General features: G+C 40.6%; 48 protein-coding genes and 1 tRNA gene. 26 read left to right on the forward strand and 23 right to left on the reverse strand.

Annotated features, from left to right (window positions below; all coding sequences use genetic code 11):
* Positions 1-838: 838 nt before the first annotated feature.
* The 4 genes from CHX27_RS09215 to CHX27_RS09230 all read right to left on the reverse strand — a co-directional run bounded on the left by CHX27_RS09215 (position 839) and on the right by CHX27_RS09230 (position 6795).
* Positions 839-2284: an oligosaccharide flippase family protein gene (locus tag CHX27_RS09215; RefSeq protein ID WP_094486485.1), complete on the reverse strand. Its 1446-nt coding sequence runs from the start codon at positions 2282-2284 to the stop codon at positions 839-841.
* A 160-nt stretch (positions 2285-2444) separates the two neighbouring features.
* A complete protein-coding gene (glmS, locus tag CHX27_RS09220; protein ID WP_094486486.1) occupies positions 2445-4289 on the reverse strand; it encodes a glutamine--fructose-6-phosphate transaminase (isomerizing) in 1845 nt (614 codons plus the stop codon).
* 3 nt (positions 4290-4292) lie between these two features.
* Positions 4293-5975: a DUF4270 domain-containing protein gene (locus CHX27_RS09225; RefSeq protein ID WP_094486487.1), complete on the reverse strand. Its 1683-nt coding sequence runs from the start codon at positions 5973-5975 to the stop codon at positions 4293-4295.
* 13 nt (positions 5976-5988) lie between these two features.
* Positions 5989-6795 (reverse strand): glycogen/starch synthase, encoded by an 807-nt coding sequence (locus CHX27_RS09230; protein WP_094486529.1) that lies wholly within the window; start codon positions 6793-6795, stop codon positions 5989-5991.
* A gap of 107 nt (positions 6796-6902) precedes the next feature.
* Between CHX27_RS09230 and panC the strand changes: the two genes are divergently transcribed.
* From panC to CHX27_RS09260, 6 genes are all read left to right on the forward strand, one after another.
* Positions 6903-7754: a pantoate--beta-alanine ligase gene (gene panC / locus CHX27_RS09235; RefSeq protein WP_094486488.1), complete on the forward strand. Its 852-nt coding sequence runs from the start codon at positions 6903-6905 to the stop codon at positions 7752-7754.
* 13 nt (positions 7755-7767) lie between these two features.
* A complete protein-coding gene (gene panD / locus CHX27_RS09240; protein WP_094486489.1) occupies positions 7768-8118 on the forward strand; it encodes an aspartate 1-decarboxylase in 351 nt (116 codons plus the stop codon).
* A 4-nt stretch (positions 8119-8122) separates the two neighbouring features.
* Positions 8123-9082, forward strand: coding sequence for a lysylphosphatidylglycerol synthase transmembrane domain-containing protein (locus CHX27_RS09245; protein ID WP_094486490.1), 960 nt, complete (start codon positions 8123-8125; stop codon positions 9080-9082).
* A 109-nt stretch (positions 9083-9191) separates the two neighbouring features.
* Positions 9192-10433, forward strand: a complete 1242-nt coding sequence (locus CHX27_RS09250) for an alpha/beta hydrolase (protein ID WP_094486491.1) — start codon at positions 9192-9194, stop codon at positions 10431-10433.
* Positions 10433-11794, forward strand: a complete 1362-nt coding sequence (gene radA / locus CHX27_RS09255) for a DNA repair protein RadA (protein WP_094486492.1) — start codon at positions 10433-10435, stop codon at positions 11792-11794. The genes CHX27_RS09250 and radA overlap by 1 nt, the downstream gene beginning before the upstream one ends.
* A gap of 13 nt (positions 11795-11807) precedes the next feature.
* Entirely contained in the window at positions 11808-13781 is a 1974-nt protein-coding gene (locus CHX27_RS09260) for a transglycosylase domain-containing protein (RefSeq protein WP_094486493.1), read from the forward strand.
* A gap of 296 nt (positions 13782-14077) precedes the next feature.
* On the opposite strand, the gene CHX27_RS09265 is transcribed toward CHX27_RS09260, so the two are convergent.
* Together CHX27_RS09265 and CHX27_RS09270 are read right to left on the reverse strand one after the other, a co-directional pair.
* Positions 14078-15040 carry an OmpA/MotB family protein gene (locus tag CHX27_RS09265; protein ID WP_094486494.1) on the reverse strand — a complete coding sequence of 321 codons (963 nt, stop codon included), beginning with the start codon at positions 15038-15040 and terminating at the stop codon, positions 14078-14080.
* 40 nt (positions 15041-15080) lie between these two features.
* Positions 15081-15845, reverse strand: a complete 765-nt coding sequence (locus CHX27_RS09270; protein WP_094486495.1) for an exodeoxyribonuclease III — start codon at positions 15843-15845, stop codon at positions 15081-15083.
* A gap of 222 nt (positions 15846-16067) precedes the next feature.
* Between CHX27_RS09270 and CHX27_RS09275 the strand changes: the two genes are divergently transcribed.
* The 8 genes from CHX27_RS09275 (at position 16068) to CHX27_RS15550 (ending at position 25197) form a co-directional block, all read left to right on the forward strand.
* Complete coding sequence (locus tag CHX27_RS09275; RefSeq protein WP_094486496.1) at positions 16068-17873, forward strand: GNAT family N-acyltransferase; 1806 nt, start codon at positions 16068-16070, stop codon at positions 17871-17873.
* Positions 17874-18146: 273 nt separating this feature from the next.
* Complete coding sequence (locus CHX27_RS09280; RefSeq protein ID WP_094486497.1) at positions 18147-19445, forward strand: OmpA family protein; 1299 nt, start codon at positions 18147-18149, stop codon at positions 19443-19445.
* A gap of 229 nt (positions 19446-19674) precedes the next feature.
* Positions 19675-21717, forward strand: a complete 2043-nt coding sequence (gene metG, locus CHX27_RS09285) for a methionine--tRNA ligase (protein WP_094486498.1) — start codon at positions 19675-19677, stop codon at positions 21715-21717.
* Between the two features lie 2 nt (positions 21718-21719).
* A complete protein-coding gene (locus CHX27_RS09290; protein ID WP_094486499.1) occupies positions 21720-22433 on the forward strand; it encodes an HAD family hydrolase in 714 nt (237 codons plus the stop codon).
* Positions 22417-23046, forward strand: coding sequence for a CatA-like O-acetyltransferase (locus CHX27_RS09295; RefSeq protein ID WP_094486500.1), 630 nt, complete (start codon positions 22417-22419; stop codon positions 23044-23046). The genes CHX27_RS09290 and CHX27_RS09295 overlap by 17 nt, the downstream gene beginning before the upstream one ends.
* Positions 23043-24395 carry a hypothetical protein gene (locus CHX27_RS09300; RefSeq protein ID WP_094486501.1) on the forward strand — a complete coding sequence of 451 codons (1353 nt, stop codon included), beginning with the start codon at positions 23043-23045 and terminating at the stop codon, positions 24393-24395. Before CHX27_RS09295 ends, CHX27_RS09300 begins: the two co-directional genes overlap by 4 nt.
* A 42-nt stretch (positions 24396-24437) precedes the next feature.
* Entirely contained in the window at positions 24438-24956 is a 519-nt protein-coding gene (locus CHX27_RS09305) for a ferritin (protein WP_094486502.1), read from the forward strand.
* A 64-nt stretch (positions 24957-25020) separates the two neighbouring features.
* Positions 25021-25197 carry a hypothetical protein gene (locus CHX27_RS15550; RefSeq protein ID WP_165764481.1) on the forward strand — a complete coding sequence of 59 codons (177 nt, stop codon included), beginning with the start codon at positions 25021-25023 and terminating at the stop codon, positions 25195-25197.
* A gap of 84 nt (positions 25198-25281) precedes the next feature.
* Here CHX27_RS15550 and CHX27_RS09310 read toward each other — a convergent pair whose 3' ends face one another.
* Complete coding sequence (locus tag CHX27_RS09310; protein ID WP_094486503.1) at positions 25282-26043, reverse strand: enoyl-CoA hydratase/isomerase family protein; 762 nt, start codon at positions 26041-26043, stop codon at positions 25282-25284.
* Positions 26044-26100: 57 nt separating this feature from the next.
* On the opposite strand from CHX27_RS09310, the gene CHX27_RS09315 reads away from it, so the two are divergent.
* Positions 26101-26174: transfer RNA gene (locus CHX27_RS09315), tRNA-Ala, on the forward strand.
* A 251-nt stretch (positions 26175-26425) separates the two neighbouring features.
* Here the strand turns inward: CHX27_RS09315 and CHX27_RS09320 are convergent.
* Positions 26426-27145 carry a carboxypeptidase-like regulatory domain-containing protein gene (locus tag CHX27_RS09320; RefSeq protein WP_165764482.1) on the reverse strand — a complete coding sequence of 240 codons (720 nt, stop codon included), beginning with the start codon at positions 27143-27145 and terminating at the stop codon, positions 26426-26428.
* Positions 27146-27273: 128 nt separating this feature from the next.
* Entirely contained in the window at positions 27274-27741 is a 468-nt protein-coding gene (locus CHX27_RS15720) for a hypothetical protein (protein ID WP_207758952.1), read from the reverse strand.
* A 48-nt stretch (positions 27742-27789) separates the two neighbouring features.
* Here CHX27_RS15720 and CHX27_RS15890 point away from each other — a divergent pair, with 48 nt between their 5' ends.
* Entirely contained in the window at positions 27790-27918 is a 129-nt protein-coding gene (locus CHX27_RS15890; protein WP_262494586.1) for a hypothetical protein, read from the forward strand.
* On the opposite strand, the gene arsB is transcribed toward CHX27_RS15890, so the two are convergent.
* Genes arsB through CHX27_RS09345 form a run of 4 tightly spaced genes read right to left on the reverse strand, consistent with a single transcriptional unit; the run spans position 27908 to position 30216 of the window.
* Complete coding sequence (arsB, locus tag CHX27_RS09330; protein ID WP_094486505.1) at positions 27908-28984, reverse strand: ACR3 family arsenite efflux transporter; 1077 nt, start codon at positions 28982-28984, stop codon at positions 27908-27910. The two genes, CHX27_RS15890 and arsB, sit on opposite strands and share 11 nt — an antisense overlap.
* Positions 28971-29390: an arsenate reductase ArsC gene (locus CHX27_RS09335; RefSeq protein ID WP_094486506.1), complete on the reverse strand. Its 420-nt coding sequence runs from the start codon at positions 29388-29390 to the stop codon at positions 28971-28973. Before CHX27_RS09335 ends, arsB begins: the two co-directional genes overlap by 14 nt.
* Positions 29391-29400: 10 nt before the next feature.
* Complete coding sequence (locus CHX27_RS09340) at positions 29401-29868, reverse strand: DUF6428 family protein (RefSeq protein WP_094486507.1); 468 nt, start codon at positions 29866-29868, stop codon at positions 29401-29403.
* Between the two features lie 15 nt (positions 29869-29883).
* Positions 29884-30216, reverse strand: coding sequence for an ArsR/SmtB family transcription factor (locus CHX27_RS09345; RefSeq protein ID WP_094486508.1), 333 nt, complete (start codon positions 30214-30216; stop codon positions 29884-29886).
* Between the two features lie 724 nt (positions 30217-30940).
* Here CHX27_RS09345 and CHX27_RS09350 point away from each other — a divergent pair.
* From CHX27_RS09350 to lepA, 4 genes are all read left to right on the forward strand, one after another.
* Positions 30941-31177, forward strand: coding sequence for a type II toxin-antitoxin system Y4mF family antitoxin (locus CHX27_RS09350; RefSeq protein ID WP_094486509.1), 237 nt, complete (start codon positions 30941-30943; stop codon positions 31175-31177).
* Positions 31170-31496: a HipA N-terminal domain-containing protein gene (locus CHX27_RS09355; protein ID WP_094486510.1), complete on the forward strand. Its 327-nt coding sequence runs from the start codon at positions 31170-31172 to the stop codon at positions 31494-31496. Before CHX27_RS09350 ends, CHX27_RS09355 begins: the two co-directional genes overlap by 8 nt.
* Positions 31483-32508: a HipA domain-containing protein gene (locus CHX27_RS09360; protein ID WP_094486511.1), complete on the forward strand. Its 1026-nt coding sequence runs from the start codon at positions 31483-31485 to the stop codon at positions 32506-32508. Before CHX27_RS09355 ends, CHX27_RS09360 begins: the two co-directional genes overlap by 14 nt.
* A gap of 290 nt (positions 32509-32798) precedes the next feature.
* The gene (lepA, locus tag CHX27_RS09365) at positions 32799-34595 is read left to right on the forward strand and encodes a translation elongation factor 4 (RefSeq protein WP_094486512.1); all 1797 of its coding nucleotides are present in this window, start codon (positions 32799-32801) and stop codon (positions 34593-34595) included.
* A 70-nt stretch (positions 34596-34665) separates the two neighbouring features.
* Here the strand turns inward: lepA and CHX27_RS09370 are convergent, their stop codons facing one another.
* Positions 34666-38298 carry a M1 family aminopeptidase gene (locus CHX27_RS09370; RefSeq protein ID WP_449403964.1) on the reverse strand — a complete coding sequence of 1211 codons (3633 nt, stop codon included), beginning with the start codon at positions 38296-38298 and terminating at the stop codon, positions 34666-34668.
* Positions 38295-39173, reverse strand: a complete 879-nt coding sequence (locus CHX27_RS09375; protein WP_094486514.1) for an ABC transporter ATP-binding protein — start codon at positions 39171-39173, stop codon at positions 38295-38297. The genes CHX27_RS09370 and CHX27_RS09375 overlap by 4 nt, the downstream gene beginning before the upstream one ends.
* Positions 39174-39862: 689 nt before the next feature.
* Between CHX27_RS09375 and thiL the strand changes: the two genes are divergently transcribed.
* Positions 39863-40903: a thiamine-phosphate kinase gene (gene thiL, locus CHX27_RS09390; protein ID WP_094486517.1), complete on the forward strand. Its 1041-nt coding sequence runs from the start codon at positions 39863-39865 to the stop codon at positions 40901-40903.
* Here thiL and CHX27_RS09395 read toward each other — a convergent pair.
* From CHX27_RS09395 to CHX27_RS09415, 5 genes are all read right to left on the reverse strand, one after another.
* A complete protein-coding gene (locus CHX27_RS09395) occupies positions 40890-41360 on the reverse strand; it encodes a response regulator (protein ID WP_094486518.1) in 471 nt (156 codons plus the stop codon). The genes thiL and CHX27_RS09395 overlap by 14 nt on opposite strands.
* A gap of 13 nt (positions 41361-41373) precedes the next feature.
* Entirely contained in the window at positions 41374-43308 is a 1935-nt protein-coding gene (locus tag CHX27_RS09400; protein WP_165764483.1) for a tetratricopeptide repeat-containing sensor histidine kinase, read from the reverse strand.
* A 137-nt stretch (positions 43309-43445) separates the two neighbouring features.
* Positions 43446-43625, reverse strand: a complete 180-nt coding sequence (locus CHX27_RS09405; RefSeq protein ID WP_094486520.1) for a hypothetical protein — start codon at positions 43623-43625, stop codon at positions 43446-43448.
* 208 nt (positions 43626-43833) lie between these two features.
* A complete protein-coding gene (locus CHX27_RS09410) occupies positions 43834-44550 on the reverse strand; it encodes a LytR/AlgR family response regulator transcription factor (RefSeq protein ID WP_094486521.1) in 717 nt (238 codons plus the stop codon).
* Positions 44550-45275, reverse strand: coding sequence for a metallophosphoesterase (locus CHX27_RS09415; RefSeq protein ID WP_094486522.1), 726 nt, complete (start codon positions 45273-45275; stop codon positions 44550-44552). The genes CHX27_RS09410 and CHX27_RS09415 overlap by 1 nt, the downstream gene beginning before the upstream one ends.
* Positions 45276-45362: 87 nt before the next feature.
* Between CHX27_RS09415 and CHX27_RS09420 the strand changes: the two genes are divergently transcribed.
* Both CHX27_RS09420 and CHX27_RS09425 read left to right on the forward strand, forming a co-directional pair.
* Positions 45363-47474 carry an ATP-binding protein gene (locus tag CHX27_RS09420; RefSeq protein ID WP_094486523.1) on the forward strand — a complete coding sequence of 704 codons (2112 nt, stop codon included), beginning with the start codon at positions 45363-45365 and terminating at the stop codon, positions 47472-47474.
* On the forward strand, positions 47449-48111 hold the full coding sequence (locus CHX27_RS09425; protein WP_165764484.1) for a DNA-binding response regulator: 663 nt from the start codon (positions 47449-47451) through the stop codon (positions 48109-48111). The genes CHX27_RS09420 and CHX27_RS09425 overlap by 26 nt, the downstream gene beginning before the upstream one ends.
* 65 nt (positions 48112-48176) lie before the next feature.
* On the opposite strand, the gene CHX27_RS09430 is transcribed toward CHX27_RS09425, so the two are convergent.
* The 3 genes from CHX27_RS09430 to CHX27_RS09440 all read right to left on the reverse strand — a co-directional run bounded on the left by CHX27_RS09430 (position 48177) and on the right by CHX27_RS09440 (position 52483).
* Positions 48177-50585, reverse strand: a complete 2409-nt coding sequence (locus CHX27_RS09430; RefSeq protein WP_094486525.1) for a ribonucleoside-diphosphate reductase subunit alpha — start codon at positions 50583-50585, stop codon at positions 48177-48179.
* 86 nt (positions 50586-50671) lie between these two features.
* Entirely contained in the window at positions 50672-51640 is a 969-nt protein-coding gene (locus CHX27_RS09435) for a ribonucleotide-diphosphate reductase subunit beta (RefSeq protein ID WP_165764485.1), read from the reverse strand.
* A gap of 273 nt (positions 51641-51913) precedes the next feature.
* On the reverse strand, positions 51914-52483 hold the full coding sequence (locus CHX27_RS09440) for a DUF3109 family protein (protein ID WP_094486527.1): 570 nt from the start codon (positions 52481-52483) through the stop codon (positions 51914-51916).
* 319 nt (positions 52484-52802) lie between these two features.
* Between CHX27_RS09440 and CHX27_RS09445 the strand changes: the two genes are divergently transcribed.
* The 3 genes from CHX27_RS09445 to CHX27_RS09455 are packed head-to-tail and all read left to right on the forward strand — an operon-like array spanning position 52803 to position 54237.
* On the forward strand, positions 52803-53375 hold the full coding sequence (locus CHX27_RS09445; RefSeq protein ID WP_094486528.1) for a MarC family protein: 573 nt from the start codon (positions 52803-52805) through the stop codon (positions 53373-53375).
* 38 nt (positions 53376-53413) lie between these two features.
* Entirely contained in the window at positions 53414-53614 is a 201-nt protein-coding gene (locus CHX27_RS09450; RefSeq protein ID WP_394335692.1) for a hypothetical protein, read from the forward strand.
* A gap of 2 nt (positions 53615-53616) precedes the next feature.
* A complete protein-coding gene (locus tag CHX27_RS09455) occupies positions 53617-54237 on the forward strand; it encodes an FAD-dependent oxidoreductase (protein WP_165764486.1) in 621 nt (206 codons plus the stop codon).
* The last annotated feature ends 487 nt before the right edge of the window (positions 54238-54724 follow it).

Raw genomic sequence — 54724 nt, forward strand, 5'->3', positions numbered from 1 at the left:
TTATTGATTTTTAATCAATTATGTTTTTTGTCGTGTACTAAATAATTTGCAGTAGAATTAAAATTGGTTTATTCACATTCGATACCTTGCAAAATAGAACTAGAAGCTTTTCCGCTTGGGAGAATTGCCTAGTACAATGCATTAGAACTAAATACAAAAAGCAAAATGCTATTGAGTGGATTCAGTTCGCATTAAATCCAGGAGCTGATGTGTTATGGAAGGCAGCGGCGTGTGGTTGGGACTGTAGAAAAATTGGTTATTACGGTTTATAAAAATCAAGGAATATGAGCTTCATAATTAGAAAAAGTCTGAACTTAAAGTACTACTTTTTACCACTAGCATTGTTTCTTTTTTTCATAGCTCAAATACTAATTCAATCGAACATATTAGCTCTTTTTATATTTCTACTCTTTTTGGCAGTAGCATTTTATTTTGTACCCTATTCTTTAGTTAAAAGCAGTAGCAGTAAAATAAAAGGTTACTACCTTATCTCTAAATTAATTTTTGCGATTTCAAGTGCCTATTTTGCATTAGTTATATACACACAAATGGAAATATTGAAGTCACTGGGTCATATCTTAGTTATTTCAAGTACCTTGTTTTCATACTATTTGTGGTTAAAGAAAAATGATCAAGAATCGAACCTGTTTAAGGTTCATTTTTTAGTTGCTACGGTCTTAATAGGTGTAATTGAATTTCAATATTAGTCTAAGTATCAACGCTGAATATGATTATAGCTGTCTAAATTTTCTTTATTTAGGCAGCTTTTTTTAATTACCTGGTAGTTTAAGATTAACCAATAAAGTTTCAGAAAAATGTCAACTTAAAAAATATCGTTTTAAGCCCTTTTTTTCAAAAACACCTTCCGCTCGCTCCATACCACCACAGCCGTAAAGCTCACAAATGCCAAAATGGCAACGATTATATTTCCGCGAAAGCGATAAAAACTCACAAAACTTAAACCTATGGCTAATCCTAAATACAATCCAATTTTTCGATAATCGTACGGAATCGGGTAGTACTTTTGGCCTAAGGCATACGACACCAACATCATACTGCCGTATGCGCCCAAAGTTGCAATTGCCGAGCCCGTGTAGCTGTACAGCGGAATTAACCAAAAGTTAAGCGCCAGCGTCACTGCAGCGCCAATTAGCGAAATGTATGCGGCAAAGATGGTTTTGTCGGTAAGCTTATACCAAATCGATAGGTTGGTGTAAATCCCCAAACAAAAGTTAGCAAGTACAATCAGTGGAACAATCTTCATGGCTTCCCAATACTTCGCGTTTGGAATCATAACCAATTTCAAAACATCGGCAAAAACAATCACGCCAACTAAGATAATGGCTCCTGCCGCCACGAAAAAGCGGGTAATTTCGGCGTAAGTTTGTGGCGCATTTTCATTTTGCGCATGGTTAAAGAAAAACGGTTCAATACCTAAAGTATAAGCCGTCCGAAACAGCACCATAAACAGCCCTAGCTTGTAACAAGCCGAATACACGCCGAGCTCTCGATCGGCAATCGCCTCCGGAAGCATTTTACTGAGCAAAATCTTGTCGAACTGGTCGTTAATCGCAAACGCAATTCCCGAAATTAAAATCGGCCAACTATACTGCAGCATCTTTTTCCATAGCTGGGTATCAAATTGGTATTTCGTTTTCCAATAGTCGGATGATAGCACTACAAACGTAGCTGCGCTTGCAATTAAATTCGACACAAAAATGTAAAATACTTCGCTGTTTGGCATGTACAAACCAGCAAAGAAACTATGGTGCGCCAGTGCTGGTAACAGCAATAAAAAGAACAAATTAAGCAATAAATTTAGAACAACGTTTCCGATTTTCACCACGGCAAAAAAGCTCGGGCGTTGCGAAGCGCGTAAACTGCTAAAAGGAACTAACACTAAAGCATCGAATACCATAATGGCAATCGCTAAGTACACTTGCGTGAGCGACACCTCCATAAAACGCGATAAAAACGATGCTTGTAGGGCGGCGAAAACAGCGAATAAGGTAGTTGAGAAAAGTATTGAGTAAAGCGCCGTCGATTTTACTCGTTCCGGATCGGGTTCGCGGTTTATAAAACGAAAATACGCAGTTTCAAAGCCGTACGAGAGTACCACATTAAAGAAAATCATGTACGCAAAAAGCTTGGTAACCACGCCATATTCGGCTTCATCCAGCAAATCGATGTATAGCGGTACCAGAAAAAAGCTAAGCATACGCGGCACAACGGCGGTTAGGCCATAAATTGCCGTTTGCTTAAATAGTTTGCGGTATAAACTCACTTTTTTTGTTTTTGGGCAAATGCCGCTCCGTTCCTACGCGCCACCGCGCTTTCGGCTTTACTCCTCACGTACTGCGTTTCACTTCGTACGTTGCGGGGTACCGCCTCTATCGCTTTTGCGGCAATCGTTACCACACGAGCAAACCAGAACGTATCGACGCTTATTCTACCGTAACCGACTTCGCTAAATTTCGAGGCTGATCTACGTTACAACCGCGCAATACCGCAATGTGGTACGACAACAACTGCAACGGAATGGTAGTAATTAGCGGAGATAAAGCATCTGAGGTATCCGGAACTTCAATCACGTAATCGGCTAACTCGCGAACTTGAACATCGCCTTTGGTAACAACTGCAATAATTTTTCCGCTACGCGATTTAATTTCTTGAATGTTCGAAACCACTTTATCGTAATGTCCTTGTTTGGGCGCAATTACAATTACAGGCATGTGCTCGTCGATCAAAGCAATCGGACCGTGTTTCATTTCTGCAGCCGGATATCCTTCTGCGTGTATGTAACTGATTTCTTTTAATTTCAATGCTCCTTCTAGCGCTACTGGGAAGTTGTATCCGCGTCCTAAGTACAAACAATTCGACGACTTTTGGAAAACTTTTCCAATAGCTTCGGCGGCATCATTAGTTAATAGGGCATCTTGTACTTTTTCCGGAATAAGCTCCAACTCTTGTAAATAGCGGTGATAATCCGAGTTTGATAAGGTTCCTTTTGCTTTCGCTAAACGTAAAGCAATCATAGTAATAACCGTAATTTGGGTGGTAAATGCTTTTGTCGAAGCCACTCCAATTTCCGGTCCGGCATGCGTATAAGCGCCGGCGTGTGTTTCTCTCGAAATAGACGAACCAACCACATTACAAACACCAAACACAAATGCACCGCGTTCTTTAGCCAACTTTATAGCTGCTAAAGTATCGGCAGTTTCACCCGATTGCGAAATCGCAATAAGCACGTCATTTTTATTGATGATCGGGTTTCGATATCTAAATTCTGAAGCGTATTCAACCTCGACAGGAATTCGTGCAAACTCTTCAATGATATATTCGGCAACCAAACCGGCGTGCCAGCTGGTTCCGCAAGCTACAATTAAGATACGCTCGGCGTTAAGAAAACGCTCTAAGTTATCTTCAATTCCTGCCATTTTAATTAGCCCTTGATTGGCCAATAAACGCCCGCGGTACGTATCTTTAATTACCGATGGTTGCTCATAGATCTCTTTCAACATAAAGTGATCGTAACCTCCTTTTTCGATCTGCTCCAAATTCATTTGAAGTTCTTGTACGTAAGGATCTACCAACGCATCATCTTTAATTTTACGAATGCGCAAAGGTTTATGTAAACGCACAATGGCCATTTCTTCATCTTCCAAATAAATGGCATTCGAGGTATATTCAATAAACGGAGAAGCATCGGAAGCGATAAAAAATTCGTCGGTTCCAATACCAATAGCCAAAGGTGATCCTAAACGCGCGGCGACAATTTCATCCGGCTTTTTAGTGTCGAAAACGCAAATGGCATACGCTCCAACAACTTGGTTTAAAGCAATTTGAACTGCTTTTCCAAGCTTACATTTTTCGTTTTTCTGTACTTCTTCAATTAAATTTACCAATACTTCGGTATCGGTATCCGAAGAAAAAGTATATCCGCGTTTAATTAGCTCCTTTTTTAACGGCTCGTAATTTTCGATAATTCCGTTGTGGATGATTGCAAGTTCGCCACTATTTGATAAATGTGGGTGTGAGTTCACATCGTTTGGTACACCGTGTGTTGCCCAACGTGTATGCCCCATTCCTATGGTTCCGGTTTGCGACATTGATTTGGATTTTTCTTCCAAATCGCTCACTTTACCTTTTGTTTTGCTCACCTTTAAATCAAAGCCGTCGAAGAGCATTACCCCGGCACTGTCGTATCCGCGGTATTCTAGTCTTTTAAGTCCTTTAATTACAACAGAAAATGCTTCTCTTTGTCCGATATAACCTACAATTCCACACATAATTTATTCTTTTGGTTTGGTGTAATAGATTTCAAGTTTTAATCTCTTTGATGCATCAACTAATGGACTAGAACCAAACAATATAGTTCCAAAAGGATTTAATACAGAGGCTACAGGAACTTGTGAAAATACTTGATTATTTGGTTGTCCAGGCTTTAATCGAGCAAAGCGAGTGTCGTTAATAGATTCGGTTACTACAAGTCCAAGTCGAACGTTGGTACTTTCTCTATTTTTCAGTAGATTAGAAATGTGTCTAGTAATTCGAAATTTATATCGAAGACCGTTTCCATTAATTTTTTCGAGGAAACCACCGAAAGTTGGCTTGTTGAATTTTGGGAAGCCACTTGGCCCTGGATCTTGTGCGCTGTAATCGCCGATAACTCTTTGGTTCGTTAAATCGTAGAGAAAGATTCTTTGTGGTTCAACACTTTCACCCATCGCATCTTGATCGATATAAAAGGTTAGATTAGCTTCATTTATCAGCCAATTATTAGCTTCCGCCTCATTACGAAGCGCTTCGAGTTCAGCTGAATTTCCTCCATTTGCATTTGTTCTACCGAATAAATCGATCACGGCGACAGAGCCTTCTCCTCCTTTAACGTATAAGCGCTCGTCGCCAACTGAAGTGTTTATATTCGCTGGGTTTAATGCGGCGGCATAAGTAGGAGTGTAGGTTTGCTCAAATAAATTGGCTCGGTTACCTGTTAAATTCAAAACAAGTTCTTTTTGAACACGTGTTGTAGTAGCGGCGCCGTTTACGGTACTTATTTGATCTTCAGTATAATAAAGCGTTATTGTTCCAGTGGTGAAATTTAAATTACCCAAACAGTTCCCTGTTTGCTGTTCCACTTGAAAAAACAAACCTCTTAAATGGTTTTTAAAAGCAGTATTGTTTTCTAAGACAGATTCAGGAGCGTCAATTACTTTCTTTTTAAAGAAGTTTTTATTTAAGGAAACACGTAATCTAGGGGTTTTACGGGTAACAATTTCATCCCCGTCGGCATCCAATTTGGTTAAAATGACCTCGGCAGGATTAAAGAAAAACTGGTCGTTTTCTTGAGTGTTCGTAGAATTATTTAATCGAGGACCATTGAAAACAGATGTACCATCTTCGAGCGAACCTTTCTTGTAACTTTCAAAAGTTTGTTTTTGGTCGCTGTAAAGTCGTATTCGTTCTTCTAAATTTGATTCGGGAGAAGGGTCTAAATCTGGAATAAAGTAACCAGACTCAAAAATACTTAGTCTCATTCGCCCATTTTGCGAAGTAGTTATACTGTCGAGCTCGTAGGTTGAATCTCCGTCAACGATGTTTGTTCTTGTACTGAAATATGGAATTTCCATGTAAACACTATCCATGACAATATTTGTGGAAAACTCTGGAGAAATAGCCGCTAGCTCAACTTGAGAAACAAAGTGCGCAGTAGTTGCCCCAAATGCGGGGTTATTATAGTAACCTAACGAATTCACGCTTATATCGGTTGATATATTTGGTAAATTGTTACTTTGAACTATACCCGTACCTTGATTATAGGCTACTACAGTGAGTTGTCCGTCATAACGCGTGAAATCGAAATGACTATCACCTATTACATCGCTTTCCAAATCTATAAAGTCTTTGTCGCAGGCGTAAAGGCTCAAAAGTGCGATTATACCTATTAAAATCCCGCTGACGTTTCGTAAATTCATAAAAAAATTTTCTTTAGAGAACTTGATTTTTGTAGAAGTTCGTATACGCTTCTGCAAATTTTTCTTTGTCGGTGAAAGGTAGAAAGGGTTTTTTAGCAGCGTGTATATATTTTGTTAATTCGTCTGAAAGATTTTCTGAACCTATTACCACCGCGTCAGAATGGTCGATCGCTGCTAACATAATATTAGTAAATGACGGTGATTTTAAGACATTGATAGCTTCTTCGGGAATCTGATCGAATTGCATTTTTGAAGACAGGTCGGCAGCCAAAGTACCGTCAAAAGACTGACTGTAAATTGAAGTAACTACTTTAGTGTCGGCAAACAATGCATCATTTTTATAATAATGCTTCATGTAAACCGGTAGTAGCGACGCCATCCAGCCGTGTACATGAATAATGTCTGGAACCCAGTTGAGCTTTTTCACAGTTTCGATAACACCTTTGGCGAAGAAAATAGCGCGCTCATCATTGTCTGGGAATAAATTCCCTTCCTCGTCGGCAAACGTTGCTTTTCTTTTAAAATACTCGTCGTTATCAATAAAATATACTTGAATCCGCTCCTTGGGTATCGATGCTACTTTTATAATCAATGGCATGTCTAAATCATTGACAACCAAATTCATTCCCGACAATCGGATGACTTCGTGCAATTGATGCCTGCGCTCGTTAATATTTCCATACCGCGGCATGAAAATTCTAATCTGCCCGCCCTGGTCGTTGATCATTTTCGGAAGGTCATATGAAGTCGAAGACACCTCATTTTCTGCCAAATAAGGCACTACTTCTGACGACACAAATAAGATTCGTTTATCTTCCATAAAGGTCAAACTTCTGCTATTTAATATAAAAAACATGCAAAGGTACAAATAACCAATGAGATATTGCCTAAAATCTTAAGTTTGCACCCAATTTCAGAAACAGCGGCATGCAGGTTTTTACCATAAAATCGGACTTACAACCCGTACTTGATAAGCTTCGTGAGACTCAAAAATCAATTGGTTTTGTGCCTACAATGGGTGCTTTGCACGACGGGCATTTATCGTTGGTGCAGCAGAGCCTGAAGCAAACCGATTTTACCGTGGTGAGCATATTTGTTAATCCAACGCAATTCAATAATGCTGCCGATCTCACCAACTACCCACGTACACTCGAACGCGATCTGCTTAAGCTCTCAAGTTTAAATGCCAGTAACATTCTTGTTTACGCACCCGAGACCAATGATGTTTACGGCTCGGTCATCACTTCAGTTGATTTCGAATTCGGCGGTTTGGAACACCAAATGGAAGGAAAGTTTAGACCCGGTCACTTTAATGGTGTGGGAACTATCGTTAAATTTCTATTCGAATTAATTCAACCACAAATTGCTTTTTTTGGAGAGAAAGATTTTCAACAAGCTCTTATCGTATCAAAATTGGCTGAAATGCTTGAAAACGGCCCAACGATAGAAATTGTACCCATTTTTCGCGAAGCAAACGGATTAGCCATGAGCAGCCGAAACGAGCGACTAACCGCCGAGCAGCGCGAAAAAGCGAGTCTGATTTTTGAAAGTCTATCTCAAGCAAAAGTTCTTTTTAAAACCGAGTCGTTTGATCGAATTAAAGAAACCGTACAAAGCATTTTTTCTAATCATCCGCTTTTTCAACTCGAGTATTTTGAAATCGCCGATGCCCAAACTCTCGAATCAGCAGCAGTTCTTGAGCCAGATAGAAAATACCGCGCTTTTATTGCGGTCTTTGCCGATGATGTTCGACTTATTGATACTATTTCCTTAAATTAATTACCTTTGCGCCATGCAAATTCAAGTTGTAAAAAGTAAAATTCACCGCGTTTCTGTTACCGGTGCCGATTTGAACTACATTGGTAGTATAACCATAGACGAAGCGTTGATGGACGCCGCAAACATCATTGAGGGTGAGAAAGTTTCCATCGTAAACATCAATAATGGGGAACGTTTGGAAACTTATGCCATCAAAGGCATTCGAAATAGTGGCGAAATTACTCTGAACGGTCCTGCCGCTCGCAAGGTTCAAAAAGGAGATATTATCATTATTATTTCCTACGGAATCTTAACCATCGAAGAGGCAAAAGTATTTAAGCCAGCGCTCGTTTTCCCAGACGAAACAAACAATTCACTTCGTTGATATTTTGAAATTTCCGATTAAAAAATTCCTGTCAATCACGCTTCCAATAGCGCTTGGAGTTTTTTTAATCATCTACAAATACAATGAGTTTTCGGCAGCCCAAATAGCCGAAATGAAAGGGTATTTTCAACAAGCCGACTACCTTTATATTTACTTATCGTTGTTCATTGCTTTGTTTGGCTACATTTCGCGAGCTTATCGCTGGAAGTATCCACTACAACATTTAGGCTATAACCCCAGTTTTTGGAACAAGCTTTTTGCAGTTTGTATCGCTTATATGGTAAATTTAAGTGTTCCGCGAAGTGGTGAAATTTCACGTGCTGTAGTTCTAAAAAAGTACGAAAACATTCCGTTTGATCAAGGATTTGGAACTATAGTCGCAGAACGAATTGTCGACCTTTTCATCTTTGCAGCTTTTTTCTTTGTAGCCCTCATTTTTCAAATAAATGTAGTAAGTGATTTTCTTACCAAACACATTCCGGTTGATCAATTATTGATTTTAGCGGTAGTTGGAATAGTACTCGCGGCGATTTTTATGTTGGTATGGATGTACTCTAAACTCGGAATCATTTTAAAAGCCAAGGAGAAATTGGCTGGATTAACTGCCGGAATGAAAAGCATTTACACCATGCCTCATAAATGGGGGTTTTTAGCGCATTCTATTTTTATTTGGTTTACGTATTTGGCCATGTTTTACGTTACAATTTTTGCGCTACCCGAAACGGCAAATATTAGTTTTGGCGCAGTAGTAACGGCCTTCGTTGTTGGAAGTATTGCTATCGGATTTACCAACAGTGGTTTCGGTGCTTATCCGATTCTTATTGCAGAAATTCTGCTTCTATATAACGTTCCTGAAACTGCGGGATTAGCTTTTGGATGGATTGTGTGGATTTCTCAAACTGTTCTAATGATAGCTTTAGGTGGCATCTCATTTTTGCTATTACCTTTATTTAATCGACGTTAACGAACCTTTCGTCTGATTATTAACTTGTGAAGTCGCTTTATTTTCAACAGGCATTCCTTTTTTAGTATTTTAGTCGGATTATTGTGAACTTTAGGTAAAAAGTGTGCATATGAGGTCACTCGTTTTTTTAATAGCTCTTTTTTGTTGCCTTTCTGCGACAGCACAGCGTCCGCGTGACACCATTTTTTCAGCTAAACTAAATGCTGATCGAACGTTTACAGGATCGTTACCGCTTTCATACGGTCAGACAAAAGATAAAAAGTATCCTTTGTTATTGCTGCTCGACGGCGAATACTTATTTGATGTATTCGATGGAAATTTTGCGTTCGGGAATTATTGGGATGATCTTCCCGAAGTAATTATAGTAGGTATCGATCAGAATAAAGAGAATCAGCGTGAGGCCGATTGCATGATGAATCAAGAAGGTTTACCCGAAGAAACGGGTGCTGCATTTTTTGAATTTATAGGTGCCGAGCTCCTTCCTGCGCTCGAAAAACAATACCGCCTCTCGCCATTTAAAATCATCGCAGGGCACAACATTACTGCTGGTTTTATGAATCTTTTCCTTTATAAAGAAGATCCGTTGTTCAGTGGATATATTTCTATGGGAGCCGAGTTTGGCGAACAGATGATGGAGCGAATTCCGGTTATGCTAAAAACAGCTAAAAAACCCATATTCTACTACCACTCAAGCGCCGATGGTGACCTGAAACACAACCTGAAAGGCATTCAAACACTCGATGGCAACATAAAAACAATTCTAAATTCTAATATCAATTACCGATACGACGAATTCAAAGGCGCGTCGCATTACAGTTTGGTTGCCTATTCTGTACCAAATGCCATTTATCACATCTTTTCAAGTTATCAACCTATTAGCAAAACCGAGTTCGATGAAAAACTCGTAAAGCTCGAAAGCGGCTATGTAGATTACCTGGTGAAAAAATACGAAACCATCAATAAAGCATACGGCGCTAAAATGGCCATTCGAATTACCGATTTCAAAGCTGTAGAAGCTGCTATTTTAAAGAATAAAGCTTACGCAGAATTTGAAAAGCTGGCCGCCTTATCTCGAAAAGCTTACCCAAAATCGATGTTAAGCGCCTATCATATGGGTATGTTTTACGAAAAAACAGGCGATTTTAAAAAAGCACTTAAAGCCTACCAAGCTGGTTTTTCGCTCGATGCCATCGGTGACCTGACCAAAGATTTTATTGTTGAGAAGGTTGAGGAAATGAAGCAAGGGGCAAGTGCTAAAAAAGCTGCCGCTGCAGAACCAGAACCCGAACCAACACCAACCGAAACTACCGAACCAGCAAAAGAAGAGCAACCTGCAACCGAAAAACCCTAATGGCTAAGACAAAAACAGCTTTTTTTTGTCAGAATTGTGGTGCGCAATATGTAAAATGGCAAGGACAATGCACCGCTTGTAAGTCGTGGAATACCTTGGTTGAAGAGCGCATAGCCACGACCGAAGCACCTGCTTGGAAGCCCGCGGCAGATAAGAAAGTAACCGTTGATAAACCGGTACTCGTTTCCGAAGTAATTGCGCAAGATGTTTACCGCTTAAATACCGGCGATCAAGAGCTTAATCGGGTTTTAGGCGGAGGCTTAGTACCCGGATCATTAACTCTGTTAGGCGGTGAACCCGGAATTGGAAAAAGTACTTTACTACTACAAATAGCCTTGCGTTTACCATACAAAACGCTTTACGTTTCGGGCGAAGAAAGCAAACAACAAATAAAAATGCGCGCGGAACGTATTGGTACGGATTATCAAAATTGTTACCTGCTTTCGCAAACGCAAACGCAGGAAATCTTTGAGCAAATCAAAATACTGCAACCCGATATCGTCATCATCGACTCGATTCAAACGCTACAAACTGAAGTACTCGATTCGGCGCCAGGAAGTGTCGGACAAATTCGGGAAACTACCGCAGAACTGATTCGATTTGCCAAAGAATCGAACACACCAGTACTTTTAATCGGACATATCACCAAAGACGGAACCATAGCTGGGCCAAAAATCTTGGAACACATGGTTGATACGGTTTTGCAATTCGAAGGCGACAGGCATCATATTTACCGAATTCTACGCGCCTTGAAAAATCGTTTTGGCTCGACCGCAGAGTTGGGCATTTACGAAATGATTGGCAGTGGCATGCGCGAAGTTACCAACCCAAGCGAACTATTACTTTCGCACCGCGACGACGCATTGTCTGGTACGGCTGTTGCCTGTGCTTTAGAAGGCATGCGCCCAATAATGATCGAGGTACAAAGTTTAGTAAGTACCGCAGTTTACGGAACGCCTCAACGCAGCACAACGGGCTATAACGCTAAACGTTTGAACATGATTTTAGCGGTTTTGGAAAAACGATCGGGCTTTAAACTGGGTGCAAAAGATGTGTTCTTAAACATAACCGGCGGCTTAACGCTTGAAGATCCAGCGATCGATTTGGCGGTGGTTGCCGCTGTTTTATCATCTAACGACGACATTCCGCTGCCGAAAAACGTTTGTTTTGCTGGCGAAGTTGGCCTTTCAGGAGAAATCAGACCAGTGAGTAGGTTAGAACAACGCGTTCAGGAAGCTTCCAAACTTGGATTTAGTACAATATTTGTATCTTCACACAGCAAGATCAGCGCAACACACGCCGGAATAGAAATTGTTCGGGTCGGAAAAATTGAAGACCTGGCAACGGCATTATTTGGCTGATAGCGTTATTGTTATGAAAATCTCGAAAAAATTTATATACCGATCGCTGTTGGTGATTCTAATTGCATGTCTCGTTATCGTAGGCTGTATTTTCGCATTCCGCCAGCAAATTCTCGATAAAGTTATTGCGAAAGCCAAGCAAAAATGCAAGACCGAATACCAAGCCGAACTTCATTTAAAAGCGGCGACATTCACAGGATTGACAACAGTTGAAGTTTCCGAATTTTCGATTGTTCCGACGGGAAAAGACACCTTAATTTCGGTAGATCGTGTGGAGGCAAAAGCCGCACTATTTCCCATATTCTTAGGAAATTTACAACTCGATTTTTTGCATTTAAAGAAAGGAAAGCTGCAACTAATTACTACGGCAACGGGCAGCAATTTCGAAACGTTTTTAAAAAGCAAAAACGAGGTTTCCAGCGTTGAAACTAGCTCGGAAACCGATGTGAATTATGCGCGTAAGCTCGACAAACTCAGTTCGGTTTTTTTAAATCTCATTCCTACGCAATTAAACCTCTCCAATTTTCAAGTAATTGTAAACGATAAAGGAAAACAAGCCTTAATTAATGTACGCACTCTTGCGATCGACGATGAAGAATTGCAGTCGGAAATTGCCGTAAAAACCAATACGTTCGAGCAAATCTGGACGATTAATGGCGAAGCTGATCCGCGCGACCGAAAAGCCGATTTGGTTTTTACAACTTCTGATCCTGCCGGCGTGAAACTTCCGTATTTCGACGAGCGATTTCAGTTGCAGTCGTCGTTTAAAAGTGCACGACTACAAATCGAAGACATCGACACGGAAGACGGTAACTTTTACATTCAAGGCTATTCGGAATTGGTGGGTTTACGGGTAAATCAGCCAAAAATTGCAATCGATACGGTGTACATTCCGAAATTAAACAGTACGTACAAATTTGTGGTAGGACCTAAGTTTGTAGCGATCGACAGCAGTACAACAGCCAAGATAAACAACATTAGTTTTAAACCGTATGTGAAATTAGATTTTGAAACGGATACCATTTTCGACATGAAAGTTTCGATTCCGAAAATGCAGGCACAAGCGTTCTTGAATTCGCTACCTGTGGCACTGTTTCCAAATACGGTGGGTATGAAAGCCAGTGGAAGTTTCGCGTATAAACTCAATTTCCATTTCAATAAGAACAACTTAAAAGACGTGGTTTTTGAGAGCAATCTCGACCGCGAGAATCTTAAAATAATCAGTTACGGCAAAGCGGATATTCCGAAGATTAATAGCGTTTTTGCTTACAGTGCTATAGAAAACGGTAAACGCCAACGCGAGATTATTGTTGGTCCGGAAAATCCGAATTTTACACCTTTAGATGGAATTGCGCCGGAGTTGAAAAGCGCGGTTTTAACTTCGGAAGATCCTTCGTTTTTCTCGCACAAAGGATTTGTCACTGAAGCCTTTAAACAATCGATTGTAAAGAACTTTAAGACCAAGAAGTTTTCTCGAGGCGGCAGCACAATAAGTATGCAATTGGTGAAGAATGTGTTTCTGACGCGGCAGAAAACGCTTGCGCGGAAGTTGGAAGAGATTTTGCTGGTGTATATTTTAGAGAATAACCGCATTGTTTCGAAAAGCAGAATGTTGGAAGTGTATTTTAACATCATTGAATGGGGACCCAATGTGTACGGAATTGGCGAAGCGAGTAGGTTTTACTTTCAGAAATCGCCGGCGAATTTGACGGTCGATGAATGCATCTTTTTGGCGGGAATTATTCCGAGTCCGAAGAAGTTTAATTGGCAATTTAATAGCCAAGGTGAGTTGAAACCGTACGTTCGAAAACAACACGAGTTTATTAAATCGTTGATGATACGTCGCGGATTGTACCGCAGTGCCGACAGTTTAGGAGGTTACGGCGGCATTCGAATTAGCGGCCCGGCGTCGGGTTATATAAAAATTGCCAAAGAAGTTGATTCGACGGCGGTTGATAGTTTAGAAATAGAAGAATTTGAATTTTAAGTCAGTTTATTTGCAGCGATACGTCTAGCACGCTGCTGCGTTAGGTGATGCAGCGAAAAGCCCGTAAAAAACCAAAACCAAGCAAATAAAAAAAGCCGTAGCGACCTAAGAAGCTACGGCTTTTTTTGGATAGCTGTTTTAGATTTGAAACGTTAACTTAAACGCCTTTTGTTTAAAACAACTGGATTTGCTGGTTTTGGTTTTGCGGACTTGCAGCGAAAACACCGACCGCCGCTAATTATTCTCGTTTAGTGGCGAATGAAAGTTGCGGCGGGAACGCCCAAAAACCAAAAATATTAAAACTCGTTAAGCGCCTTGCTTATTTCGTCGAGTTTTGGCGTTAAAATAATCTCGATTCGGCGGTTTTTCGACTTACCTTCGGCCGTTTCGTTGCTGGCAATAGGCGCATATTCACCACGTCCGGCGGCGGTAAGATTTTGCTTGTTGATGTTCTTGTTTTCGCCGAGAATATTCACGATAGCCGTTGCGCGTTTGGTAGATAAATCCCAATTGTTTTCGATTTGTCCGACAGCGCCGGCAAATTTATCGGTATCGGTATGACCTTCGATAAGCACGCTGATATCCGGATTGGCGGCCAAAACTTTGCCAAGTTCGACAACAGCCTTTTTACCTTCGGCGTTTACGGTCCAGCTTCCGGTTTGGAAAAGCAGTTTATTTTCCATGGAAACGTACACTTTTCCGTCGCGTTGCTCCACAGTTAAACCCTTGCCTTCGAAGGCGTTTAAGGCTTTTGAAAGCGACTCGCGCAGGCGTTTCATGTTGTTTTCTTTAGCCGAGATCAGTTGTTCGAGTTCGGCCACGCGAGCCGAGCGTTCTTCGAAATCGGCTTTCAGTTTATTTAGTCGTTCTTGTTCGGCAGCTAGTGCTTTTTCTTTGGCTTCTAACTTAGCCAACAGAGCTCGGTTTTGCTCGAGATTCGACTTCAAAACCTCGTCGCTATTTTTTTCGAGAGCTGAATAGGAAGCCTGTAAGTTTTTGAGATTGGCGTTGGCCGCGCTTAAATCGGCCGCAAGTTTGTCGCGTTCGGCTTTCAATTTCTCCAATTCGGTTTGTTTTGAAGCTAAATCCTGATCGGCTTTATTTTTAGCTTCGGTAAGTTTTTCAAGATCGTCTTGAGTTTTGCGTTGTTCTTTTTTGAGTTCGGCGTACTTGTTTTCGAGGTCGGTGTACACTTTTTTAGACACGCAGCTCGTGCAGAGTGCAAGAATTAGAAATCCGGTTAAAATGGGTCTTTTCATAAATCGTGTTTGTGAAATAGTAGAATCGCTTTCGCGGAAATTAATTTAAGATTTGTAAAGATACGGGACAGTGGTCGCTGTGCACGGCGTCGGGATGAATTTGTGCTCCGAGCAGTTTGTTTTCGAGATTCTCGGTAGCCAACAGGTAATCAATACGCCAACCTTTGTTGTTTGTACGGGCGTTGGCGCGGTAGCTCCACCACGAGTAGTTGTGTGGTTCTTTAACGAAATGCCGGAAGGTGTCGATGAAGCCTGTTTTGAGAAATCCGTCGAGCCAGGCACGTTCTTCGGGCAAGAATCCAGAAACCGTTGCATTTCGAATAGGGTCGTGAATATCGATTGCTTGATGGCAAATGTTGTAATCGCCGCCAATAATTAAGTTCGGGATTTCGTTTCGCAAATTGCTAATGTAGTTTTGAAACAATCGCATGTATTCGAACTTATGATCGAGACGGTCGGTGTTGGTTCCCGAAGGTAAGTACAGGCTCATCACGGAAAAGCCATTGAAATCGGCACGAATATTTCGCCCTTCGTTGTCCATGTGTGCAATTCCAGTTCCTTTAACGACTTGTAAAGGTTCGTGTTTGCTGATAATTCCTACGCCGCTGTAGCCTTTTTTTTGAGCGGGAAAGAAATAGCAATATTTATAGCCAATTTGTTGGAAGGCTTCGATGGGAATTTGGTCTTCGGTGGCTTTTATTTCTTGGAAACACACAATATCGGCTTCAGACTGCTTTAACCAATCGAGCAAACCTTTGGTTATTGCGGCGCGAATGCCGTTTACATTGTAGGAAACTATTTTCATTTTATCGGGTTAACGTTTCAAATGTATTAAATTCGAATGAGTCGGCACGATACTCTTAAATGGGTTCTTGTTAAACTTCTCAAAAAAAGCTGCTTTAAAAAAATAGCGGTAATTACAGAGCTTGATCGTGAGTTTGTTGGCAGAATATGCGTTCGAAGTAGCTTATAAAAGTACCTGCCTAATCATTATTTTCTATATTTGTTCGGAACAAATGAAACTAAAATGGGGCTGGTTACTGCCAAAGAAGTTGCTAAAGCTATAAAGACGGATAAGTACGGTTTTTTGGGTACTTTTTCGGGCTGGTTGCTTATGAAAACACTGCAAATCAGCAGGCTTAATACTATTTACGACCGCAACAAACATTTAAAAGACGTTGCTTTTTTGAACGCCATTTTAGATCAGTTAGAAATAAAATTCGACATTCCCGACGAGGATTTGAAGCGCATACCTAAAGAAGGAGCGTACGTTACAATAAGTAATCATCCGCTTGGTGGTGTTGATGGTATTTTGTTGTTGAAGCTCATGTTAGAGCGCGAGCCGAATTTCAAAATTATAGCCAATTTTTTATTACACCGCATTGAGCCGCTGAAGCCCTTCATTATGCCGGTTAATCCGTTTGAAAATCATAAAGACGCGAAATCGAGTGTGGTTGGGTTGAAGGAAACGCTTCGTCATTTAAGCGATGGCAAACCTTTGGGAATGTTTCCAGCTGGAGAAGTATCGACGTACAGAGACGGCAAGTTAATGGTAGATAAAGCCTGGGAAGAAGGTGCTATTAAGGTAATTCGAAAAGCGCAAGTACCTGTGGTTCCTATTTATTTCCATGCGAAGAACAGTCGGTTTTTCTATATGTTATCGAAGTTAGGCGATACATTACGTACTGCGAAATTACCTTCGGAGCTGTTTTCGCAGAAAGATCGTGTGATTAAGGTTCGCATTGGCAAGCCCATTTCGGTTGCTGAGCAAAATGAGTACAAATCGTTAGAAGAATACTCCGAATTTTTACGTAAGAAGACGTATATGTTGGCAAATCCGTTTGAAAAAGAAAACAGCGGAATTGCGCCAGCACAATTAAAGATAGCGCCAAAACCCAAGCAAATTACAAATGCGGCTAGCAGTGAGAAAATGGCTGCTGAAGTAGAAATGCTGCGACAAACCAACTGCCGTTATCTGCAAAGCAAGAATTACGAAGTTTTTTTCACGAAAGCTGACAAGATTCCGAATTTGTTACATGAAATTGGTCGTTTGCGGGAAATAACTTTCCGTGAGGTTGGTGAAGGGACCAATCAATCGACAGATTTAGACAAGTACGATAAATATTACTACCACATGTTTTTGTGGGATGCCGATACACAGCAAATTGCTGGTGCATACCGTATGGGCTTGGGTTCGGAGATTTTTCCCAAGTACGGTTTCGAAGGTTTTTATTTGCACGAACTGTTCCGGTTTGAACCCGAGTTAAACGAAATGCTTGGAAAGTCGATCGAGATGGGACGCGCATTTATAGTTAAAGAGTACCAACAAAAACCGATGCCATTGTTTTTGCTTTGGAAAGGAATTATTCATACCACCTTGCATTATCCGGAGCACAATTATTTGATTGGTGGTGTGAGCATCAGCAATCAGTTTTCGAGTTTTTCGAAGTCGTTAATGATCGAGTTCATGAAATCGAATTACTACGATCCGTATGTAGCACAGTATGTTCGCGCGAAGAAAGAATATAAGGTAAAGCTTAAAGATGCGGATAAAGATTTTATTTTCGATGAAGCGGAGTCGGATTTAAACAAGTTTGATAAGATTATCGATGAGTTGGAGCCGGGCAATTTGCGCTTGCCGGTTTTGATTAAGAAGTACATAAAGCAAAATGCAAAAGTTGTTGCGTTTAATGTGGATCCACAATTTAATAACGCTATAGATGGATTGATGTATATTCGCATAGCCGATATTCCAGAAAGCACCATGCGCCCCGTTATTGAAGAATTTCAGGCTGAACTAGAACGAAAACTTCACGAGAAAGGCAATTACTAAAGGTGCGTTTACCTCAAAAATTGGTGAATCATCCATTTTTTAAATCAATTAATGTAATTACCTGTTTATTAGGCAATCAATCATTTCTGTGATAAACGAATATACTTCATTGTTTTATTGTTCAAAATACCGTTTTTACGACCTAATAATGTTAATTTTTTAAGAAAACTGCGATATATCACATCGAAACAAGTCTTTTAGTTGCAAAAAATAAATTTTCAAGTGAATTAAATTGTTGTATGTTTGTGGTGAAATTTAAAACTTAAACTTTTTATGAAAAAAAATCTACTAACCATAGCGCTAATTGCAGCAGTTTCTTCGGGATTTGCGCAAGAAGGTAAGGAAGATAAAGCTGAGGGGAGCAGTTTTAATCGTTGGTCTATCGAGGTTGCTGGTGGGGTTAACAAGCCTTCAAATCCGTTTACTCCTGGTGCATTTACTGCAACACCGAGCCCATGGAATGCAGATCTTGGTGTTCGATATATGCTGTCTAATAATTTTGGTTTAAAGTGGGATATTGGATACTATTCTTTTACAAATAGTGATAATTCTTCAATTGAATTCGATACTCATTATTATAGAACATCCGTACAAGGTGTTGTTAATGCGGGTAATATATTAGGATTCCCGACTTGGACAAAAAGAATCGGACTTTTGATGCACTTAGGTGGTGGATATTCCCAAATGAAATCTGATGATCAAAGATATACGGACCGTATGGGCCACTTTATTGTTGGTTTAACAGGTCAAGTAAAATTGTCAAATCGAATAGCTTTAACTGGAGATTTTACTAGCCTAACAGGTGTTGGGCAAAACAGAACTTTCGACGGTACTAATAGTCCAGAATTGTTAAATGACAAGTTCCGTGGTTTTGGAGGAGGAATCTTCTCTGGGTCAATTGGTCTTACTTTCTACTTAGGCAGCAATGATACACATGCTGATTGGTACTTAGAAGGTGATAAAACAAAAGATGAAGTTGCTGAATTGCAAAAGAGAATTGGCGACCTTGAAACAATGTTGAGCGATGCTGATAAAGATGGTGTGCCGGATTATCTAGATGCAGAGCCAAATTCTACTGCGGGTATGGCTGTTGACACTAAAGGACGCGCTATCGATAAAAATGGAAACGGTGTTCCGGATGAATTAGAAAGCTATATGTCTAAAACATACGGTGACAACGTGAAGAGCAGCGCTATCACTAACAACAGCATGACAAACAACGAAATGATTCGTTCGTTAATCAACGGCGGTTACATGTGTGCATACTTCCCTTACAACAAATCAGTTCCAACTAATGAATCTACTGAAGGTATTGGTTTTGTATTGACTTACTTAAGAAATAATCCTACAGCACAAATCGAAATCACTGGTCATGCGGATGAAATCGGAAATACAGAATACAACAACAAACTTTCTGCAGCGCGTGCTAACGCAGTTAAAGATGTTCTTGTAAAAGCTAAAATTGACCCAGCTAGATTGACAGTTGTTCCTGCTGGTGAAGATAAGTCGGTAGACAAATCTTCTGAAGGAGCTCGTAAACTAGTTCGCAGAGTTACTTTCCGCGTGAAATAGGACTTAAAAAAATACATAAAAGCCGGATTGTTTAAAGCAGTCCGGCTTTTTTATTTTACATCTTTGGGATATATGTAGGGTTTAATAGTCCTAGTTTTTTGATGGATTAAAATAGTTTAAGCCTTGAATCTCGAAAGCTCCCCAAAATCAAAGTAACAGCTAAAGATTTTATCTCGTATTCATGTTAAATACTGCTATTAGCTTATTTTTGCATTCCAATTTATATCCCATGCAAAATCCAGCCAGATATACCATTACAGCGGCACTTCCCTATACTAACGGTCCCATTCATATTGGCCATTTAGCAGGTGTTTACGTTCCCGCAGATATTTATGCTCGCTTCCTTCGCTTACAGAATAAAGATGTCGTTTATATCTGCGGAAGCGACGAACACGGTGTTGCTATCTCTATGAAAGCACGTAAAGAAGGCATCACACCGCAGCAAGTAATCGATAAATATCACCACATCATCAAGAAATCTTTTGAAGATTTTGGTATTTCATTCGATCATTATTCACGAACATCAGCAAATATTCACCACCAAACAGCATCCGACTTTTTTAAGAAATTGTATGAGGCGGGAAAGTTCGAAGAAGAAACAACCGAACAATTATTCGATCCTGAGGCAAATCAGTTTTTAGCCGATCGTTTCGTAATCGGAACCTGTCCGAAATGCGGAAATGAAGAAGCGTACGGCGACCAATGCGAAAAATGTGGTTCTACACTAAGTCCGACGGATTTAATAAACCCAAAATCGACGATCAGCGGTGCTACACCTGTGCTCAAGCAAACGAAACACTGGTTTTTGCCTTTGAACGAATACAGCGATTTTCTAAAGGAATGGATCTTAAAAGGACATGCCAAAGATTGGAAAACTAACGTACTCGGTCAGGTAAAATCATGGATTGACGACGGACTAAAACCAAGAGCAGTAACTCGAGATCTAGACTGGGGAATAGACGTGCCAGTTGAAGGAGCAACTGGAAAAAAACTCTACGTTTGGTTTGATGCACCTATCGGTTACATTTCGGCAACCAAAGAATGGGCACAACTGAACGGCAAAAATTGGGAACCGTATTGGAAAGATCAAGATACGAAGTTGGTTCATTTCATCGGAAAAGACAACATTGTTTTCCACTGCGTTATATTTCCAGCCATGCTCAAGGCAGAAGGAAGCTATATTTTACCCGATAACGTACCTGCGAATGAGTTTTTGAATTTAGAAGGCCAGAAGCTATCTACCTCGAAAAACTGGGCCGTATGGTTGCATGAATATTTAGAAGATTTTCCGGGAAAGCAAGACTCGTTGCGTTACGCACTTACCGCTGCGGCTCCAGAAACGAAAGATAACGACTTTACGTGGAAGGATTTTCAAGCGCGAAACAACAACGAATTGGCAGCTATTTTTGGCAATTTCATAAATCGTGTGGTGGTTTTAACCCATAAATACTACAACGGGCTGGTTCCAACGCCAAACGCTTTCACAACCGAAGATCTCGCGGTATTGGAGGAACTGAAAGCATATCCGGATGTAATTGCCAGCACAATTGAACGCTACAGGTTTCGCGAGGCCTCGCAAGAAATGATGAATGTTGCGCGATTAGGAAATAAATATCTCGCCGACCAAGAACCGTGGAAAGCCGTAAAAACAGACGCAGAGCGCGTCAAAACGCAGCTATTTGTGGCATTACAAGTGGCCAGTGCGCTTGCAGTTCTAGCTGAGCCGTTCTTGCCGCATGCTGCACAAAAATTAAATGACATGCTGCAACTCGGTCGGAAAGATTGGAATTTCTTGAAGAGTGATGTGCTTTTAAAACCCGGTCACCAAATCAATGCGGCGGCGATTTTGTTCGAGCAAATAGACGACGCACAAATCGAAAAACAAATGGAAAAATTGGCTGCGAGCAACGCTTCAGAAGCAGCGGCAGAACTAGCGGAATTGAAACCCGAAACTACTTTCGAGAAATTCTCAGAAATGGATTTACGAGTAGGGACCATCTTAGCCGCTGAGAAAATGCCGAAAGCTAAGAAACTACTTGTACTACAAGTTGATACAGGATTAGACGTACGGACAATCGTATCTGGAATAGCAGAACACTTCGAACCTGAAGCAATCGTAGGTAAACAAGTTATGGTTTTAGCCAATTTAGCACCAAGAGCTATTCGCGGGGTTGAAAGCCAGGGAATGTTGTTACTTACCTCCGACGCCGAAGGGAAATTACATTTTATGGTTCCAGAAAACACTGTACAAAACGGCAGTACTATATCGTAATTATGAAAATTCCAAGTAATATTAAGGTTATAGCATTTGATGCCGACGACACCTTGTGGGTAAACGAGCCCTATTTCCAAGAAGTGGAAACACATTTCTGCGAACTCATGGCACCGTATTTATCGCGTCATCAGCTTTCTGCCGAACTTTTCAAGACAGAGATTGACAATCTAAAATACTACGGGTACGGAATTAAAGGCTATATCTTGTCGATGATCGAAGCCGCTTTGCTGATTTCCAACAACACGATCAGTAATGAAGTTACCGCACGGATCCTTGCTTTGGGTAAAGAATTAATTGAGAAGCCTATCGAAATACTCGACGGAGTACCCGATGTTTTAAAATCATTTTCGGGCAGATACAAACTCGTTGTTGCCACTAAAGGCGACTTATTAGACCAGCATCGGAAGTTACATAAGAGCGGTCTTGGACATTATTTCCACCATATTGAAGTCATGTCTGACAAACAAGCGAGCGATTACAGAAAACTATTAAATCGTCTTGAAATTAGTGCAGATGATTTTCTGATGATCGGAAATTCGTTAAAATCAGATGTACTTCCTGTACTCGAAGTTGGCGGATATGCCGTACATATTCCGTTTCATACTACCTGGGCGCATGAGAAAATCGACCACCAAGTGGTTCATGAACGTTTTACCACTTGCGAGAATATCCATGAAGTAACCGCCTTATTCAGCGATGAAACAACAAATTGATCTCGAAAATTGGAATCGTAAAGCGCATTTTCACTTTTTTAAAACGTTTGAAGAGCCATTTTTTGGAGTCACCGCTGTAGTTGATATTCAGAATGCTCTTCGATTCGCGAAAGAACAAAATCAGAGTTTGTTTTGCACCTATTTGTATTGCTGTTTGAAAGCGATTTCTGAAGTTTCGGCGCTTAACCTGCGCATCGAAGATTCCGAGGTATATCAATATCCTTACAGCCACGCATCCGCAACTATTTTGCGACCCGACGGCACGTTCGGATTTAGTTATATTCCCTTTTATTCCGATTTTTTAACATTTACAGTCGCTGCAAAGCAGGAAATCGTTCGTGTACAAAACACTTCAGGATTGTTCACACGCACGTTTGACGAAGCAAATTTGATACATATTTCAACGTTTCCAAACTTGCACTTTTTGGCGCTGTCGCATGCCCGAAAATTTAGCATTTCGGATAGTTGTCCGAAGATTACGTTTGGTAAATTTGAGAAGACAGACAATAAAATTGCGATGCCCGTTGCTGTTCACGTTCATCACGCACTCGCCGACGGCCGCGATGTTGAACATTTTTTTGTTGCATTTCAAAAAAATCTAAATGAACTATGAATTTTTTTATTCGATTATTCCTGTTGTTAGTTTTTACTTCCGCGACAGCGCAACAAATAGACGCTACAAAAATCAATTGGAAAAAGCGCACGGATAACGCAAAAATTGCACTGTTTGCCGATGGCGATGAGCGCAACTTGTACGTTTTAGCATACAAGCCTGGAAATTTGAAAGTTCTGCGATACAATTCAGCCTTGTTTTTGCGGGATTCGGTGTCGTATAACGTCAATGAAAGTTTACAGAAAAACATTCAAATGACGTTTAAGACCGATAGTGTATTTATTCATTTTATTGACGAAGCCGAGAGTCGCCTAATTACCTTGAAAACGAATCAAAATTTTGATTCATATGCGATGCATTCCCAAGCAATTTTCGAAACTGGTGAAGTGTGCACCGCGCAATTTCAAGACGGGAATCAGCGTCATTTCCTTACGGTAAACAAAAACACTAAAGCTTGTTTTGCCTACAGTTTGCAAGGTACATCCGTAATAAAAAAGGCAATCGATACTACGCCGTTCGATAATTTTAACGGCAACGAGCTTTTTGCAGATTTCCTAAGAAAACAAGATTTTGCGGAAATCAACGATAACTATACGCCCGTTTTAGAAACGTTGAATGCCGACAAATGCTTTTTTAAAAATGGTAAAGCAATTTTTCTGCGTGCTCGAAAAGGAAGCACAACTATGCAAGAGATTGATTTTAGATCGTATACAACGAAAAGTAGTGTTTTCAATTCCAATGTTCATAATCCAGATAATTATACCTCTTCTTTAGGGAAAAAGGAGCTTTTCGAAATTTCAACAAGTAAAGACAGTCTTGTGGTTGTTGTTACCGATCTTCAATCAAAAAAGATTTTAAAACGCTGGCAAGTTGGAGCAAAAACCGATGCGAGATCATCAGACTTTCAATTTTACGAGCAACGAAACGGTGGAGTTCCAAGGTCCGAACTGCAAACGAAGCGCTTTTTAAAACGAATCTCGCAACCTAAAATGGGTTTGAGTGTTTATGAATCTGAAAACGGTAAATTAATTACGATAGGCTCCCTTGACGGAGGTGTATCTGCGGGCGGATTTTTACTATATGCCGTCGCTGCTGTTGCGGATTATGATCCAGACGACGATCTCTATGAAAACAGTATACTTTTTTACGCAGAACTCGCAACCGATGCTTTCCTCCAGCCTAAAAAATACTTGCGCTGTGTTCCAGCAATTGACGAAATCTTGCAGTTTAACGACGAGAAGAAAATAGAAGTTAACGCAATTACCAAATTTAAGAACGCCTACATTCAAGCTGCATTTGTACCGGAAGATCAAACGTTGAATGTGTCTAAATTTCTAGATCGCGATTAAGCAAAGAAGTATTCTTGCTAACTTTACTAAAAAAATTTTACTATGTTATCAAAATCGGTTGAACAGGCACTCAATAACCAAATCCGTATCGAGGCTGAAAGCTCACAAATTTATTTGTCGATGGCTTGCTGGGCCGAAATTCAAGGTTTAGAAGGTGTTGCACGCTTTATGTATGCGCAGTCGGATGAAGAGCGCGTGCACATGTTAAAACTTATCAAATTTGTAAACGAACGCGGTGGTCACGCGCACATTACCGAGCTCAATGCCCCAAAAACTACCTTCAATACCTTTCAGCAACTTTTTAGCGAATTATACAAGCATGAACTTTTCGTGTCGCAATCTATAAACGAACTCGTGCACATTACATTAAGTGAGAAAGATTACGCGACACATAATTTCTTGCAATGGTACGTTGCTGAACAAATTGAAGAAGAGGCTCAAGCAAAAACGATACTCGATAAAATCAATTTGATCGGAGATGATAAAGGCGGATTGTACTTATTTGATCGCGACATCCAGCAAATTACCGTAACAAGCCAAATTCTGCCTGGGGCGAATTAATTCTTCGCTTAAATTTATTTAGAATGTATTAAAATAAGTTTTATTTTTGCTCAAATCTTTGTAGATGAGCAAGAAGGAAGCAGAAAAGAAAGCCGACAAAAAGAAGAAGCAAAAAGAGCTGGTTAAAAAACTAAAGATCGCCTCGAATTGCAAAGCTTCTTGTTGCGAGAAATACAAAAAAGGTAAAGACAAGCGTTGTAAACGTTGTCCAATGTTCGATTTACTGAAGAAAATTGCTTAAATCTGTCTTTCGAGGCAGATTTTTTTTTGGGCGTTCCGGCGGCTAAAGCTGTACACACGTTTTGAAATCTACAAACTTCAAAAACTATGCTTTCAATTCCCCGAGTTTCTTCTTCGTAAACTCCGACAACACCAAACGACCCGAAATGGCAGCGCGCTCGTACAACAGCGTATCCCAATGTTCGGTATTTTGCCAAAGCACTCTTTTTATATCTTGTAGGGCTTCGGGGCTGTAATTCGATAAGCTTGAAGCAAATTCTTGTACTGCCAAATCTAGCTCGTTGGTGTCGGCAAATATCGCCTGGTACAAACCAGCATGCAAGGCCCATGGTGCATCGAACCACCGATTGGGTTGCAAAGTCATTGCGCTAAAGCCGTTTAAACCTATTTTTCGGGAAACGGCGGGTTCAATTACAAACGGACCAATACCAATTGCCAATTCAGAAAGCTTAATGGAAGCTTTTTCGCTGGCAAAAACGTAATCGCAAGCGGCAAGTAAACCCACTCCGCCACCAACGGCCTTGCCTTGCGCGCGACCTACAATGGGGTGCTTACATTTGCGCATGGCGTTTATCACATTGGCAAAGCCGCTAAAAAACGCTTTTCCGGTTGTTTCATCGTGTACTTGCAAAAGCTCGTCGAACGAAGCGCCGCCACAAAACGCCGAGTTTCCGTGGCTTTGCAGCACAACAACCGCAACGTCTGATCGGTTCGAAAGTTCGTTGAGCGCTTGCGTTAAATCGGTAAGCTGTGTGCTTGGAAATGAATTTCCTTGCGGATGGTAAAAGGTAATCGTTGCAACACGGCTATCGACATTCGTTTTTACAAAAGCAGAGTCTATATTCATACAAAAACATTCAGGTTGTAAAGTTCAGACAAATTCTGTTATATTTGCCAACCAATAGGGGGATTAGCTCATTTGGCTAGAGCGCTTGCCTGGCAGGCAAGAGGTGACCGGTTCGAATCCGGTATTCTCCACTCAACCACTCAACAACGAGTGGTTTTTTTATTTAACGTGAGTTCGATGTGAAAATCAAAGTTAGAAATCACTTAAATAGTTGATTACGAGGCGTATCTTCTTTGGGATACCGAGATATCTTAAAAAAGCACAACGCAATATGCGACTGTTTACTTGGCTAGCTTAAAAAATAGTTTAGCAAAAATTTCCGCAAACTATTTAAATGCCGCAATTCAAGCGTTCTAACAAAGATCTTTATGTTGAACTCAGATTATTTACTTTTTCCAACTTCTTGCTTCCCGATAACCGAGAAGTTCAGAGAAACATCGTCTTGAGAGCGCCAGTTTCCTTGGCTCACAGCTCGAGTTAAAATGGGCTTTCCTTTGTAATCTGCAACAAAATGCAATCTGCCTTCGCCCATATCTTCAATAATTTCAAGACTAATAAAAAAGGTTCCGGTGACACGTAAATCGTATGGAGTTAAATCCACACTTAAAATTCCTTTTTTGATTTCGGTTTCTACAAAGATGTTTTCCGAAAGAATGTTTTTAGCAGGAACGCCGTTGGCAGCTTCGTAAACATTAACACGCAGCTTTATTTTTCCGTACGTGTTGGTACTGATAACTGCTTCAAAGCGCTCTGGGAAAAAGGCAGTTTTTCCCGCATTAAATTCCATGGCGAGCTCATTTCCCAGTTTATTGTTCGCAAAGCCAGCGCTGAGTCGAGTGCGGCCGAAACTCCGACCCAAATTAACCGTTCGAAATGCTCCGGGTTTTACGACTACTTCATTTAGTTCATAAATTTCGCGCTCTAAACGCACATTTTCTAGGGTTTTACTGTCTGTTCGAAGGTTCGAAACACGAACAGATTTACTTTTATATCCAATCGTTGAAAAAACAAGTACATCAGTATCGTTGGCTTGCGTAAGATCTATCGAAAAGCTTCCTTGATTGTTCGATACGGTTCCGATGTTTTTTTCCAGGAATTCCAATATTTACATAAGAGAGCGCTGAATTGTCCTTTTCATCGAAAACGGTGCCCGATACGCGCTGTCCATAAAAACTAAGGCTCATCAGAAAACATCCGATGAGCCCAATAATATTCAAAAATTGCTTGTAACTATTCACCTTCTTTTTTCTCTGGAGTTGCAGCAGGCGCTTCCGTAGGCGTTGATGCAGGCTGCGGTGCCGCAACGGGCTGTGGAACAACAACCGACTGTTGTGGCGTCATTTGAGTTACCGTTGCTGGTGCTGGTGTTGCTGCTGGCTTTGGCTTGCTGTTAAGCGGCGCACCGACGGGTAAGTCGCAACGATGTCCCGGTTGTCCGTGCGGTGGATTCATACCTTTTGGAGTTTTTGCAACCGGTTGGTTAACTACAATTTGCTGTGGCTGTGCGGAAGTTGACTGCACGGCCGCAGGTTGAACTCCTGTAACAGGTGTTCCTACGGGCACAGGCGTAACAGTGCCCGGAGCAGCCGTAGCTACTTTTGTTGTATCGGTTGTCGATGAGCTTTCTTGCGGTTGCAATTCTTTCTTACATGAAATAAAAGCGGCACCAAAAAGAAATATGTAAAAGTACTTTCGCATGTTGTATGTTTTAATTTTCGAAAATACACAATTAGCCGCTCATTTGAAATGAACGAATTAAAAATCGTGAATTCCATGCAAAATCTAGGATTCTATGTGACATCAATGCATGCCGACTTTGCATCGGAGTATCGAAATTTCAAATTTGATGCTCGTGATAGGATTCTCAAGAAGTAATTTCCTTCGAGTAGTATTTCTTCCTAAAGAAAAACGCTACGTTAACCAATGCAATTAAGGCGGGTACTTCAACCAGCGGACCAATAACGCCGGCAAACGCTTGTTTACTTCCGATGCCAAAAACAGCCACCGCTACTGCTATCGCTAATTCAAAATTATTTCCCGTTGCGGTAAAGGCTATAGCTGTATTGCGCGAATAATCAACTTTCATCAGCAAACCAACAATAAAGCTCAGCAAGAACATCAGCGCGAAGTATACAACTAACGGAACGGCAATTTTCAGCACATCAAACGGAATAGCAACTATCGTTTCGCCTTTAAGGCTAAACATTAAAACGATGGTAAAAAGTAAAGCAATTAACGTGATTGGAGAAACTGCCGGAATGAATTTTCCAAAAAACCAGTCGCGACCTTTAACTTGTTGCAACACTTTTTGCGAAACAACGCCAAGTACAAACGGAATTCCCAAATAAATACCAATACTTTCGGCAATTTCGGCAACCGAGATCTTCACAGAAACTGTGGGCAGTCCGAGCCAACTCGGAAAAATGGTCAAGAAAAAGTATGCGTAAAAGCTGTACGTAAATATTTGGAACAAACTGTTTAAGGCAATTAGTCCGGCGCCGTACTCCCGATTTCCTTCTGCCAAATCATTCCAAACCACAACCATCGCAATACAACGCGCTAAACCAATAAGTATCAGTCCGGTCATGTATTCGGGTTCGTCCTGTAAAAAAAAGTAGGCGAGTGTAAACATCAATAACGGACCCACGATCCAGTTCAGAAATAGCGAAATACTCAGCACCTTAACATTACTGAAAACGCTCTTCATTTTCGCGTATTCAACCTTGGCCAGCGGCGGATACATCATTAAAATCAGACCGATTGCCAACGGAATGTTTGTAGTTCCCACACTATACGATTCGACGAGTTGCGGGATTTCTGGCGCAAATTTTCCGAGTACAACACCAATAAGCATTGCCAGGAAAATCCAAAGAGTTAGATAGCGATCCAAGAAGCTTAAACGCTTACGTGCTGCCGCGGGAGTGAAATTAGTGGCTGACATGTGCGGTAACAAAATTCCGACAGTAGTCTTTTATCTGATCGCGAACGCTGCGAAATTCCTGCATGATTTCTTCTTCGGTGCCTGTAGCTTTCGCCGGATCGGGGAAGTTGTGGTGAAATTTTTGTGCACGCGACGGGAAAAACGGACAACGTTCCTTGGCGCTGTCGCAAACGGTAATAACCAAGTCAAAATCAATTTGTGCGTATTCGTCGATGTGATTCGAGGTATGTTGCGAAATATCGATACCGTCTTCGGCCATTATGGCAATAGCTTTCGGATTTACGCCGTGCGTTTCAACACCAGCGCTGTAAACTTCTGCAGTTCCGTGAGCAAAATGATTTAAATAGCCGTGAGCAATCTGACTCCGACAGCTGTTTCCCGTACAAAGAACTAGGATTTTTTTCATGGTAAAATAGTTAAATACAACAGTTGCCGTCTGGCGTGCAACAAGGTTCGTTAGCCGTTATCGTGTTTAAAGCGCGCTTTTGTTTCGGAATGCCACAGTTGTCGAGCGCTAAGCAGTTCGTTTGTTTTGGAATTAGGGTAAACGCGCTACCGGTGAAATCGATGCCGTATTTCCCGATTGTTTCACCTTGGTACTCTACCTCAATGTCGAGCGCATCAAGTGCGAAATGTTTCTCCGAGTGCGTAATAATTTGCAATAGTTTTTCGGGCGTGAGCCGGTGCTCGGTATCGTTTGCAACCCAAAGTTGAAAGTTGGCGTGCGACTCGGTGCGAACCGTTCCGCCGCAGTCGATAAAATGTTTTGTAGTTATGCCGAGTTCTGTGATGTGTAAGTGCTCGGGAATGGCGTTGCCGTTTGGGGTTTTAAAACCAAGTTCGGGTAACTGGGTTAAGATTTCTTTGAAATTTTGAATAGTCATAGCAACAATTTTTAATTACGGACAGCAGGTATTTGCGTTGTCGTTTGCGTTAGAAAAGATGTTTAGGTAGGCCTTAAATTTGTTGAAAACCTCGTGATTTATGCAGTAGCAAACGGCATTTCCGTCGATGTTTCCTTTAATGAGTTTGGCGTTTTTAAGTTCTTTCAGATGTTGAGAAATGGTGGCTTGAGCCAGGGGTAGTTCGGTAACAAGATCGCCACAAATGCAGCTATTAACTTTGGCAAGATGGTCTAGAATGGCAATTCTAGCGGGGTTTCCGAGTGCTTTTGCGATATCGGCGAGTTCGTTTTGTGCGTCTGTGAAGTACGCTGCTTTGGTAATTCCCATCGTTATATTTATATATCGCAATATTACGATATGCTTTTCAAAGTATAGTTTCGCAGGGGTTAAATTTTTTAGATTTCGAGATTGAAAGATTTGAAAATTATCTTGTCGGAATTAAGTAATAAACGACAGTGCGACATAGAAATGTTTGCTAGGACGCTTCAGGTAAGGCTTTTAGATCGTTTGAGAGATATTTTTCTATACAGTTCTTAAAGCGGACCATTTAAACGGTTACCTTCGTTGTTGTTGTTTTGAGATTCCTTTGCATTTTGAAGGAAATAAGCCTATCATAATTATTAGATTTGAAAATTAGTTCAGTAGAAAAATGTTCCGTAACTGTGCTGTGCTAAATTCTTTTGCCTTTTTCTGACTCAAAAACAGCCTTTTATCTTTTGTATGTTTTTGCAGATACAATCGCTGTTATTTTACTGATTAACTGACTTCTTATTCCAATTTTTATATCGAGCTTACGTTGAACAAAGCCGAGTTGGTACTAACTTGGTGGAGCAGGAACTGTACGGTCAGATTTGTTTGCGCAAATTTCGAATCGACGCAATTACCTTTTAGGTTTAGATCGAATTTTTATACCATAAATAGCATAAAAGTAAGTTGAGAATCTATATTTACACTATAAAAGGTATAAAAAATATGATTTGTATAAAAATTATACCTTTTGTGGTATTTTTAAACGATAAAATGATATTTTTGTAGTTGAAAAGGTATAAAAATGAAAGAAAATCTGACGCCTTTGAGTAAGCATATCAAAATAAAGCGAAAGCAAAACAGGTTGACGCAGCCCGAACTAGCGTTAAAAGCGGGAGTAGGCTTGCGTTTTGTGCGCGATTTAGAACAAGGAAAAACAACCTTACGAATAGATAAAGTGAACGACGTGTTGCGATTGTTCGGCGAAACCTTGGGTCCAGTTGCACTTGATCGCGATTTATTGTTGAAACAAGATGCATAGAAAAGCAAACATCTTTGTAAAAGGAGTTTATTGTGGCTACTTGCTTGAAAACGAGCGCGGCTACACGTTTGCTTATGATGCTTCTTACTTGACGAATCCGGCAGCAACGGCAGTAAGCGTGACTTTACCTTTACAAAAAGAACCATACAACAGCAAAACCTTATTCGCATTTTTTGACGGATTGATACCCGAAGGTTGGTTGCTTGATTTGGCAGAAAGAAACTGGAAAATAAATTACCGCGATCGGATGGGATTGCTTTTAGCGTGTTGCAAAGACAGCATTGGTGCAGTTAGCGTTTTAGAACATGAAGAACTATAAAAAGAAATATTTAGAGCGAAGTTCGGCAGCAGTAAATCTGGTGCAAGAACCGCCTGCTTTTTATGGAACGCGCTGTTTGCATTGTTACGAACCGCTAAACGAAGGCAACGCAACAGTACATCAAGCGTGCAATAAACGCTTTTACGGACAGTTAAAAACACCCGAATTGCACTATGGTTTAGCCGATTTACAAGAACTTGCCACACAAGTAATCCAAAGTCAGATGGCTGTTACCGGAGTTCAAGCTAAAGTATCGTTGAGTTTGTATCGAAAAGCCTCGAAAAATCTAACTAAAAAGTTAACAATCGTTGGTTTGTACGGTGATTATATACTTAAACCACCGTCGGAGTTTTACCCGCAACTGCCCGAGTTGGAAAGCGTAAGTATGCACATGGCGCAGGTTTGTGGTTTGCAAGTGGTTCCGCACAGCTTGTTGTATTTGCAAGATGGCACGTTGTGTTACATCACGAAACGCGTTGATCGATCCCGAAACGAAAAGTTGCATATGGAAGATATGTGCCAGCTTAGCGAGCGACTTACCGAGGACAAGTACAAAGGGAGTCATGAACAAGTTGCAAAGTTAATCTTGAAGCACTCGAGTTCGCCGCTGTTGGATGTAGGTAATTTCTTTGAGCTGGTTTTGTTTAGTTTTTTTACCGGGAACGCCGATATGCATTTGAAAAACTTTTCGCTGCTCGAGAAGCCTGGGCATGGTTTAGTGCTTGCTCCGGCCTACGATTTAGTTCCAACGGCTTTGGTAAATCCGGTTGATACCGAAGAGTTGGCACTGACCTTAAACGCGAAAAAGCGAAAATTAGCCTACAAAGATTTTTGTGCCGCGTTTGAAAATTGCGGATTGAGTAAACGATACTTAGACAATACCTTAGACTTGTTTGTGTACGCAAAACCCGAAATGCTCGACGTATTGAAAAAGAGTTTTGTATCAGCCGAATACCAGCAACGTTATCGGGCGTTGATCGATAGTAGATACAAGCAATTGGGTTTGGTTTAAAAAAAGATTTGCAAGTGGTGAAAAAACCCAAAAAATTTGCCGAAATATCACAATAAGTTGTGAATAGTTCAAGCAAAAAGCCCGTAATTAATGAATATATTTGCACGATTTTCGGTAACGATTTTTCGCGTTAAGGATTACCTTGCGGTCAATTCGGCTGTAGCCTCGGGTGAAGCGGCAGCCCCCGATGAAAGAGGGGCTATAGCGGAAAGCCTGACGGCGCGGACGCACAAACATCTTCCGACGCACTAATTTCGCGCCGGAACGCCCAAAAAAGAAAGAAAAAGCAAATGAAGAACATCAGAAATTTTTGCATTATCGCGCATATCGATCACGGTAAAAGTACTTTAGCCGACCGGCTGCTGAGTGCTACGCAAACAGTTTCGGCACGAGAAGAGAAAGCGCAGTTGTTAGACAATATGGATTTGGAGCGCGAGCGCGGGATTACCATTAAGAGTCACGCGATTCAAATGGAATATACCTACAAGGGCGAGAAATACATCTTGAATTTAATTGATACACCGGGACACGTAGATTTTTCCTACGAAGTATCGCGTTCGATTGCCGCTTGCGAAGGCGCTTTACTTATTGTAGATGCCGCGCAAAGCATTCAGGCACAAACCATTTCGAACCTGTATCTCGCCTTGGAAAACGACTTGGAAATTATTCCGGTTTTGAACAAAATTGATTTACCGAGTGCGAATCCCGAAGAAGTTAGCGATGATATTGTTGACTTGCTAGGTTGTAAGCACGACGAAATTATTCCTGCCTCCGGAAAAACCGGTTTGGGCGTAGAACAAATTTTAGCAGCCATCATCGAGCGCATTCCGCCGCCGAAAGGAGCTGAAGATGAGCCATTACAGGCGTTAATTTTCGATTCGCACTACAATCCGTTTCGCGGTATTGAAGTTATTTTCCGCGTGAATAACGGCGTTATCAAGAAAGGCCAGAAGATTAAATTCATGGCCACGGGCAAGGAATATTTTGCCGATGAGGTTGGAACGCTTAAACTCAACCAAGTTCCGAAACAGCAAATTGGCGCCGGCGATGTGGGCTATTTGATTTCGGGAATTAAGGAAGCGAAAGAAGTAAAAGTAGGTGATACAATTACCGATGCTTTGAACCCAACTCAGGAAATGATTACCGGTTTTGAAGATGTAAAGCCGATGGTTTTCGCCGGAATTTATCCGGTTGAAACTGAAGATTACGAAGATTTGCGCGCCAGTATGGAAAAGCTGCAACTAAACGATGCTTCGCTGGTATTTCAGGCGGAGAGTTCGGCTGCACTTGGCTTCGGATTCCGTTGCGGGTTTTTGGGTATGTTGCACATGGAAATCATCCAAGAACGTTTAGAGCGCGAGTTTAACCAAACGGTTATTACTACAGTACCTAACGTAAGTTATTACGCATACACCAAGAAAGATCCGGATGCGGCATTTATCGTAAATAATCCGAGTGATTTGCCCGAGCCGTCGCGCTTGGATCGAGTTGAAGAGCCATACATTAAAGCAACGGTGATTACCAAAAGCGATTTCGTAGGCCAGGTAATGAGTTTGTGTATTGAAAAACGCGGACAAATTACCAACCAAACCTATTTGACTCCGGAGCGTGTTGAATTAAATTTCGATATGCCCTTGGCGGAGATTGTTTTCGATTTTTACGATCGTTTAAAGACCGTTTCAAAAGGGTACGCTTCGTTTGATTACCATCCGATTGGTATGCGACAGTCGCGTTTAGTGCGATTAGACGTATTGCTAAACGGACAAAATGTCGATGCACTTTCGGCCTTAATTCACGAAGACAACGCGTACAACATAGGTAAAAAAATGTGTGAGAAGTTGCGCGAATTGATTCCGCGTCAGCAGTTTGATATTCCGATTCAGGCGGCTATTGGGGCGAAGATTATTGCACGCGAAACTATTAAAGCACTGAGAAAAGACGTAACGGCAAAATGTTACGGTGGCGATATTTCGCGTAAACGTAAACTGTTAGAGAAGCAAAAAGCAGGTAAAAAACGCATGAGACAAGTTGGTAATGTAGAGATTCCGCAATCGGCGTTTATGGCAGTTTTGAAACTGAACGATTAGATTTTAACTGTGTTAGAAAATAAAAACCGCCTCAATATTGAGGCGGTTTTTTAGTTTCGAAGATTTTATTTTACAAGCCTTTTCGGTTGTCGGTTGAATTGACATCGATAAGTTTATTGTACGGATCGATACCCACCTCTGTTGGTTTTTCATTGACGATAATCGACACGGTATTTGAAATTTTATCGACCTTCACTTTTTTCAAGTATAACGCCTTTTCTTTCTGTGTTTTATCCTTTCCGAAAATTCCGAGTTCGATGTAATCGGCGAGAGGTGCCGAAGTTACTTTCTTGCCTCTAACTGTACCTGTAATACTCTTGCCGGCTTTGTTGGTAAAACGCTCTTTACCGTTCCCATCGGCATATTGCTTAGTTACCGAGAAGTTAATAGTAACGCGGTATTTGCCATTTTTCAAGTCTTCAACTTTTGCGTTTTCCAAACTGTTCGAATACGTTGTAATTTCTCGGAACATATCGTTGATTAGATATTTCAACGAATCGGGTGTAATGGAATCGATTTCTTCTACAAACTCAACGGCTGTGGTGTAGGGCGCTTCTTGATACGCTTTCTTTTGTATGAAGCTTTTAAGTGCGGCATTAAATTTTGCTTCGCCGATGTAATCGCTTAAAGCATAAAGGACTAACGAGCCTTTGTTGTAATGAATGTATTGTTGGTTTTCATTGAACATAAGTGGTTGTTCCTTTTTAGATTCAAACGCGCGTCCTTGCAAATAGCTGTCAAGTGCTTCTTTTAGGAATTTACGCATTTGTCCTTTACCGTATTGGTGTTCGAGAACTTTTAGCGAGCTGTATTCTGAAAGCGATTCAGAAAGTACCGTTGCACCTTGCACATTTGCACCAATTACCTGATGTGCCCACCATTGGTGCGCAACCTCGTGAGCCGTAATGGCAAACGGATAATCTACCGCATTTTCGTCGGTATCATCTACATCGGCAACAAAGCCTAGGCCTTCGGAAAACGGAATGGTATTCGCAAACGATTGTGCAAATCCGCCTGAAGTTTCAGGAAATTCGATGATGCGTACTTGTTTGTGTTGGTACGGAGAAAAGTTTGCTGAGTAGTAATCGAGCCCCTTTTTGATTCCTTTTACCATGCGATCTAGATTGTACGTATGGTCTTTGTGGTAGTAAATTTCGATGTTTACGTTGTTCCATTTGTCGCGAAGCACTTCGTATCTGCCGGAATTAAATGCGTAGAAATTCAGCATTTTTTGATCCATTTTATAATGGAAGTAATTGCGTCCTTTTTCTTTCCATTGCTTTTGAAGGTAACCGGGTGCGATCGCAATTTGGTCGCCGGCGGTACCTATAGTTGCTTGGAATCGAATCCAGTCGCTATCCGATGAAATGTAGGTATTTTGCCGTGCTTTCATGTCGTAGGGCGAAGGCATACGGTCTTTCGGCGGCAAGTTGTATTTTTTACGCAGATCGTTGTCGGTGATTTCGCCACCGTCGTTGTAGCCAAAGCTTGGGAACATGCCGTTGTTGATGAACGTTCCGTTGTACAAAATCGGCGAGTCGGAATTGAATAGGGTATTCGGCTTGTTTTTCATCGTAAATTCAAACAGCAGTGAATCGCCTGGAGCTAGTGCTTTTTCCAGTTTCAGAATATCGAAATTCAGTACGGTATCGATAGAAATTTTCTGCCATTTTTCCGCGGAAGTGTACGTGGTTCCCTTTTGATAGTTAATTATAAGTGTATCGATAGGCTGACCCGATTTATTTTTCAGGTAATATTTCCCTTTCGCTACGAAATCGCGAGTTTCTGGATAAATTTCCAAGTTTACATTCACTTCAACGATTCGGGGTTGTTGGGTGTTTTCGTATTTCTTGTACTTTTTTTCCCATAATACTGCTTCTTTTTCGAATTCGAGGGCTGTTTTTCGCTTCTCTCGGATGTTGTTTTCATAGTATATTTTACCTCCTAGGCCAATAAAACTAAAGAATAACAGCGAACAAGCAACGGCAATCGGTTTGGTAAACGTTCGTTTAAAGTTTTGCAAACGCTCTTTTGCATTTGAAGATATACCGCGGCGGTACAAACCAAATCCGATAAGTAGCAAAACGCTGCCGAGCAGTAGCCAGTACACTTTATATAAAAAGTAGGGAGGTAAGGTGGCGCCGTAGCCATCGAGATTGGAGTATGCGTAGCCAGGATCTTCGTTAAAGAGGAAAATGATTTGTTCGACACCCATACTCGGCAGAAAAGTAAGTACGATCGAAGTTGCGAGTAAGATAAAGAACCCGATCAAGTAGTTTCGAACCCAACTTTGAACGAAAAGTGCAAGGCAAGCCCAAATAATTAGGTTGATCCAAACGATTCCATACAGGTGAAAAAAGTACTTGTCGAGTTCGAAATCGGTAAAGCCGTTTATGGCTTGATAGCCTACTCCTGCAATAATTACTGAAAATAGCACAGCAGCTTGCATAAGAATTAAGGCCAAGAATTTTGGAGCAACCAAGGCAAAGTTCGACGTTGGAGTACTGTCAACCAATAAATTCATGCGCGAAATAGTACCTCGGTGAATCAACAAGCCAGCGAATAAAAACGTTAATGCGTTGATAAATAAATTAACGACGTTTGCGCCCGACAATAAAGTTGAGGTTAACGGCAGCGTTTTGGTACCGAAAATAACACCTAGTGTAAAGAACACCAAGAATAGAAATAAAACGGCTACGAAGAAGATCACGATAAACAACCAGTTTTTTAAGATGTAACGCAGCTCGAATCCGGTGAAGTGCAGGATGTTGTTCAATGTGGTTTTTGCTGAGAAATCGAGTGTAACTTCGGGTAAGTTTACGCGTAATATTGCACTGAAATTCTCTTTGGTGAAACGCTCACTCTTTTTAGATTTGAAAAGCGTAATGCCGTTTTGGGAGAATGAAAAAGCGCGGTAAATTAAACCTAGAATTAGCAAACTAATTCCCAACCACAGCAAACGATTGTAGATGATGTATCCCTCGAAAGGAAGTGCAAGGTTGTTTCGTTCATAAACGGTCCAATATTGTGTGTAATACGAAAGCGCTTCGTAACCAAACGGATCCAGATATGCGGCAATAGCTCGGTTTTCGGCATCGCTGGCGTACGATTGTACCACACTTTGCCCAATAATTAGAATAAGTACCGTTAGAAATCCGACTGAGGCATTACGAGTAATGGTTACAACTACAAATACGATAACTCCGTAAAAAAACATGTTGGGAAGCACAAAATACAAGTAAGCTTGCCAATACGCATCGAAGCGTTGTGGACCGAGTAAATCGGGGTTCGCAAAAGGAAGAATTGTTGCTAAGTAGATGCCAATTCCAATAAATAAGGTAATGATTATAGAAATGGTAAAGCCCGACAAGAACTTTCCGAAGAAGTATGCCGGTTTTTCAAACGGGTAGCTGTACATAACGGGGTGTACGTTGTAGCGGTAATCGCGGTAAATAACGGTACCGATAATTCCCGGAAGTAAGAAGTAAATAAACGTTGAGAGTCCGTTTATAGCGCTATTGATTGCCAAAGGGGAATTAGCAAATTGGTTGCTGGTAGTAGTGCTGCTAAGCGCATCGAAATACCCTAACGAATCGGCCATTAAGAAAAAGGCGAAAAGAAAGAATATGGCGCTGTACACATAAACTTCAAAGCTGCGAAAGAAGCGTTTGAGTTCGAACGTATAAATAGTTTTAAACATCATGCTTTGTCGTTTTTAAGAGCAGTGAAATACACGTCTTCGAGTTGTGCTTTCGCAGTTTCAAATCCGTTACCCGGATTTTCGTCGGCGTAAATTCGAATGAAAAATTCGTTGTCTTCGTTAAAACTAGACGACAAAACCTGGTACTGTTTATCGTATTCTTCGAATTTCTCACGGTCAATTTTCTTGTTCCAAATTTTGCCTTGAAGGTCGGTCGTTGCTTGTTTTGGTGTTTTGTGTTGTAAAATTCGTCCGCCGTTAAGAATAGCCATGTCGGTACAGAGTTCTTTTACATCATCGACGATGTGCGTTGAAAAAATTACCGTATTGTTGGTTCCGATTTCGCGAAGTACGTTTAAGAAGCGGTTGCGTTCGGCGGGATCGAGTCCGGCTGTGGGCTCGTCGACGATAATTAGCCGCGGCTTATTAAGCAACAATTGTGCAATTCCGAAGCGCTGTTTCATACCGCCCGAATAACCGCTAACACTTTTGTTGCGCACTTCGTACAAATTAGTAACACGCAGCACTTCGGTTACAATATCTTCTCGTTCTTTAGTATTGGAAACGCCTTTGAGACGCGCAAAGTAGTCGAGTAAATTTTTGGCAGAGATGTTTGGATACACACCAAATTCTTGCGGTAAATAACCCAGAACGCGGCGCAAGCCCATTTTGTCTTGTAAAACATTGATGTCGCCAAAAGTGATTTCGCCTTCGTCGGGATGTTGCAGCGTAGCGATGGTACGCATAAGCGATGATTTTCCGGCACCATTTGGGCCGAGCAAGCCAAACATGCCCGTTCCGATGGTAAGATCAAGATGGTCGAGTGCTTTCACCCCATTGGGATATGTTTTTGTGAGGTTTTTGATGGTTAATGTCATGTTTTGTGATTTTTTGAATTGGACGAACTTTGCGTCGAGTTGTTACGTTGCCAAATGTTTAAAGTTGTGCTTAATAATACTAGTTGGTCTAAATGTAGAATTCTTTTTTGGTTTTCACCAACGTTATTTTGTTTTGGGCGTTCCGGCGGCTAAAATCGCAACGCTTCGCAAATGCACAATCCGTACGGTCGCCGTCAGGCTGTTCGTTCCCTCGATAGCTATCGGGTTTTTTTGCGGCTTAAATGCCACCACAAAAAAGGCTTTCCGCTGCCATCCTTTCCGCGAAAAATTAGTGCTAATGAACGTGCTTGGAATACGATTGTTGCCGAAGTTAGCAGATTTGAAAGCGGCTACTCGTATCCGAATTTTTTAAAACACAAATTTGTTCCAGCGACCAACGCTTGTTTGCACTTTTTTTGTGCACATTTTTGCACAAGGGGTTGCAGCGGAAAGCCGTGCCGAGCGAAAACCTGTGCAGCCTGCTGCGGTGCGGCGACCAACGGAAGCCGTGCCGCAGTTTGGCGGAACGGTTTTGGAACGGTGCGCCTTGCAGCGAAAAACCCGACCTGCCGCGTTATTGTATTTCCACGAAATTTTTGCGGCGGGATGTGCCCAAAAAACAGGAATCGACACTTTTACTAGGCAAATAACGCTGTTGGTTTGTGTACCTTTGCTGAAAATTTTAGCGCATGTTAGAAGATAAGAATCAGCCGCGAACACCGTTGGCGCAGCTGTGCGAATTTGGATTGATAGCACGTATTTCGGAAGGATTTCCGTTAAAAAATGGCAGTTCGAAATTGGGTATTGGCGACGATGCTGCCGTGTTGCAACAATCGGAAGAAAATACGCTCATAACGAAAGAGTTGCTTATAGAAGGCGTGCATTTTGACCTTAGTTTTATGCCGTTAAAACACTTGGGTTATAAAACGGTTGTGGTAGGCATTTCGGACTTATGCGCCATGAACGTAAAGCCCGAACAAATTTTGATTTCGATAGCGGTAAGCAATCGCTTTACACTAGAGGCTATTGATGAATTTTACAGCGGAGTTCAGTTGGCTTGTGCGCGTTTTGGCGTTGATTTAGTGGGAGGCGATACTTCGAGTTCGGTAACGGGATTAATTATCGCGGTAACGGCTGTGGCGCAGGCAAAAGAGTCGGAAGTAGTTTTGCGAAGTACAGCAAAAGAAACTGATTTACTCGTAGTTACGGGCGATATTGGTGCGGCGTATATGGGCTTGCAAGTTTTGGAACGCGAAAAGCAAGTTTTTTTAGCAAACCCGAACAATCAGCCTGATTTAACACCGTACACGTATTTAATTGAGCGGCAGTTAAAACCGGAAGCGCGCACCGATATAAAAACTTTGTTGGAGCAGTTAGAGGTAAAGCCTACGGCTATGATTGATGTTTCAGACGGTTTGGTTTCGGAAGTTTTGCATTTGTGCCGTGCGGCCGATTTAGGTTGCCGAGTTTACGAAGAGAAATTGCCTTTAGATCCGCAGTTGATTTCGTGCTGCGAGGAGTTTAATATAGATTCGACCACTGTGGCATTGAACGGAGGAGAAGATTACGAGTTGTTGTTTACGATTTCGTTGAGTGATTTTGATAAGATTAAGGGCAATCCGAATTTAACGCTAATCGGACACATGGTTTCGGCTGCATCGGGAAAAGAGTTGATTACGCGAGCGGGAACCAGTGTAGCGTTGACGGCACGGGGATTTACGGCTTCGTAGTGTCGTTTTCTTCAATAATTTTTATGACGCTTTCGCTGTAGTAGTTATTGTTTTGCAGAATTTGTTCGAAAGCGTTGAGCAATTCTTCGAAGGTGAGGTCGTTTTTAATGATGAGACCGGCGGGATTTACCTGATCGATTACTTCTTGAAAACGCACTTTTTCGGTGTGCATGGTTAGCAAAACGACTTTGCAGGCGGGCATTTTTTCTTTGAGGATATTGGCGAGGTCGAGTCCGGAATAGACGTGATGTTCGGGGCTTGGAGGTATGCTGATATCGAGAAAAGCAACGTCGAAATTGCTGTTGTTTTTGATGGCGAGGTAGGCTTCTCGGGCATCGGCGGCTTCGGTGTGGGTCACGGAATATTCGTCGGGGCGAAAACGATCGACGGTATTTTTATACGCACTGAGTATAAAAGGGTGATCGTCAACCATAAAAAGACGAATATGTTTTTTCATTTGTAGGTTTATTTTAGGCGTATGAAGTTAAGGGAAATTTGAATAAAAAGGTAGTCCCCCTGTTTTTTTCTGAATAAATTTCCATTGAGGCTTTACTTTGTTTTACGCGAAGGTCGATGTTTTTAAGGCCGATACCTTTTTTTTCTTTGTTGGCGTTAAACCCGATTCCGTTATCAATTACTTGTAGGTGCAGTTGGTTTTCGAGTTGAGTGATATTGAAATGGGCTTCTGTTGCTTGTGCGTGTTTGTTGATGTTTTGCAAGCATTCTTGTACGATGCGGTACAGGTTGATTTTAGTCAGGTTATCGATTTCTTGCCATTTGATGTTATCGGTTATATCGAGCGTAATGCTTGCGCTTGCGATAAGTTTTTGTTTTTCGAAGTAATCGTTTAGTACGAGTACGAAGTTATTAACGACGGCCGCTTTTTCTTGGCTTAGGTCGTGAGAGATTTCGCGGATTTCTTGTTCGATTTTCTTGAGTTCTTCGATGAATTGTACGCGTTCTTCGGCTGCTTTTTCGGTATTTTTTTCGTTGAGTAGTCCGAGATTGAGTCGGGTTCCGAAGAGTTTTCCGAGTACGCCGTCGTGGAGTTCCCGGGCGATGTTTCGTTTTTCAGTTTGTCGAACGGCTTCCATTTTGCTTTGTTGGGAGAGCATGAGTTCGTAAATTTCTTCGTTGGCTTTTTGTTGTTGTTGAATGAGAATAAGTTCTCGGTTTTTAGCCATTTGTATCCGAATGATGAACACGAAAGCTCCAATGGTTAAGAGTGCCAGAGTAATGTAAATAATGGATTTTCGTTGTTCTATCAGGCTGTTTTTTTCTACGATAAGTTCGTCGGTTTCGTATTCGATACGGGCAAGTTTGTTTCGAATTCGGCGCTCGGCAACCTGAAGGGAGTCGCTTATTCTAATATATTCTTCTGCGTATTTTGATGCGTTGGCGCGATCGACTTTGATGAGTTGTTTGAGGGCTTTAACGTTAAATTGTGGAGATTTAATGGAGTTGGCTAGACTTTTGGAATCTGAAGCATACTTTTTTGCTAATGATACATTCTTCATGATATCATAGATCTCACTTAGGGCTAGTGAAGCAGCCAGCATACCTAATTTGTCATCAGATGACTTGTGTTCATTTAAATTTTTAAGGAGTAATTTCTCGCTATTTATATAGTTGCCGAGTTCACTATCAGTATTCGCCAAATTAAATATTACTGATAAATAAAGTTCTCTAGCATCAATTTCGAGATTTGGGAATGCTAGAATTTTCAAAAAAAATTTTTTCGCTTCGGTATTTCTTTTATTCTTTTGAAGAACAAATCCAATGTTGTTAAGCGACGTAAATTTGAGAAATGGTGATTCTTCTGACAGTTGTTTTTTGGCAATATTTAGTGCTGAATTGTGTGAAGATAGTGAAGTTTCGGTTTCGCCTAAGTTCTGATTGATTATTCCAAGTAAGTTAAAAGCATTATACTTAAGTTCTGAATTATTACTTCCACGAAGAAATTTGAGAGCATTTATGGTAGCTTTTTCGGCGCCAACATAGTCACTTTCATTTAAATGTAAAACGGCTCTGTTTAATAATAGTGCGCTAGTGTTCTCTGAGTCTTTAAGTTTTCTGTAGATTTGTTCGCTTTTAAAATAGTAGTTGTAAGCTTTGTCTATTATTAGACCTTTTGAATAGTAGTCTCCAATAAATAAATATGACTTAGCTAAATTTAAACTGTCTTTAAGTTCAATGCTTTTTTTTACTGCTCTTTCCGAGGATTTAAGAAAATCCTCCATTAAGTTTGTGTTGTAAAATCTCGAAGCAACTTTAAACTCTAGCTTTAAAGACAAACTGTCGGTTGGCAAAATTTTGATTATAGAATCAGCCTTCAATAAATACTTCCGGTGTGTTTTTGAAGTATCTGAAATTTGGTCTGCTGCTTCGATTAGTTCCAGGGACATTTCAGCTCTGTTGTTTTCTGTATCTGATTTATCGCAAGAGTAAATCAAAAAAACAAATATGGAACTTAGCTGTAAGAGAATTCGTGGCATAAAAAAACCGCTTAGAAGCGGTTTAAAGATATATATTATGGAGAATTTTACTCTAATTTTCTTTTCCCCGTAGGATTAATTACTTCCCCACCTCCTGTTTTAGTCTTCAACTCCGCCAAAATCTGTCCATTATTCTTTGGCTCGCTTACATTTGCCTTTCCGTTATATGATACTAAACCTACTAATGCTACTACTGCTACTACTACTAAGATGGCTAACTTTTTCATAATGTCTTAAATTGGGGTTATTTTTGTAATTTTGTTTGCTTTATTATGTACCAAAAAGTACATCTGCATTAGAATTACAAAAACTTTTACAACCTTTAGGTTGTAAGTAGAAAAACAAATTTTCTAATCGGCAGTTTTTGATTAGCCAATTAAAAATTTTAACATTTCTGCCGCGATTTTTAACGATTTTCGCCTTTTTTATTGCGTTTTACAAGGACAAAATGATCTCAACTAGTCGGTCGAGATTGTTTTTATAAGACTTTGATACGGGTAGTTGCAACTTACTTCCCTTTAAATAACAAATGTTGTTTGCTACATGAATTCGGGTGATGTACTGTGCGTTTACTATATAGCTGTTATGAATCCGCACAAATTGAGGCGGTAAGGTTCTTTCGAAATGTTTTAGAGTTTTAAAAGCAGCAATCTTCTCCCCGCTAGTCAGATATAAATCGGTCGAGTTGTTATCAGCTTTAGCATATAATAAGTCAGCTATTTTGATAAATCGGTAATCGCCGTACGATTTCAGAAAGAGGGTATTCGAAGTAAACTCTGCCTTTAACTGTAGTTTCGAAATGAATTTCAACAGCTCTGTAGTGTCTACGGGCTTTAGTAGATAATCGACAACTCCTTCTTTAATTGCTCGATAAGCAAATTCTTGAGTTTCACTAAGCACAACAATTTTCGGAATCGGGATTTGGTTGCGTCGTAGTTCTGCTGTCAGAAACCACTCCGTCTGATTGCTATCCAAAGCGGCGGGCAACCCCAAGAATATAATGTCTGGCTTATTTTCTAAAAGTATAGGAATCGCTTTTTCTACCTCAACAAAAGAGCCAAGAAATAAGAAGTCGCCCTGCTCATCAAGGATATCGTGTATCCGAATAGCAGTTTTAACATCATTCTCTATGATTACATAGCTTATCCGCATTAGGCAGTTCTTCCCGATTCTAAGGGATAAAGGTCAGAAATTTTTGAACTTTGGTATATTTTTTTAGAGCTTATTTCAAGTGCACTTAAGTAGTTTCCAAAACCGGCTCCTGTGTCTATATTCCAAACATTGGCAAAGTTCATTGGCTTGTTAGCGCCAATTTGCGTAACTGGAGTATGGCCGATGTAAATTTCTTGATATAGCTTTAGTCGTTTGGGATATCTGTTTGATTCAATCGCTAAAGTAGTATCCATACTAAGAGCAAGCTCCCATAATGTGCGATCCCAGGCAAATGGTCTCGAATCTATTTCGTACTGTACTCCTTTTAAATTAGTAAAACCGGCGTGAACAAATAATTTATTGTTTTCTAGGTAATAGGGTTTTAGACGCTCCAAGAAATCGCGGTGTCTCAGTTTGGTACTAGCATTTGTATTTTGATATGCTTGTACTGTACTCAATCCGCCGTGTTGCAACCAAAGAGGATTTTCAGCGCCTTTATTAAGCCAATTTAACAAGAGTTCGTCGTGATTACCTTTAAGAAAAACACAGGGTTGCTCGCGTTCAAGTTGAATTAAATAATCGAGTACAGCAGGCGAATCGCTATATCCATCGACGTAGTCTCCTAGAAAAATCAAAGTGTCTTGTTCCTGAAGATTTAGCTGTTGTAGCAGTTCTTCAAGTGCTCTTAACGCGCCATGAATATCGCCTATGACAAATGTTTGCAATGATTTTTGATGATTTTTGTAAAAATATGAAGATTTACGGAAAAACCGTAATCGAGAAATTCTGCAGTTGCTTAATTTCGAGCTGAAATGAGAAGATTATACCATTATATAGCCGTTTTAGTAATTGTTACAGTAATTGCAGCTTCATGGATTTACTTTTTTACTGAAGACAAGGATCAAGCGTTGTCTTTAGAGGATTGCCAACCTAGAAGCTACGATATGTTTTTAGACGGTTTAATAGCCTGTGATCCGAGAGATAGAGTAAAGGCTTTTGAACTGAGTACAGTATTAAAGAACCTGAACTACAGCGATACTTGTAATTTAAGGCGACACAAGAAAATATCGAATTATTTTCGTAATCAAAATGACATGCGATCGTTTAACATCATTTTGAACGATGTAAAAGACGCAGTACATAGATCAAATGACGGTACTTTTCTAGGTAAATGGTATTCAGATAAATGTGAATATTTTTTAATGATAGGAAGAGCTGACATTGCCTACAAATATCTTGAAAAAGCTAAGCAGTATAGAGGATTTTTAGTAAAAACCTCTTATGAATATGATATTTTAAATCAAGAAATTTCGATATTAGAGTATTTTTCTCAAAATGTACTAGCGGAGAAAAAAACAATTGATCTCTTAAAGAAAACTATTAACGAGGGCGATCCAATGGTGGCGCAATTGAGTTTGCGATTAGCTAATATTTACAGTAGCACCAAAAGATATGAATTATCAGAGGAATACTATAAAAATGCAATTAAGGCTGCAGGGGATAGAACGGATTATTCGAAAGATCTATTAATCTTAACAGCTAAAAACAACTATGCAATAAGTCACTATGCGCAAAGTAGATTTACTGAAGCTTATAATCTTCTAAAGGATGTAAGGAAGGACTATATTGATTTAAGTTTAGCTGATTCAGAAATCCAATTTAAAAAAATTTTAGCGAACTACTTTTTAGCCAAATCACACGTTTCACCGAACGCAAAAGATTTAAAGTCGCTCGACTCTATTTGTATTATTTCAAAAAGAACTAGAGATTTTAATACATTAATGCAAGCAGAATTCGCTTATGCGATGTATTTACATAACTTAAGACGAGACACAGTAAAAGTCAAAGATCTGTTTTGCAGCACGATTGAGTTGTCAAGAAAATACTCAACTCCAAGTGTAGAACTAGATTATCTTCAAAAATTCCTAAAATTATTTCCAAACGAAGACCTCAAGTATTATCAAAGAGTTTTATCCTTAAAAGATAGTATTTATTTAAAGCAACAAAATTCCTTTGATAAGTTTGCGCGGCTCGAGTATGAAGTAGATCGATATCAGAAAGAAGCAGAGGAGGCAAATTTATTGTCCAGGCGTATTTTGATTTATAGCGGTCTCTTTACAGTTTTTTTAATTGTATTATTTTTTAGAAATCAAATTTTATTCTTTGTAAAGTACAGGGTTTTAAAGTTACCCCTCCCCAAATTCGACCCACGAAAAAACCGACCCAAAGGAACTCACGTGCACATTGGTGTACATTCAGGAGTGACTATTGAACGGAGCAGAATCGCGCGGGAGCTGCATGATAATGTTTTAGGAAAAATGACGGGTCTCAAACTTGCGTTACTGAAATTTAGTCCCTCAGTTCCCGAAGATAAACGAGCCAAATATGTCAAGAAAGTAAAAAGTCTCGATGTACTCAACTCCGAAATTAGAAGATCAACCTCCGATCAATTCCGAGAATTATCGGAAGCGTATGGAGAAATATCTACAGTGTTGCACCGCTTTATTGAGGAATTTTCAGAAGATGTCGATTTCAACATCAAACTGCACATCGACGATGAGGTTAATCTCGACGCACTTAACCCATTAGTTAAAGTGCATACCTACAGAATCGTGCAAGAACTGCTCACGAATACGTTAAAATACGCTGAAGCCTCCTGCGTGCGACTCTCGCTAGAAGCGACCGAAGATCAAAAATTTATTTTTTCTTATGGCGACGACGGCAAAGGCTTCGATTTTCCCAAAATACCAAAACCCAATAAAGGCTTATCAAATGTCCTTGTACGGGGTAACGAAATTTCTGCTACATTTGAGATCAATACCGGAATGGGTAAAGGTTTTCATTTGAGAATGGTGGTACCTGATGCATTTATTAACCAAAACCAAACAACAATCAACCATGAACATCAAGATTTTATTTATTGACGATCATCCTTTGCAAGTTGAAGGATGTAAAGTTGCTTTGCAATCCAATCCGTATGGTTACGAAGTGACTTTTGATGCTGCTTACGATTTGACATCAGCTTACAAAATTGTAAATGATGAAAAACGAATTTCCGACTATGGTATCGTTTTTGTAGATAAACGAATGCCCGCCGCACCTAATCTGGGTCTTGAAGACGGAACCGACCTCATCGAAATCATTCAGAAAAAAGCTATTTCAACCAAAATAGCTGTGTTAACTACACATACCGAATATCTGATTTTGTTTCAACTAACAAAAAAATACGATCTCAATGGATTGTTGGTTAAAAGCGACGTAAACTCAACAACGCTCGCCTTAGCCGTTCACGAAATGATGCAAGACAAGCAGTTCTTTACACGTACAGCAATCGAATGCATGAAGGATATGGCCGAGAGAGAACACGTGCTCGACTTTTACAACCGAAGAATTATCTTTTATCTAAGCCAAGGTATACGTACTAAAAACTTAGCTGAACTCATGAACGTTTCTCAATCGACTATCGAAAAACGAAAAGCGCAAATTCGCGATTACCTCTGCATTAAAAAAGGTGGCGACCCGGAATTAGTAGCCGAGTCAAGACGACTAGGTTTGGTATAAATGAAAATCCCCGTTAGCACTTACTAACGGGGATTTTTTATAAAAACTTGAAAAGAAAACAAATTTTAGCTGCCGCACATTTCGCAATCATCCGGTTCGGCATTTCTAGCACGTTCAATCATTGCTTTAAATTCATCGGCGGCAATACTTTCAGATGCACCTCCTGATGCTATTTCGGCCGTAACAGCAATTGGTTCTGCTTTTTTGTCGTTGTTAAGCGTAAATTTAATAGCATCTACAGCCGCCTTGGTACGTAAATAATACATTCCCGTTTTCAAGCCCGATTGCCAAGCGTAAAAATGCATAGACGTTAATTTAGCATACGTAGCATCTTGCATAAATAAATTCAAGGATTGCGACTGATCGATAAAATATCCGCGGTGTCTCGACATATCGATTATGTCTTTCATAGACATTTCCCAAACCGTTTTATACAGATCTTTTAAGTCTTGCGGGAGACGATCGATGTGTTGCACCGAACCGTTGTGACGCATAATTTCCTGCTTCAATTCTTCGTTCCAAAGACCGCGTTTTACTAAATCTTCCAACAAGTGCTTGTTAACAACAATAAACTCGCCAGACAACACGCGACGTGTATAAATATTCGATGTGTAAGGTTCAAACGCTTCGTTATTTCCAAGAATTTGCGAAGTAGACGCCGTTGGCATTGGTGCAACTAATAAGGAATTGCGCACGCCATGTTCAATAACTTCCTTACGCAGCGATTCCCAATCCCAGCGACCCGATAAGTCGGTATCTTTCAAGCCCCACAGATTGTACTGAAATTCACCTTGAGAAATCGGAGAACCCGCAAACGTTTCGTACGGACCTTCTTCTTTCGCCAATTCCATAGAAGCCGTAACCGCAGCAAAATAGAGCGTTTCGAAAATTTCTTGGTTGAGTTTCTTCGCCTCGTCGCTGGTAAACGGCAAACGCAATAAAATAAAAGCGTCGGCCAAACCTTGTACTCCTAGACCAACAGGTCGGTGGCGCATGTTTGAATTTTCTGCTTCCGGAACCGGGTAGTAATTTCTATCAATTACTTTGTTGAGGTTTCGCGTTACTCGTTTCGTTACTTTATAGAGCAATTCATGATTAAAAGTACCGTTCTCAACAAACATCGGTAATGAAATCGAAGCTAAATTACACACCGCAATCTCGTCTTCTGCAGTGTATTCCATGATTTCCGTGCACAAATTCGATGAACGAATGGTACCGAGATTTTTCTGGTTCGACTTTCTATTGGCCGCATCCTTGTACAACATGTAAGGCGTTCCCGTTTCTATCTGCGACTCAAGGATTTTCTCCCACAACTCACGGGCTTTTATTGTTTTGCGGCCTTTGCCTTCTGCTTCGTATTTGGTATACAAGGCGTCAAACTCTTCGCCGAATATGTCGTATAATCCTGGGCATTCGTTCGGACACATTAACGTCCAAGTGCTGTCTTCTTGCACGCGTTTCATAAACAAGTCGGGCGTCCACATCGCAAAAAATAAGTCGCGCGCACGCATTTCTTCTTTACCGGTATTTTTCTTTAAGTCTAAGAAATCGAACACATCCGCATGCCAAGGTTCTAAGTAAATTGCAAAACTACCTTTGCGTTTTCCTCCGCCTTGATCTACGTAACGCGCTGTGTCATTGAAAACGCGTAACATCGGTACAATTCCGTTTGACGTACCGTTTGTGCCTCGAATGTAAGAGCCTGTTGCACGCACATTGTGAATAGATAAACCAATTCCTCCTGCCGATTGAGAAATCTTAGCGGTTTGTTTCAATGTGTCGTAAATGCCGTCAATACTGTCGTCTTTCATAGTTAATAGAAAGCACGACGACATTTGAGGTTTGGGTGTTCCTGCGTTGAATAAAGTAGGCGTTGCGTGAGTGAAGAATTTCTTCGACATCAAATCGTAAGTTTCAATCACCGATTGTAAGTCGTCGAGGTGAATTCCGACAGCAACTCGCATGAGCATGTGCTGCGGGCGTTCAACGATTTTTCCATTGATTTTTAGCAAGTACGAACGCTCCAAAGTTTTAAAACCGAAGTAGTCGTAATTAAAATCGCGGGTATAAATCACGTGAGAATTCAGAAATTCTGCATTTTCCATGATCACACGATGTACATCATCAGCAATCAGCGGCGACGGTTTTCCCGTGCGCGGATTTACGTAATGATACATTTCGTTCATGGTTTCTGAGAACGATTTTTTAGTGTTGGAATGAAGGTTTGATATCGCTACACGAGCCGCAAGTTGTGCGTAATCCGGATGTGATACCGTCATTGATGCGGCAGTTTCTGCAGCTAAATTATCGAGTTCCGAGGTGCTTACGCCATCGTACAAACCTTCGATAACGCGCATAGCAACTTTAACAGGATCAACTAATTCGTTTAAACCGTAACAAAGTTTTTTAATTCTTTCGGTGATTTTATCGAACATCACCGGTTCACGATGACCGTCTCGCTTTATTACATACATAGGATAACAGTTTTTTAGACCGGTTTTTGCCGACCTAGGGTTGTATTGGTTTGAGCTATTGAGTAGTTGCGCTTAGGCAACAGTTTTTAAAAATCGGCGTCGAATGAAATTTTTTGTGCTTCGGTTTCTTTCGACATAACTCCGGCTTTTTGATACTCGGCCACTTTCTTTTCGAAGAAGTTGGTTTTTCCTTGTAGGGAAATCATATCCATAAAGTCGAACGGATTTGAAGTGTTGTAAACACGTTCGCACCCTAAATCTACCAGCAAACGGTCGGCAACAAATTCCAAATATTGCGTCATCAATCCGGCATTCATGCCAATTAAGCTAACCGGCAACGATTCAGTAACAAATTCTCTTTCGATATCTAATGCTTCAACAATAATTTCTTTGATTCGAGATTTAGAAACCTTGTTAATTAAGTGATGATTGTGAAGATGAACGGCAAAATTACAGTGAACACCTTCGTCGCGAGAAATCAATTCGTTTGAAAAAGTAAGCCCCGGCATGAGTCCGCGTTTTTTGAGCCAGTAAATAGAACAAAACGCGCCAGAAAAGAAAATACCTTCCACAGCAGCAAATGCAATTAGGCGCTCCGCAAAAGAGTCTGATTTAATCCAGCGCAAAGCCCACTGCGCTTTTTTGCGAATAGCGGGAAATACCTCGATGGCGTTGAAAAGCTGGTTTTTCTCGTACTCATCTTTAACATAGGTATCAATCAACAACGAATACGTTTCACTGTGAATGTTCTCCATCATGATCTGAAATCCGTAGAAAAATTTCGCTTCTGGATATTGCACTTCATTCACAAAATTCTCAGCTAGATTTTCATTCACAATACCGTCGGAAGCAGCAAAAAAAGCAAGAATGTGCTTAATAAAGTACTTCTCATCTTCGTTCAGTTTATTGTTCCAATCGTTGAGGTCTTGAGACAAATCAATTTCTTCGGCAGTCCAAAAGCTTGCCTCCATTTTCTTATACCAGTCCCAAATATCGTGGTGTTTGATTGGAAAAATAACAAATCGATTCTTGTTTTCTTGCAAAATAGGCTCCATATCTTTTAGCTTTCTATACCTTTTTCGGGCAAAATTTTGAGTTGAATGATTCAAAAGTTGAGTTACAAAGATTGTCATTTACAGCGTCTGAAAAAAGCCAAACTTATCCACAAACAGCTGTAGTTTTTAACAAGAGGCTTTCGCCGAAAGGGAGGAAGTGGCAAAAATTAACAACCTGTTTGTTAGGGGTTTGCGCGTTAAAAATCTGACTTCAGCGAGTTGCTTTCAGAAAATCCAGACTCTTTTTTCAATAGCAAAGCAAAAGCTGATTACTTATTTTTTCAAGTATTCTTCGGCAATTTTTTCCAGCTCCAAATACCAGTTTTCGCCAAATCTGCGAATCAAGGCTTCTTTTACAAATTTGTATACCGGAACTTTTAATTCAGCACCTAGTTCGCAAGCCGGATCGCAAATTTCCCATTCGTCGTAGTTTACAGCCGAGAATTCGGAAAAATCTTTAACACGAATAGGGTAGAGGTGACAAGAAACGGGTTTTTTCCACGAAATTAAACCTTGATTGTAAGCTTGTTCGATGCCACAAAGCGCCGTTTCCCCATCGAAAATCACGTAAGCGCAGTCTTTTTCATCGATTAGTGGAGTTTCTAAAGTTCCGTCGGTTCCCAGAGTTGATGTCCCCAACGATTCAATTGCCACAATTCCTTCCGGACGCAAAAGATTTTTGACTTTTGGATAGACGTTTTTCAAAATTTCAACTTCTTCCGCCAAAAGCGGCGCACCAGCATCGCCATCAACACAGCAAGCACCTTTGCATGCCGATAAGTTGCAAACAAAATCTCTTTCTAAAATGCGTTCGCTAACAATTGTTTTTCCGAGTTGGAACATCAGATTTTTATTTCACTGCAACTATTCTTATGTATTTGTTGCCCGTTCTTCGTTTGCAAAAGTAGTACTTACCTAGTGCTTAACAAGCTTGTTGCAAAAAATCTGTTTTGTTTGAACTTGATTTCTAAAATGTCGGAATCCTTTTTTTAAAGAAATTTATTGTGAATTTCTGTAAATGAATAAATCGCAGAGTTTGTCTCTTTTGCTTCGTTTCGATTTTATTTTTTATACGTATAAGCGCTTTTTTCTGCCTATTTTTTAACAAATGCTTAATTTTTAACAGTTGTATACGTCGTAACTTTGCGCAAAAAATAGGGCTATGTTGGATATTAGAGAGATTTTAACGGTCGGAATGGTACTTTTCGCCGTCATTGATGTGGTGGGTACTGTACCCGTTATTGTCGATTTACGGGCTAAACACGGACATATCGAGTCCGAAAAAGCGTCGATTGTCGCATGCTTGATTATGATTACCTTTTTATTTGTCGGAGAAGAGTTGCTCAATTTCATAGGAATTGACGTGAATTCCTTTGCTGTAGCTGGTTCTTTTGTGTTGTTTTTCTTGGCTTTGGAAATGATTTTAGGAATCCGTATCTACCGCGACGAAGAGTCGTCATCGGCATCCATAGTTCCGATTGCGTTTCCGCTGATTGCAGGGGCAGGAACCATGACAACCTTACTTTCATTGCGTGCACAATACGCAACACTTAATATTATCATTGCCATTTTACTTAATATCGTTGTTGTTTATATCGTTCTGAAATCTAGTAGTAAAATCGAGCGCTTACTCGGAAAAAACGGCTTAGGTGTGGTTCGCAAAACTTTTGGAGTGGTGCTACTTGCAATTGCTGTTAAATTATTCGCCGCTAATGTTAAAGGACTATTTCTGTAACAAATGGATTTGGTATTTTCGCCCTCTGAAATTGATTAATGATGAAAGTTTTTATCAACGTTTTGATTGTAATAGCTGTAGCTTTAATTGCAGTTAATATTTCATTACTTGACTTGAAAAATCCCTTTTCGGGAGACAGCGCTATCGGCATTATTGGTATAGCTGCTTCCATATGCGCGGTCTTAATTTTGGTGATTTTTAGAATGTCTAAAAACATCGAAGAAAGATCAAAAGAATAGAAATGATTTACGACGTAGCAATTATTGGCGGTGGAGTAGCTGGTGTTTCCTGTGCACTCGTACTCGGTTCAGCTCTTGAAAAACCCTTTGCACAAGATAAAAAAGTGGCCATTTTTACGCACCAAAAGGCCTCGTCTTTGCAAAATGGCTTGTACAACAACGCCTACGGAATCCCTCCTGGAACAACTGGGCAAGAATTGATGCGCTCCTCGCTCGAACACCTTTCAACACAATATCCAAAAGTGACGCAAATTGCCGATCAAAAGATATTGGCACTTTCTAAATCTAGCGATGGATATTTTGTAATCCAATCGGCCGATGAGATTTTTGAAGCCCGCCAAGTGGTGGTTGCTGTTGGTTCGGCCTCCGCTTTTATTATTGCGGGTTTGGAAGATTATGTGATACCGCACCCGAAAGCCAAAGCAGAAAAGCGAAGAATTGCCCTTAAGAATCAAGATCACTGGGTCGCCGAAGGCCTTTACGTAGCCGGTACTTTAGCTGGTCACCGAAGCCAGCTGAGCATTGCTGCAGGAAGTGGTGCCTCAGTAGCAACCGACATTGCTAGTATCTGGAATGACAATCAGCCCACGCAAATACACGACAGTGTTCCACAGAGTGTTTAGTTTTTTAGCCCAGGGTCGTAACGAGTTTTGTCTTCGAGCGAATGTTGAGGCTAATTAGTTTTTAGGGAAGCTAGCCCCGATAGCTATAGGGATAGTTCCGATAGCTATCGGAATTGTGATTTTCACCACTTAACGATTCATTTTCCCAACCGAACCGACCATCGTCGGTGCCTGAGCTTTTCGAAGGCTGAGCGAAGAGATTTTTTAGTATCAAGATTTGAGTATTAAAACTTCGTGACGTTCAACATTTTAAGTATCATGTTTCCACCCGAACCCACGTTTCGTTGGTGCCTGAGCCTATAGAAGGTAGCGTGTCAACGGCTGCGCCGAGTACTTTGTGAAGAACTTTGTGGAACTTTGCGCTCCTCAAATCTTTTCATCTCGAAATTTCGAAATCTCAAAATTTTATCAAAAATGCGGTTTTTCCGTAAAATTTATTTCCGGGAATTTTGTACGTGGGAATCGCTCCCCATCCCACCCGCCCCCA

The sequence above is a fragment of the Flavobacterium aurantiibacter genome (genome assembly GCF_002251775.1).
GTDB lineage: Bacteria > Bacteroidota > Bacteroidia > Flavobacteriales > Flavobacteriaceae > Flavobacterium > Flavobacterium aurantiibacter.

Coding starts and splice junctions, on each gene's coding strand:
- CHX27_RS09435 (WP_165764485.1), bottom strand. CDS start 51,640: ATGGAGCCTATTTTGCAAGAAAACAAGAATCGATTTGTTATTTTTCCA.
- CHX27_RS15720 (WP_207758952.1), bottom strand. CDS start 27,741: ATGCGAAAGTACTTTTACATATTTCTTTTTGGTGCCGCTTTTATTTCA.
- CHX27_RS09350 (WP_094486509.1), top strand. CDS start 30,941: ATGAAAGAAAATCTGACGCCTTTGAGTAAGCATATCAAAATAAAGCGA.
- panD (WP_094486489.1), top strand. CDS start 7,768: ATGCAAATTCAAGTTGTAAAAAGTAAAATTCACCGCGTTTCTGTTACC.
- CHX27_RS09450 (WP_394335692.1), top strand. CDS start 53,414: ATGATGAAAGTTTTTATCAACGTTTTGATTGTAATAGCTGTAGCTTTA.
- CHX27_RS09335 (WP_094486506.1), bottom strand. CDS start 29,390: ATGAAAAAAATCCTAGTTCTTTGTACGGGAAACAGCTGTCGGAGTCAG.
- CHX27_RS09425 (WP_165764484.1), top strand. CDS start 47,449: ATGAACATCAAGATTTTATTTATTGACGATCATCCTTTGCAAGTTGAA.
- CHX27_RS09295 (WP_094486500.1), top strand. CDS start 22,417: ATGAAACAACAAATTGATCTCGAAAATTGGAATCGTAAAGCGCATTTT.
- CHX27_RS09370 (WP_449403964.1), bottom strand. CDS start 38,298: ATGATGTTTAAAACTATTTATACGTTCGAACTCAAACGCTTCTTTCGC.
- lepA (WP_094486512.1), top strand. CDS start 32,799: ATGAAGAACATCAGAAATTTTTGCATTATCGCGCATATCGATCACGGT.
- CHX27_RS09230 (WP_094486529.1), bottom strand. CDS start 6,795: ATGGAAGATAAACGAATCTTATTTGTGTCGTCAGAAGTAGTGCCTTAT.
- CHX27_RS09430 (WP_094486525.1), bottom strand. CDS start 50,585: ATGTATGTAATAAAGCGAGACGGTCATCGTGAACCGGTGATGTTCGAT.
- radA (WP_094486492.1), top strand. CDS start 10,433: ATGGCTAAGACAAAAACAGCTTTTTTTTGTCAGAATTGTGGTGCGCAA.
- CHX27_RS09360 (WP_094486511.1), top strand. CDS start 31,483: ATGAAGAACTATAAAAAGAAATATTTAGAGCGAAGTTCGGCAGCAGTA.
- CHX27_RS09265 (WP_094486494.1), bottom strand. CDS start 15,040: ATGAAAAGACCCATTTTAACCGGATTTCTAATTCTTGCACTCTGCACG.
- CHX27_RS09440 (WP_094486527.1), bottom strand. CDS start 52,483: ATGTTCCAACTCGGAAAAACAATTGTTAGCGAACGCATTTTAGAAAGA.
- arsB (WP_094486505.1), bottom strand. CDS start 28,984: ATGTCAGCCACTAATTTCACTCCCGCGGCAGCACGTAAGCGTTTAAGC.
- CHX27_RS09345 (WP_094486508.1), bottom strand. CDS start 30,216: ATGGGAATTACCAAAGCAGCGTACTTCACAGACGCACAAAACGAACTC.
- CHX27_RS09400 (WP_165764483.1), bottom strand. CDS start 43,308: ATGTCCCTGGAACTAATCGAAGCAGCAGACCAAATTTCAGATACTTCA.
- CHX27_RS09280 (WP_094486497.1), top strand. CDS start 18,147: ATGAAAAAAAATCTACTAACCATAGCGCTAATTGCAGCAGTTTCTTCG.
- CHX27_RS15550 (WP_165764481.1), top strand. CDS start 25,021: ATGAGCAAGAAGGAAGCAGAAAAGAAAGCCGACAAAAAGAAGAAGCAA.
- CHX27_RS09250 (WP_094486491.1), top strand. CDS start 9,192: ATGAGGTCACTCGTTTTTTTAATAGCTCTTTTTTGTTGCCTTTCTGCG.
- CHX27_RS09300 (WP_094486501.1), top strand. CDS start 23,043: ATGAATTTTTTTATTCGATTATTCCTGTTGTTAGTTTTTACTTCCGCG.
- CHX27_RS09420 (WP_094486523.1), top strand. CDS start 45,363: ATGAGAAGATTATACCATTATATAGCCGTTTTAGTAATTGTTACAGTA.
- CHX27_RS09445 (WP_094486528.1), top strand. CDS start 52,803: ATGTTGGATATTAGAGAGATTTTAACGGTCGGAATGGTACTTTTCGCC.
- CHX27_RS09455 (WP_165764486.1), top strand. CDS start 53,617: ATGATTTACGACGTAGCAATTATTGGCGGTGGAGTAGCTGGTGTTTCC.
- CHX27_RS09270 (WP_094486495.1), bottom strand. CDS start 15,845: ATGAAAATAGTTTCCTACAATGTAAACGGCATTCGCGCCGCAATAACC.
- CHX27_RS09340 (WP_094486507.1), bottom strand. CDS start 29,868: ATGACTATTCAAAATTTCAAAGAAATCTTAACCCAGTTACCCGAACTT.
- CHX27_RS15890 (WP_262494586.1), top strand. CDS start 27,790: ATGAACGAATTAAAAATCGTGAATTCCATGCAAAATCTAGGATTCTAT.
- CHX27_RS09410 (WP_094486521.1), bottom strand. CDS start 44,550: ATGCGGATAAGCTATGTAATCATAGAGAATGATGTTAAAACTGCTATT.
- CHX27_RS09260 (WP_094486493.1), top strand. CDS start 11,808: ATGAAAATCTCGAAAAAATTTATATACCGATCGCTGTTGGTGATTCTA.
- glmS (WP_094486486.1), bottom strand. CDS start 4,289: ATGTGTGGAATTGTAGGTTATATCGGACAAAGAGAAGCATTTTCTGTT.
- CHX27_RS09310 (WP_094486503.1), bottom strand. CDS start 26,043: ATGAATATAGACTCTGCTTTTGTAAAAACGAATGTCGATAGCCGTGTT.
- CHX27_RS09405 (WP_094486520.1), bottom strand. CDS start 43,625: ATGAAAAAGTTAGCCATCTTAGTAGTAGTAGCAGTAGTAGCATTAGTA.
- CHX27_RS09305 (WP_094486502.1), top strand. CDS start 24,438: ATGTTATCAAAATCGGTTGAACAGGCACTCAATAACCAAATCCGTATC.
- CHX27_RS09290 (WP_094486499.1), top strand. CDS start 21,720: ATGAAAATTCCAAGTAATATTAAGGTTATAGCATTTGATGCCGACGAC.
- CHX27_RS09395 (WP_094486518.1), bottom strand. CDS start 41,360: ATGAAAAAACATATTCGTCTTTTTATGGTTGACGATCACCCTTTTATA.
- metG (WP_094486498.1), top strand. CDS start 19,675: ATGCAAAATCCAGCCAGATATACCATTACAGCGGCACTTCCCTATACT.
- panC (WP_094486488.1), top strand. CDS start 6,903: ATGCAGGTTTTTACCATAAAATCGGACTTACAACCCGTACTTGATAAG.
- CHX27_RS09355 (WP_094486510.1), top strand. CDS start 31,170: ATGCATAGAAAAGCAAACATCTTTGTAAAAGGAGTTTATTGTGGCTAC.
- CHX27_RS09375 (WP_094486514.1), bottom strand. CDS start 39,173: ATGACATTAACCATCAAAAACCTCACAAAAACATATCCCAATGGGGTG.
- CHX27_RS09225 (WP_094486487.1), bottom strand. CDS start 5,975: ATGAATTTACGAAACGTCAGCGGGATTTTAATAGGTATAATCGCACTT.
- CHX27_RS09275 (WP_094486496.1), top strand. CDS start 16,068: ATGGGGCTGGTTACTGCCAAAGAAGTTGCTAAAGCTATAAAGACGGAT.
- thiL (WP_094486517.1), top strand. CDS start 39,863: ATGTTAGAAGATAAGAATCAGCCGCGAACACCGTTGGCGCAGCTGTGC.